The following is a 57,254-nucleotide window of genomic DNA, read 5'->3' as shown; positions in this document are numbered from 1 at the left end:
ATTTTTCAATGTCTGCAAAAAATGGAAATCGGCTGCTTAACTGTTATTGAAAGCTTTAAGACGGAAACGAAAGAAAGAAGCGAGCGCTTTAATGCGCCCAACGGTGAATACAGCGGTCAGCCTGTTGTGGCGACGATTGAGGTAAAGCATCCTGGCTTTTACTCGCGAATCTTGCAAGGTGGCAGCATTGCGGCGGGTGAGGCTTATATGGATGGTTGGTGGGACAGCCCGGATCTAACCTCGTTAATGAAACTTATGGCTCTCAATATGCGAGCGCTAGATAAACTTGAAGAGAAAGGAAGTTGGCTGACTAAAATACTGTACAAGTTCAGTCATTGGACCAACCGCAATTCTCAAGAGAACTCTCGTAAAAACATTCATGCGCATTACGACTTGGGCAACAATTTGTACGAGTCATTTTTAGACGACAACATGCTGTACTCATCGGCCTTATATGTGCAAGACAACGATACTTTGGAACAAGCGCAAATCAACAAAATGGATCGTTTGTGCCAGCAACTTGAGCTTCAACCATCCGATCGAGTGATTGAGATCGGTACAGGGTGGGGGGCTATGGCCATTTACATGGCAGAGCAATATGGTTGTCATGTAACGACAACGACGATTTCTGAAGAGCAGCATGCTTACGCTGAACAAAAAATTAGAGAGCGAAATTTGGGCGACAAGATCACTCTATTAAAACAAGACTATCGAGACCTTTCGGGTCACTACGATAAGTTAGTCTCGATAGAAATGATCGAAGCGGTTGGAAAACAATTTTTGCCTTCCTACATCAAGCAATGCCAATCATTACTCAAGCCGGGTGGTTTAATGGCAATTCAAGCCATCACTATCGCTGACCAGCGTTATGATTACTACAGTAACAACGTTGACTTTATCCAGAAATACATCTTTCCAGGTGGGTTCTTACCTTCGGTTACATCTTTAACTCAAGCTGCGACCAAATACAGTGACTTGGTGGTGAGAGACTTATTTGATATTGGTCTGGACTATGCGAAAACCTTGAGCGAGTGGCACTCTAGATTTAATCAAGCTGAAGATCACGTACGCTCTCTCGGTTATGACGACCGCTTTGTCCGCATGTGGCGTTACTACCTGAGCTATTGTGAAGGTGGGTTTTTAGCTCGAAGTATCAGTGCCGTTCACATGACATTCCAGCGACCTTAAACCGTTATGAAGTTGCTGATTGCCTCTACATGGTTCCAGCTCTGTTGGTTCTCTGCAGTGCTTGGGACCTATCAATGGCAGTGGCTAACACTGATCTTAACATTTATTACTCTTGTCTATTGTTGGAGGACGGACGCTTCTGCCTTGAAGCACATCGCGAGTATCGTTTTGGCGGGTGTAGTGCTCGATACGCTCAATCAACAGTTTTCTGTTTTTGTCTTTCCAACACAATGGTTACCCATTTGGTTGTTGTGCCTTTGGGTTCTGTTCTCTTGGTATGCCTATCAGCTCAAGCCTGTTTTGTACCGTTTCCCAAAAATCTACGTATCAATTGTAGGTGGCGTTGGAGGAACCGTCAGTTACTACGCCGGTTACAAGCTCCAAGTCGTTGAATATGGATTTAATACCAGCGTTACGTTGGTCATTCTATTTGCTGAATGGTTTGCCATGACGCTTTTAATACTCAAGGTATACGGATATGAAAAGCTTGAAGAGAGATTTAACCCAGAGGCTGATTAAGGTAGTTGCTTCTCTAGTAGTTATGGGCTCCTTTGCTCTACAAGCTCAGCCAGTTGGAAACAGTGAAAACGCAGATAAGATGTCGAGTTGGGAGGGGTGGAAAACTGTCGGTGAGGCACAACTCACATGGTTCATCTTCGATATATATCAGTCTCGACTAAGAGCACCCGATGGAAAGTTCATTGTAAATGGCGATGTATCACCACACCCTCTGGCATTGGAAATTAACTATCAAAGAGACATCAGCAAGCAGCAGTTGCTTGATGTAACTGATGAGCAATGGGCAAAACTTGGTTTTACTGAACCATATCGAAAAAGTTGGATCAGTGAACTAAACCATATGTTCCCTGATATAAAAAAAGGCGATGAGCTTACTTACTTAACCGATGGTAAAACTGGTCAGCTTCTTTACCGACAAGCTGGTATTGCACAAATTAAGACAGTCGGCTTCGTTCAAGATGAGCGAATGAACGATGCGTTTTTGTCTATATGGTTGTCACCTAATACAGAGTTCCCAAAACTTCGAAAACAATTAATAGGGCAGGTTAGATAGTGCTTAAACGAATTTTAAAATCAGTCGCCTTGGCTGCTGCGGCCTTACTTTCAGCATGCTCAGCAGGTATCGATAATTATCAATCATCTACACCGACTTTTGATTTATTCGGCTATTTTGAAGGCGAAACAAAGGCGTGGGGGATGGTCCAAGATTACACTGAACAACAAACTCGTCGTTTTGAAGTCGACATCGTGGGTACTGTGGAAGGTAACACGTTGACGCTGGTGGAAGACTTTGTGTTTGATGATGGAGAAGTTGACCAGCGAATTTGGGTTATTACCAAATTAGAAGATGGACGCTATGAAGGTAAAGCAGAGGATATTATTGGTGTAGCAACAGGGGCTGAGCAAGGCAATACGTTGCAGTGGCGGTATGACTTTGAGTTGCAAATGGATGACTCAACAGTAACGGTCGCTTTTGATGATTGGCTTTATCGTCAGGACGAGAAGCATGTTTTCAACCTCACCAAAATTAAAAAGTTTGGTATAGAGGTCGGGACAATAACCTTATTCTTCCAAAAACAGCCATAATAGTTGAGGGATTTATCCTCTTGCATTACTACCAAATAACCGAAATTATTTCTTCCTAACTAAAAAGGTTGACGCTTTCACGTCAACCTTTTCAATTGCAGATAATCAAGGTGTGATTACAGCTTATCTGTCAGCTCAACCGCTTGACCAATGTAGTTTGCTGGCGTCATCTCTTTCAGACGTGCTTTCTCGTGCTCAGGGAGCTCAAGACCGTCAATGAAGTTGCGCATTGCTTCGCCGTCTACACGCTTACCACGAGTTAGCTCTTTTAGCTTCTCGTATGGCTTTTCGATACCGTAGCGACGCATTACTGTTTGTACTGGCTCAGCGAGTACTTCCCAGTTTTTATCTAGTTCAGCAAGAAGCGCTTCACGGTTTACTTCTAGCTTGCTGATACCTTTTAGCGTAGAAGTGTAAGCGATGATTGCGTAGCCAACACCAACACCAAGGTTACGTAGAACCGTTGAATCAGTTAGGTCACGTTGCCAACGAGAGATAGGCAGTTTTTGTGCTAGGTGGCCAAATACTGCGTTCGCAAGACCTAGGTTACCTTCAGAGTTTTCAAAGTCGATTGGGTTAACTTTGTGCGGCATTGTTGAAGAACCGATCTCACCAGCAATGGTTTTTTGCTTGAAGTGGCCTAATGCAATGTAACCCCAAACGTCACGATCGAAGTCAATCAGGATAGTGTTGAAACGAGCGATAGCGTCGAACAGCTCAGCGATGTAATCATGCGGCTCGATTTGTGTTGTGTAAGGGTTCCAAGTTACGCCGAGAGACTCTGTAATGAATTCTTCAGAGAACTTGTGCCAATCTAGCTCTGGGTAAGCAGAAAGGTGTGCGTTGTAGTTACCTACTGCACCGTTGATTTTCGCTAGGATCTCAACGTTTTCGATTTGCTTGAATTGACGCTCCATACGGTACGCCACGTTTGCCATTTCTTTACCCATTGTAGATGGAGAAGCAGGCTGGCCGTGTGTACGAGATAGAAGAGGAATGTCGCGGTATTCAACTGCGAGTGCTTTGATAGCGTCAATTAGGTTACGGATTTCTGGAAGAATCACTTGCTCACGTGCTTCTTTTAGCATTAACGCATGAGAGGTGTTATTGATGTCTTCAGAAGTACATGCAAAGTGGAAGAACTCATTAACAGCGTGCAGTTCAGGAACGTCTGCTACTTTCTCTTTTAAGAAGTACTCAACCGCTTTAACGTCGTGGTTAGTTGTACGCTCGATTTCTTTAATACGGCGTGCATCTTCTTCAGAGAAGTTAGCAGCAAGGTCGTCTAGGAATTGGTTAGCTTCTGCGCTGAATGCTGGCACTTCTGCAATTTCAGCAGTAGCCGCTAGCTTCTGTAGCCAACGAATTTCTACGATAGTACGGTATTTTAGTAGACCGTACTCGCTGAAAATTTCGCGTAACGCAATCGTCTTACTTCCGTAACGGCCGTCTACTGGTGAAACAGCAGTCAATGCTGACAGTTCCATGATGTTCTCCTGAATTGGGTTTCTAAATTTCGTGAGCGTTATACCAATAACTGTGGCAATTGTCACGAATATTGCGCAAACGTTTGCGCGGGATTTGTTTTATTCGAAAAAAAAGTAGCTCGCGATAAACGCGAGCTAGCAGAGTATTCTACATTCTGGCTAACAGGATTTGAGCCTGTTCGACCATTTTCTTTCGGCCAAAAATTAGATGACGACGTTTACCGCCTACTTGGCGCCACAGAACAGCACTACGAATGCCAGATAGCAGTAGAGCACGGACTTTGTGTTGGCTGGCCGTTTGTTGCAGTACAGAAGGCGTGCCTGTTACTTGAATGCGTGGTCCAATAGGGCTAACAACATCCAAGTAGATGCTCGCTAAATTGCTGATCATTTGATCATCGAGCAGTTCAAAATGCTCTGACTGACGTTTGGCCATTTGGATACGGTCACCAAGCTGGGACATGGCATCGTTGCGAGCGCTTAACTTACGTTCTAGTGCCATTAAGCTAATGATGTAACGAGTGATCTCACTGCCTGATGGGGTGCTATCAATCCCTTTAACCAGACACTCCAGACCGAGCTTTAGATCGGCTTCGCGACCGAATACGCCAACGGTGTTAGCAGGGTTTGTGTTCAAAATAGCGTTGATTGATGTTTCAAAAGCATCTTGATCACAATGCCCGTTTCTCGCAACTTGTTGAACCAAAGCGACAGCTTGGCAAATACCAGCGAAAGCGATAGTACGGTCATAAAGTGTATTCGCCACGTAACGACTCCTAAGCTTGAGAATATTTAATGCGTTGCTCGATGATGCCGCCACCTAGACATACGTCATCTTTATAAAACACTGCTGATTGACCAGGCGTCACTGCAATTTGTGGTTCATCAAAGATCACTTTAATGTTTTCATCATCGATCGGGATGATTGTACAAGGAATATCTTCCTGACGGTAACGAGTTTTCACTGTGCACTTCATAACATCGCGAATTGGCTCACGATCTACCCAGTGAAGTTGTGACGCAAGTAGACCTTCTGATTTTAGCATCGGGTGGTCTTTACCTTGGACTGCGATTAGCACGTTACGCTCTAGGTCTTTTTCACCAACAAACCACGGCTCTTCATTACCACCGCCGCCTTTACGGCCACCGATGTGTAGACCTTTACGCTGACCTAGTGTGTGGTACATCAAACCTTGGTGTTGACCGATCACTTCGCCTTCTGGCGTTTCGATATTACCAGGCTGAGCAGGAAGGTAGCGACCTAGAAAGTCGGTAAATTTACGCTCACCGATGAAACAAATACCTGTCGAGTCTTTCTTCTTCGCTGTTACTAAACCTTGCTCTTCCGCAATACGGCGTACTTCAGGTTTCTCTAAATCACCAACAGGGAAGAGGCTACGGCCAATTTGTTCGTGGCTTAGTGTATATAGAAAGTAGCTCTGGTCTTTGTTGCCATCTAGGCCACGCAACATCGCTGGTTTATCACCGTTATCCGGGAAAGAGCGACGTACGTAGTGACCCATTGCAATGTAGTCAGCATCAAGCACTTCATCAGCGAATTCTAGGAATGCTTTGAACTTGATTTCTTTGTTACAAAGAATGTCAGGGTTCGGTGTACGACCCGCTTTGTATTCAGCAAGGAAGTACTCAAATACGTTATCCCAGTATTCGGCAGCAAAGTTGATGGTGTGTAGATGAATGCCTAGCTTGTCACATACTGCCTGAGCATCAGCAAGATCTTCTGCTGCTGTACAATATTCTTCGTTGTCATCTTCTTCCCAGTTCTTCATGAACAGGCCTTCTACTTGGTAGCCTTGTTGCTTGAGAAGATACGCAGAAACAGATGAATCAACGCCGCCGGACATACCGACGATGACTTTCTTTTGGCTGTTATCAGACATTACTAAACACCACTTAAATAAACGGGATGCAGATTCTATCAGAATCCACAGACCGGTGACAGATCCGAGATCGAAATCACAATTCGTTTCGCTGCATTTTTCTTCAACAGAAATTCGAACGGGCAATTTCGCAAGTATAGAAGAGGTATATATGGCATAGTTGGCAAAAATCCAAGAGGAAAGTCCAAATGACCGAAGAAAACCAGTTTATGCAAGAAGCCGAGTTGATTGAAATTGTTGAAAACCAACTTGAGGACGGCAATCCATTAAAAGTTAAAGAGACGCTAATGCGCTTAATGATGACAGGGACACCTAGAGAAGAAGCAGTTGCAATGATGGCATGTGCCATGTCGATTGAAATTTTCGATGTGATGAAAAATGAAGGTGAGTTCAACCTAAAGCGTTACCGCGAGCACCTTGAGCAACTGCCAGATCTAAGTTTTATGGAAGGTGAATAAGGAGTCTAGAAGAAAAAAGTGGCTAGCAAACGTTTGCTATAATTGCTTTTATTGCCGCTTTATTATTAGCGGTATAGAATCCGTTCTCCTTTTCATCCCCTTACTCAGACTGACAATATGAAATTTCCTGGACAACGCAAATCGAAGCACTATTTTCCTGTTCATGCTCGTGACCCGCTGGTGAGCCAAGCACAAGAAAGCAAGAAGATGACGCGCACTCACATCATTGGTATTGACCAAACTTTGGTTGATATTGAAGCTAAAGTTACAACGGATGTGATTGAAAAGTACGGTCTGAGTAAAGGTCACTCTTTGGTTATTGATGACGAAAGAGCAGAAGAGTTGTACCAGCAACTTAAAGAAGAGAACTTAATTACCAATGAGTATGCGGGTGGCACAATTGGTAACACGCTACACAACTACTCTGTGCTGGCAGATGATCGCTCTACGCTGCTTGGAGTGATGAGTCAGGATATCAAAATTGGTAGCTATGGCTACCGTTACCTTTGTAATACATCAAGCCGCATGGACTTGAACTACCTACAAGGTGTTGATGGCGCTATCGGTCGTTGTTTCGCTCTTATTACAGAAGATGGTGAACGTACTTTTGCGATCAGTGAAGGGCAAATGAACCAACTGCATCCTGATAGCATTCCAGAAAAAATCTTTAAAAATGCATCGGCGCTTGTACTAACGTCATATTTAGTACGTTGTAAAGAAGGCGACCCAATGCCTGAAGCAACAATGAAAGCGATTGAGTACGCGAAAAAGAATGATGTGCCCGTTGTTCTGACTCTTGGGACGAAGTTCGTTATTCAAGATGACCCGAAATATTGGCAAGAATTCATTCGAGATAACGTTTCAGTCGTTGCGATGAATGAAGATGAAGCAGAAGCTCTGACGGGTGAGTCAGACCCACTTGCTGCATCTGATAAAACACTGGAGTGGGCAGATCTAGTATTGTGCACCGCGGGGCCTGTAGGCCTATTTATGGCGGGTTATACGGAAGACAGCGCGAAGCGCGAAACTTCCTTACCATTACTTCCGGGGTCAATCGCTGAATTTAATCGCTATGAATTTAGTCGTCCGGCGAAAAAAGATACATGTGAAACACCAATAAAAGTTTACTCACATATCTCGCCATATATGGGTGGTCCAGAAAAAATCAAGAATACCAATGGTGCAGGTGATGCTGCGTTATCTGCTGTTCTTCATGATATGGCGGCAAACAAATACCATAAAGAAAATGTGCCTAATTCAAGCAAGCACAGTAACGAATATTTAACTTACTCTTCTTTTTCTCAAGTATGTAAATACGCAAACCGTGCGAGCTACGAAGTTCTCGTGCAACATTCTCCCCGTTTGTCACGTGGGCTTCCTGAGCGAGAAGATAGCCTAGAAGAAGCATACTGGGAACGTTAATACACAGTAGTTTAATTAACTATTCTATAACTAAAGTAAAAGGCTCATTTTTTAATGCGCCTTTTTTATTTGTAATGAACCAAATAAAAAAGGCTCCCATTGGGAGCCTTTTAAAAAATAGCGCGGATTTAGATCAGGAAATCATCCAGAGATTTACCTGCATCAAGTTGCTCTTGAATTGCAGAAGGTGTACGACCTTGGCCTGTCCAAGTCTTCTCATTACCGTTTGAGTCTGTGTATTTGTATTTAGCTGGACGAGGTGCACGCTTCGCTTTGCCTTTCGTCTTAGTTTCGCCAGATAGCGCAGTAATAAGCGCTTCTACGTCAATACCGTCTTGAGCAATTTTCTCTGCGATCTCTGCTAGCTTAGCTTCTTGCTCAGCTTGTGCTGCACGTTCTGCTTCTTCTGCTTCACGACGCTCTTCTACAACAGTAGTTAGTTTATCTAGAGCTTCTTCCAATTGTTCTAGAGTCAGCTCACGAGAAAATGCACGAAGGCTACGGATATTTAGAAGGGTTTTAGTCAGCTCTGACATAACGATTCCTATTAAAAGGTTAATGTGTTGGGCACTTTTTATCGTTACGATTAAATAATGCCAATCTATAAATAAACAAAGAGTCCTTATATTTAACTTTATCTTTTCCTTATGTGCAAATACTAAATCAAGATTTTGTTTAAATTTAGCTATTTTTTTAAAGCAATAAATATTATTACACTCGAAATAAATCTTATTAGATGAGAATTGAAATCAACACTCGTTATTGTATAGAGATAGAGCTAGCTTGGTTTTTATAAAAAAAGTTGAGTTATTACTTAAAAATATGAAGCGTCCATCTTTGATGGAGTGTCATATATCCTTAATTTATTGATACAAGATAAACCATGATATTTTTAAGGTAGTAATAATGTTTCATAAATAACAAAATTGATGTGATTTCAGTTGCACAAAACTAACTTGAAGTAGACAAGGTTTATAAATTATCTCAGTCATTATTTATTTGTTTAATTTAGTTTGATGTGTTGCATTGACTCTCATCATAAGTACAATGGCTGCTACCTGATGCAATATTGCAGACAATTTGTTGTTAATTTGTACAGTTAGTGGTTAATTGTTTGTTGTTGCCGTAGAGGCGCGGTCTCGAAGAGTAGCTATTATTGGGGTGATGCCAATGAATAATAGTGGAAGGCGAAGATTGCCGAAGTAAGTAACTCATCAAAGTTACTTGCTGGGGTTGTATCTGAAAGGAACAACACTGCCATAGTATATATTCACATTAAACTATGGAGCGCTACTGTAGGGTTGGGTGGAGTGTTCGCTTCCCTGTCGCTAAGTTCAACATGAGCACGTATCGTATGCTACGTGACTTGTCTGCAGTAGATCTCTAGCCAAACTTTGGTTTTTGAAGATCATGAATTTAATAGATTTTTCTAGTTCTCCTGTTTCATTATTGCCACCTATTGTCGCTTTGACTTTGGCGATTCTGACTCGACGTGTATTAGTTTCCTTAGGTGTAGGTATCGTGCTGGGTGCGGTTCTACTTAATAGCTGGTCTATCGGTGATACCGTTAGTTATGTGAGTTCTCAAGTTTCTTCTGTCTTTATTGAAGATGGCGGAATTAACACTTGGAACATGAGCATTGTTGGTTTCCTAATCTTATTAGGTATGACAACTGCATTATTAACGCTATCTGGTGGTACTCGTGCATTTGCCGAATGGGCACAATCTCGAGTAAAGAGTAAACGCGGCTCCAAACTTCTTGCTGCCTTTTTAGGCGTATTCATTTTTGTCGACGATTACTTTAACAGTCTTGCTGTTGGTGCCATTTCTCGTCCAGTAACCGATCGTTTTTATGTGTCTCGCGCGAAGCTTGCATACATTCTAGACTCAACTGCTGCACCAATGTGTGTGATCATGCCTGCTTCTAGCTGGGGTGCTTACATTATTACGATTATCGGCGGTATCTTAGTCTCACATGGGATCACTGAGTATTCGGCTCTTGGCGCGTACGTTCGTCTTATTCCAATGAACTTTTACGCAGTTTTTGCACTGCTTATGGTGTTTGCTGTGGCATGGTTTGGCCTCGATATCGGTAAGATGCGTGAGCATGAAATCTCTGCATCTCAAGGCCGCGGCTTTGATAAAGACAAAGAAAACGACTCGCAAGAAGCGCATGATCTAAACGAAGAGCTAGATATCCGTGAAAGCGAAAAGGGTAAAGTGTCAGACCTGGTACTTCCTATCGTGACGCTGATTATTGCGACTATCGCTTCTATGCTTTACACGGGGGGCCAAGCATTGGCTGCTGACGGCAAAGAGTTTGCGCTTCTAGGTGCGTTTGAAAATACAGATGTAGGTACATCACTAATCTACGGTAGCTTGCTTGGCTTAGCAGTTGCACTGTTTACTGTTGTGAAGCAAGGTCTTCCAATAGGTGAAATTGCACGCACACTTTGGATTGGTGCTAAGTCTATGTTTGGCGCGATTCTAATCCTAGTATTTGCTTGGACTATCGGTTCGGTTATCGGTGACATGAAGACGGGTTCTTACCTTTCTACAATGGCTCAGGGCAATATCAATCCACATTGGCTACCGGTTATCCTATTCTTGTTGTCTGGTCTAATGGCATTTTCAACAGGTACTTCTTGGGGTACGTTCGGCATTATGCTTCCAATCGCGGGTGATATGGCTGGTGCAACCGATCTTGCGCTAATGCTCCCAATGCTAAGTGCAGTTTTAGCCGGTGCCGTTTTTGGTGACCATTGTTCACCTATCTCCGATACCACTATTCTGTCGTCGACTGGTGCACGTTGTAATCATATTGATCACGTATCGACCCAGTTGCCTTATGCATTGTCCGTGGCGCTAGTTTCCTGTGTTGGCTTCATTACTTTGGGGATGACTGCGTCAATTGCATTCTCATTCATCGCTGCATCAATCACATTTATTATTGTATGTGGAGCACTTTCTTGGTTGTCGAAGTCTAAAATGGCATCGTGCCAAAATGTCTAGTACAGCTCAGTATTTTTAATAAAGAGGAAGCTCCGCTAAATTTAGCGGAGCTTTTTTTTAACGCGATTTAGGTGAGGGGGGCAATCGCGTTTTTGGGGATAATCGTTTCGTGTTAAAAGCGAGCTATTTGTGTTCTGAGCACTCCTTTCTGTGCTGTGATAGAAAATCTATCAACCGACTTCTTCTTAGCTCTAAGCAAAGACTATGCCTAGTTTAAGTCGTTGATTTTAAAGGCGGTAATATCAAGAGGTTTATGATGAGGGGCTAAGTAAATGATATATGATGAGTTGTCTGTTACACAGTGTCACGTTACACCTGTACAGCAACTAAACATTTAAGTTGTATTTCTTTATTAGACGATAAAGCGTTGTTCTTGAAATACCAAGATGACGTGCAGCCGCACTCATATTGTGCTTATTTTCTTCGATAGCTTGCAGTAGGTAGTCGAGATCAATTTGGTCCACTGAAGGGAGTAATTGCCTTTCATTATTATCAAGGCCCAAGTCAGCGACGAGAAGCGTGTGATCTTCACACATGACAATCGCTCGTTGGATTACATTTCGTAGTTCTCTTACGTTACCTGGCCAACGATGCTTGAGGAGCTTGGCTTTCACTTTATCCGACATTTTTTGTACCTGACCATGAGACAAATCTGTTAAGAAGTGTTCTGATAACATAAGGATATCTTTCCCACGCTTTCTCAGTGGAGGAATAGTTAATGGCAAGATATTAAGTCGATAGAATAAATCTTCACGGAATCCACCTTGTACAACCTCATTTTTCAAATCCACGTGGCTCGCAGCAATGACTCTGCAGTCCACGTCAATGAATTTATCAGCGCCGACTTTATGGATTTGCTTACTCTCTAAAAAGTGCAGAAGGTGGATTTGTAGATCCGGCGGCATATCACCAATCTCATCTAGGAATAGGGTACCTTTATGCGCTTTTTGAATAAAACCGATACGATCTGAAATCGCTCCTGTAAATGCTCCTTTTTCGTGACCGAAAAGTTCTGACGCAATAAGACCACTTGGAATTGCGCCGCAGTTAACTTCAACAAAAGGTGCCGAGTGTCTGTTCGACAACTGATGAATAAGACGAGCACAGAGACCTTTGCCCACCCCTGTTTCACCCTGAATGAGTACTTCAGCATCACATTGAGCGTACTTTTGGATTGCCGTGCGAAGTTCTTGGATACATGCACTATTGCCGATTAATGGGTATAGTGTTGTATCGCTGAAATCCACAGCTTGTTTGTTACTACCGTTACGCAGTTTCATGGTTAATCACTATTTTTTGCCCCACTAAAATAATAGTTTTGAATGAGTCGTCTCAAACGTGAGCGGATGTCTCTTTATTGAGAATGATGTCAATTACTAAGGGCGGTGAGATCTAAATAGTTGTTTTGATGAAAATTCATACTATTCTTCTTTTTCTTTAAGAATAGGGTTGAATAGAAACTTAATTTCTACCCAGATACTCAACTGAAATTAAATTTAAATCCTTTAAAATCAAGTAATTATAAAAAATAGTTAGAAAATGCTAAATTCAGTATTGAAAAATATAGAATCCTTGGTTAGTGTGGTTACTAACGAAGCAACTCAATAGAGCCTTAAATAAGTATGCGTAATTTTGTAATGAACATTCATCACCATCATCACCCAATCTAGTCTTTCGGGCGATGCACGCATACCCGGGAGGCAGGAAACTCCCGGAGGTGAAATCAAAGTAAAAGCAGATTTTAAACCCTCGCGAGACTCCAATCTCTCGAGGGTTTTTTAGTTTTATTAATTCAAAAATTACTTAGATATCAAAATCTTGCACAGGGAAAAAGCAATGCAAACACAACGCTTAAGAATCGCAATTCAGAAAAAAGGTCGCCTTAGCAAAGAGAGCCAAGCTCTGCTAAAACAGTGCGGCGTAAAATTTAATGTAATGGGTGAGCGTTTAGTGGTTCACTCGGAGAACATGCCAATTGATTTGCTTTTGGTTCGTGACGATGACATCCCTGGTCTGATTATGGATGGTGTTGTTGACTTAGGTTTCATTGGTGAAAATGAATTGGAAGAAGTTCGTCTAGATCGTAAAGCCCTGGGTGAACCATGTGAGTTTGTACCACTTCGTCGACTTGACTTTGGCGGTTGTCGCTTGTCTATCGCTATCGACAAGGATGAAGAGTACAACGGTCCACAAGACTTAGCTGGTAAGCGTATTGCCACAACTTACCCTCAACTCCTAAAAGCTTACATGGATGAAGCAGGTGTTCCATTCTCCACATGTATGCTAACTGGCTCTGTAGAAGTTGCACCTCGCGCAGGTCTAGCTGACGCTATTGCTGATTTGGTATCGACTGGCGCAACGTTAGAAGCGAATGGCTTAAAAGAAGCGGAAGTGATCTTTAAATCTAAAGCGACGCTGATTCAACGTATCGGTGAGTTTGATGCAGACAAAACAGCACTGATTGAAAAACTACTGACTCGCATGCAAGGCGTACAACAAGCGAAAGAGTCTAAGTACATCATGCTTCACGCACCAGCTGAAAAGCTCGATCAAATCAAAGCACTACTTCCTGGTGCTGAGGATCCTACGGTTCTTCCTCTCTCTGCAGATAAGCAGAAAATGGCTGTTCACTTAGTGAGTTCTGAAAACCTGTTCTGGGAAACCATGGAACAGCTAAAAGAGTTAGGCGCTAGCTCAATCCTAGTGCTACCAATTGAAAAAATGATGGAGTAAACATCATGAGAACAGTCGTTTGGCAATCTTTAAGTGAAGAGCAGCAAGATTCGATCTTAGAACGTCCTGCTATTGCAGAAGGTGCAAATATCACTGCAGCAGTGTCTGAGGTTATCGCTAAAGTTCGAAATGAAGGCGACTCTGCTCTCAACGAGCTGACAGAAAAGTTTGATCGCGTTAAACCTGAGTCCATTCGTGTTTCTTCTCAGGAAATTAAAGCCGCTTCAGAGCGCTTGTCTGAATCAATGAAAAACGCATTAGAGCAAGCTTATGCCAATATTTCTAAATTCCACAAAGCGCAAAAGCCACAGCCAATTAAAGTCGAAACTCAACCGGGTGTGCTTTGTGAACAGGTAACACGTCCAATTCAAAAAGTGGGTTTGTACATTCCTGGTGGTAGCGCGCCATTGCCATCGACGGTTTTGATGCTTGGCGTGCCTGCGAAAATTGCTGGCTGTCGTAAAGTTGTGCTTTGCTCTCCGCCTCCAATCGCTGACGAGATCCTTTACGTAGCAAAATTGTGTGGCATTGATGAAGTGTACAACGTCGGTGGTGGTCAAGCTGTTGCTGCAATGGCATATGGTACAGAGACCGTATCAAAAGTTGATAAGATTTTTGGCCCGGGTAACGCTTACGTGACGGAAGCAAAGCGTCAGGTGAGCAATGATTTCCGTGGCGCAGCGATTGATATGCCAGCGGGTCCTTCGGAAGTTCTTGTGATTGCGGATGAAACAGCGGACCCAGATTTTATTGCGGCGGACCTTCTAAGTCAGGCAGAGCATGGACCTGACTCTCAAGTTGTACTTGTGACGCCATCAGCCATTATTGCAGATCAGGTGACAGATGCCGTTCGTCGTCAATTGAAAGAGTTGTCTCGTTCAGAGATTGCAGAAAAAGCGCTCGCATCGAGTTTAATCATTATTGCTGAATCGATCACCCAAGCGATCTCTATTTCTAATTATTATGGTCCTGAGCACTTAATTGTTCAGACTAAGAACCCACGCGAGCTTCTGCCTCTATTAGACAACGCAGGTTCGATCTTCCTTGGGGATTGGTCGCCTGAATCTGCAGGTGATTACGCATCGGGCACTAACCACGTTCTTCCTACTTACGGTTACACACGGACATATTCAAGCTTAGGTTTGGCTGATTTTTCTAAACGAATGACGGTTCAAGAGCTTTCAGCTGACGGTCTTAAAAATCTTGCGCCAACGGTTGTCACCATGGCTGAAGCAGAAGGTCTGGACGCCCACAAACGTGCTGTTACTATCCGTGTAGAAAAATTAGCAAGTAAGTAAGAATAAGAGAGTAAAGAGATGGAAAAGCTAGCGCGTAAACAAGTCCAACAACTAACACCTTATCTTTCGGCTCGCCGAATTGGTGGAACAGGTGACGTATGGCTGAACGCCAACGAATCGCCATTCAACAATGAATACAAAACAGACTTTGCTCGTCTTAATCGTTACAGCGAATGCCAGCCGAAAGAGCTGATTTCTGCTTACGCCGCGTATGCTGGAGTGAAGCCAGAACAAACGCTGACTTCTCGCGGCGCAGACGAAGGTATTGAGTTATTGATTCGTGCTTTTTGTGAACCGGGTGAAGACACGATTTTATACTGCCCACCGACTTACGGTATGTACGCCATCAGTGCAGAAACCATCGGTGTAGAGCGCAAAACGGTGCCGCTAACGTCAGATTGGCAACTAGACCTCGCAGGTATCGAAGCGAATCTAGATAACGTGAAACTGGTTTTCGTATGCTCGCCAAACAACCCAACGGGTAACTTAGTTAAGCGTGACGATATTGTCTCTCTGCTTGAGATGACAAAAGACCGCGCAATCGTGGTCATGGACGAAGCGTACATCGATTTTTGTCCAGAAGCGTCAACAGTAGATTTATTGGCAGAATATCCAAATCTAGCGATTCTGCGTACTCTGTCGAAAGCTTTCGCGCTTGCTGGTCTTCGTTGTGGATTTACGCTAGCAAACGAAGAACTGATTAACGTCCTTCTTAAAGTGATCGCACCATATCCAGTACCGGTTCCAGTTGCTGAAATTGCTACTCAAGCGCTCTCTGAAGCAGGCCTAGCGCGAGCGAAGTTCCAAGTTCTCGATTTGAACGCGAACCGAGCTTACTTACAAGTTGGTTTGTCGATGATTCCGGGTCTGGAGGTTTTTGAAGGGTGGGGTAACTACTTATTGGTGAAATTCCCAGATGGCGATGCTCTTTTCAAAGCCGCTTGGGATACGGGCATTATCCTGCGTAACTCGCCAATTGAGAACTGCGTGCGTATCAGTGTTGGTAACCGCGACGAGTGTGAAAAGACACTGGGTTTCATTAGAAACTACTATTCATAAATAGAATTCTCAACGTTCTCGGTTTATGCCGAGAACGAAACAAGATTAGTAATAAGGAAGTTCGAGTGAGCAAGCAACAAAAAATCCTATTTATCGACCGAGATGGCACCTTAATTGTTGAGCCGCCAGTTGATTTTCAAGTAGACCGTTTAGATAAGCTAAAACTAGAGCCATTTGTTATCCCAAGCCTGTTGTCGTTGCAGGATGCGGGATACCGTCTAGTGATGGTCACTAACCAAGATGGTTTGGGTACTGACAGCTACCCACAAGCTGATTTTGATGCACCGCACAACATGATGATGGAGATCTTCGAGTCTCAAGGTGTGAAGTTCGATGACGTGTTGATTTGTCCTCACTTTGAAGAAGATAACTGCTCTTGCCGTAAGCCTAAGCTAGGCATGGTGAAAGAGTACCTTCAAGGTGGCAAAGTTGATTTCCAAAACTCTGTCGTGATTGGTGACCGCCAAACCGATCTTCAACTTGCAGAAAACATGGCGATTCGCGGTATTCAATACAATCCAGAAACCATGGGTTGGAAACAGATCCTGAAAGACCTCACGGTGAAAGCTCGTATTGCTGAAGTGATTCGTACCACGAAGGAAACGGACATCAAAGTTGCGGTTAATCTTGATGAGCAAGGCGGTAACGATATCTCAACAGGTCTTGGTTTCTTTGACCACATGCTGGATCAAATTGCCACTCACGGTGGATTCCAAATGGTGTGCAAAGTAGAAGGTGATCTACACATTGATGATCACCACACGGTCGAAGATACCGCTCTTGCGTTAGGTCAAGCATTGAAAGAAGCACTGGGTGACAAACGTGGTATTGGTCGCTTTGGTTTTAGCCTGCCTATGGATGAGTGCTTGGCACAATGTGCACTAGATCTATCTGGTCGTCCTTACCTTAAGTTCGACGCGCAGTTTAGTCGCGAGCAAGTGGGGGACCTTTCAACAGAGATGGTGGTTCACTTCTTCCGTTCTTTAACTGACACACTAGCGTGTACACTGCACCTGTCTTCTGCGGGCAACAATGATCACCACATCATTGAGAGCCTATTTAAAGCGTTTGGTCGTACTCTGCGCCAAGCAATCAAAGTAGAAGGCACTGAGCTACCGAGTAGTAAAGGCGTACTTTAAGGCTAACCTTAGCAAGGAGAAAAACAGTGACAGAACAGAAAGTTGTCATTATCGATACTGGCTGTGCCAACGTCTCTTCGGTGAAGTTTGCTATTGAACGCCTAGGCTATGACGTGACTATTTCAAAAGATCCGCAAGTCGTATTGTCGGCAGATAAGTTATTCCTACCGGGAGTGGGAACCGCCAGCGAAGCGATGAAAAACCTAGAAGAGCGTGACCTTATCAGCTTGGTCAAACAGGTAGAAAAGCCGCTATTAGGTATCTGTTTAGGCATGCAGCTGTTGGGCAAAGTGTCTCAAGAAAAAGGCCAGAAAGCCGACGAGTTAGTTGAATGTCTCGGACTTTGTGATGGCGAAGTGAAGCTGCTACAAACTGGAGACTTGCCGCTGCCGCATATGGGTTGGAATACCGTTTCTGCAAAAGCAGGCAATCCGTTGTTCAAAGGCATTGAAGAGGGTGAGTACTTCTATTTTGTGCACAGCTTTGCGATGCCAGTTGGAGACTACACCATTGCTGAATGTGATTACGGAAATCCATTCACTGCTGCGGTTCAAAGCGGTAACTATTATGGTGTGCAATTCCACCCAGAGCGTTCTTCAAAAGCGGGCGCGAAGCTTATTCAAAACTTCTTAGAATTATAAAAGGGATTTAGTGTGATTATTCCAGCTCTTGATTTAATCGAAGGACAGGTGGTTCGCCTTTATCAAGGTGATTACGGCCAAGTAACCGAGTACAAAGTCGACCCAGCAGAGCAGTTCAATTTGTACCACCAAGCGGGTGCTAACTGGCTGCACTTGGTGGATTTAACTGGCGCGAAAGACACGACAGCACGCCAGCTAGGTTTGATTGCAAAGCTACTAGCAAGCACACCAGCGAACATCCAAATCGGTGGTGGAGTGCGTACAGAGCAAGACGTGATTGATCTGTTAGAAGCCGGTGCGCAGCGTGTTGTAGTCGGTTCTACAGCAGTAAAACAGCCAGAGCTTGTGAAAGGTTGGATGGAAAAATACGGCGCAGAGAAAATCGTTCTCGCACTAGACATCAACATCGATCAAGACGGCACGCGCAAAGTTGCCATTTCTGGCTGGCAAGAAGATTCAGGCGTGACTATCGAAGCTCTGATCAACGATTATCTGACGGTAGGTCTACAGCATGTGCTTTGCACGGACATTTCTCGTGACGGTACGCTAGAGGGCTCAAACGTTGAGCTTTACATCGACCTATGTAAACAGTACCCACAAGTGCAGTTTCAATCTTCAGGCGGCATTGGCTCATTAGCAGATATCGAAGCACTAAAAGGCAGTGGTGTGGCTGGCGTGATTGTTGGTCGTGCGCTGTTAGATGGTAAGTTCACAGCAGAGGAGGCATTTGCATGCTGGCAAAGCGAATAATTCCATGTCTTGATGTTCGTGATGGACAAGTGGTGAAGGGCGTTCAGTTCCGCAACCACGAAATCATTGGTGACATCGTTCCTCTGGCGCAGCGTTATGCTGAAGAAGGCGCTGACGAGCTTGTGTTCTACGATATTACTGCTTCAAGTGATGGTCGTGTCGTCGATAAAAGTTGGGTCGCTCGCGTTGCAGAGGTGATTGATATTCCGTTCTGTGTGGCTGGTGGCATTAAATCAGCGGAAGACGCGGCGCGCATCCTTGAGTTTGGTGCAGATAAAGTGTCTATCAATTCCCCTGCCTTGGCGAACCCACAGCTGATTACTGACCTTGCTGATAAGTTTGGTGTGCAATGTATCGTCGTTGGTATCGATTCATACTACGACAAAGAGACAGGCAAGTATCAGGTGTACCAGTTTACTGGTGATGAAGAACGCACCAAAGCGACTCAATGGGAAACCCGTGATTGGGTGCAAGAAGTACAAAAACGTGGTGCTGGTGAAATCGTACTGAACATGATGAACCAAGATGGTGTACGTAACGGTTACGACATTGACCAACTGAATATGGTGCGTGAAGTGTGTAACGTACCGTTGATTGCATCGGGTGGTGCCGGTGCCATGGCGCACTTTGCAGAAGCCTACCAAAAAGCCAATGTGGATGGCGCACTTGCTGCGTCGGTATTCCACAAACAAGTCATCAACATTGGTGAGCTAAAACAGTATTTGAAACAACAAGGCATTGAGGTACGACTATGAGTGTGAAAGCCGCCGAAGTAAGTTCGCTAGCTGAGCGAATCAACTGGGAAAAGGTGGATGGTCTGGTACCTGCCATCGTACAAGATTTTCAATCAAGCCAAGTGCTGATGATGGGTTACATGAACCAAGATGCGTTGGCAAAAACGGGCGAAACGGGTCAAGTGACGTTTTTCTCTCGTACCAAAGAGCGTCTTTGGACCAAAGGGGAAACCTCAGGCAATGTATTACAATTGGTGAACATGCAGCTCGATTGCGACAATGACACACTGCTAGTTAAAGTGAATCCTATTGGTCCGACTTGCCATACTGGAACAACAACTTGTTGGGATGGAGATCCGCAAGAGGAGTCACAAATGGTGTGGCTTCATCAACTTGAGCAGCTATTGGCTGCCCGCAAGAGTGCCGACCCAGATTCCTCTTATACTGCCAGTCTTTATGCCCGTGGCACCAAGCGTATTTCGCAAAAAGTGGGCGAAGAAGGCGTTGAAGTCGCGCTTGCGGCGACGTCGGGCGATAAGGCGGAGTTAGTGTGTGAATCAGCAGACTTGATTTACCACTTAATGGTATTGCTTCAAGACCAAGGCTTATCGATGAATGACGTAGTGAACAAGTTGAAAGAACGTCATAAGTAAACTTGCTTATAGATAAGTGAAAGCCCCTATGCTCTCGAGTCTAGGGGCTTTTTTAATTTAGTGTTCTTGATTCGGGGGTAAAAACCGGCAACAGTGCTGGTGGCGATTAGATTCTGAATCACGCTCGTCCCTCGCTGTTCAGAATGACGGTATATTTTCTAATGGTATTTGAAGTCGCGTTATCTATTTCAAACGAAAGTACATATTCACGTTATTCCGACGAGCTTAGGTGAGATCAGGAATCTCATTAAAGCGAGCTCAATAAGCTAAGCGTGGATGCCTTTACCCACAACACTTCTTAAACTTCTTACCGCTTCCGCAGATACACGGATCGTTACGACCTAGCTTTAGGCTATTCACTGGCTGGCTCAAGCGTGGATCCTGTTCTGGTTCTTCTTCTGGCTCTTCTTCAGGAAATGTGCCGTCAATGTAGTACCAAAGCCCATTTTCTTTTACGAAGCGAGAACGCTCTGTCATACAGTAGCGTTTGCCGTCTTCATCAAAATAAGCGCTAAACTCGACAAAGCCTTCATTGTCATTACTGCCAGCTTCTGTTTTTAATACTTCAAGTTTGCACCAATCGCTGTCGATAGATTGGGCAATGCCTTCTCGTTGTTCTTCTGCATTACAGCTTGGGTGGTACGTGTTCACCACGTAATCTACTAGACCTAACACATGCGCACTGTAACGAGAGCGCATTAACTGCTCCGGAGTGGTAACGTCAGCATGGTTATTGTGGGCAATTTCACAACACTGTTGGTAGGAGCGGTTAGAGCCGCAAGGACAAGAAGAAGCCATAAAATGAAATCTCGATTAATTAAGCGGGAAAAACAAACAACCTCACAATTGCGAGGCTGGAGGTGAGGCATTATAGCGATTTAGGGCGTTTGAGACAGCAGTTCTTGAGCCCACTCGGTAGATTGATTAAAAGCGTCTGCTAATTGAGGCTCGGTTAATTTAAGAACGGTGCAATACCGCTCAGCTAATTCCCAGTCTGCTTGTTCGTAGGCGATCGTCATTGAAAGTAAGTGACCAAGTACGCCTTTTCGACTGGTTAATGCGAGTTTTATATCTTCGTCAACGGGGATATCTTCAATGACATCCGAGAGCGGTTGATCGAGCAAAGATCCGAGTAAAGAAAACATGCCTGTCAAAAAAGCCTGCCCAGGGTCATACCTAGTGTTCATTTGACTAAGTAACAGTTCACACATTCTTGCACGCTGAATCGCCAAGGAGTAAAGAGAATCTGGTTTATCTTCTTGAACGGACGCAATGGCAACTAAGGAAATAAAGCGTCGTAGTCGCTCTTCACCCAGATAAATAAGCGCTTGTCTGAACGACTTAATCTTAGTCGTTAATGTATATCCTGAATTTACGTAAGTAAGCAGCTTGTATGACAGCGTCACATCAATCGAAAACAGACGTTCAACCTCATTGAAGTCGATGGGCTTATCTGCAATCTCTTTACAAAGCTGGATGACTGTAAGAAACGCGGGGTTCAACCGTTTTTTCTGGATCATCTCAGGTTTGCTAAAAAAATACCCTTGAAAATAGTTAAAGCCGGCTTCTAAAGCTTGCTCAAACTCTTCGTAGGTCTCTACTTTTTCCGCAAGAAAGTCGATTTTAAATGGGCTTAATGCCTGAATAAAAATAGCGGCTTTCTTAATCGGTACGAGTCGAATGTCAAACTTGATCATGGAAACGTATGGAAGAAAACGTTTCCAAGCCTTCGTCGGCACAAAATCATCTAAAGCAATTTTGTATCCGCATTCATGAAGGTGCTTGATGGCTTCTAGCAACTCTTCTGTCGGTTCACAATCTTCAAGGACTTCAATGACGAGAGACTCTTTGGGAAACAGAGTTGGGACCAGATTCACCAAGCTTTGATGCGGAAAGTTAACAAAGCCAAGTTTGTTCCCTAATGTGTTGTAATGCGTCGACAAAAAATGATCGGATAGCAGTCGACTAGTAGCCAGCTCTGGTTCTACTTCAGGGAAGGTATTTTTAGGACCGTCTCGAAAGAGAAGTTCGTAACCTATGGTTCGTTTTTCTCTATCCAGAATCGGTTGGCGAGCTACGTAAGAATACTTCAATTAGGTACTTCGTTCTGTTTAACTTAGTATTATGATAATAGCGATTTTTTACAAAATATCTACGACTTGAGCGTGAATCTTCTACACGCTCTACATGCTTAACGCAAATTCTGTATGAATGGTCTCGTTTGTAGGTCAAAGCCATCAGAATTTACTTGTAAAACTGAGCCTTGCGTATACCAATCCCCTAAAACTATCCGGGTCTTTTTAACGCCATCGACGTCAAAAAAATGTGTATTCGGGCGATGAGTGTGACCATGAATCATTAAGTTGACGCAATTCTGAGACATCACTTTCTCGACTTCATTTTGATTGACGTCCATGATGTCTAAAGGCTTGCTCATTTTATCATCACGAATATCGGATTGAACTTTTGAGACAATTTTCTTCTTAATAAACCAAGGAATGTGATTAAACAGCCATTGCAACCAAGGTTGATGAACAGTCTTACGGAATTTTTGATAATCAATGTCGTCAGTACACAGGGTGTCACCGTGGAGAATAACCGCTTTAGTACCATAAAGGTCTATGAGGCTAACTTCATCCAATAATGTAATGCCTGTCTCTTTACAGAAGCGCTTTCCCAATAGGAAGTCGCGATTGCCCTGAATGAAATAAACAGGAACGCCAGTCTTTGTTAGTTTCTGGAACTCTGTACGGATTTGATTGGCAAAAGGAGTTTTGTCATCGTCTCCAACCCAAAACTCGAACAGATCGCCTAATACATAAAGTGCATCGGCTTTCGTTGCTTCTGTTCGCATGAACGTCACAAAACATTCCGTAATATCCGGACGCGATGGGGTGAGGTGAAGATCGGAAATAAATAATGTTGTCATAGAAATAAGGGGAAGCGATGCCTCCCCATTAACTTATCTCTTAGAAATAATTCTTACGAATTATTCTTCAATTGTTGTACCAGTGATTACTACGTCCTCTAGAGGCACGTCTTGGTGCATGCCGTAAGAACCAGTGCTAACGCCTTTGATCTTATTTACGATGTCCATGCCTTCTACAACTTCACCGAATACACAGTAACCCCAACCATCTAGACTTTCGCTACGGAAATCTAGGAATGTGTTGTTGTTTACGTTGATAAAGAATTGAGAGCTTGCTGAATGCGGTTCCATAGTACGCGCCATAGCAAGTGTACCCACTTTGTTGCTTAGGCCGTTGTTTGCTTCGTTCTTGATAGGTGCACGTGATGCTTTTTCACGTAGACCAGGTTCCATGCCACCACCTTGGATCATGAAACCGTCAATAACACGGTGGAAAAGAGTGTTGTCGTAAAAGCCATCGCGGCAGTACTGAAGGAAGTTTGCGCTAGTCTCTGGCGCTTTCTCTTCGTTTAGTTGAATCTTGATGTCACCAAAATTAGTGTGAAGGGTGATCATGCTACTTTCCTTTACTGTGTTGTGTTGAGCCCGAGATTCTAGCCTAAGTTCTAGTGCTTTAAAAACTCAGGAAGAGGAAATTCTTCGTTTTGTGCTTGAAGTTTAGCCGATTATCGTTTTATCGGTTAATTGCTATTACCTAACCAAGTCGGAGTTGATATACTCGACCTTCTTTTATTCATTCACAATCATAGATAGAGATCATGTTAAAGATATATAACACACTCACAAGACAGAAAGAGGAATTCAAACCAATTACAGCTGGCAAAGTCGGCATGTATGTCTGTGGAGTTACCATCTACGATCTCTGTCACATCGGTCACGGTCGCACTTTTGTCTCCTTTGACGTGGTATCACGTTACCTTCGTTACCTAGGTTACGATCTAACGTTTGTACGCAACATCACAGACATCGATGATAAGATCATTAAACGTGCGGCTGAAAATGGCGAGTCTTGTGACTCACTGACCGAGCGCTTGATCGGTGAAATGCACGCAGACTTCGACGCATTAAACATGAAGCGTCCTGATATTGAGCCTCGTGCAACCCAGTTTATTCCAGAAATCATCGAACTTGTTCAAAAACTGATTGAACGCGGTTTTGCTTATGTTGCGGACAATGGCGATGTAATGTTTGAGGTTCGCAAGTTTGACGAATACGGCAAACTGTCTAAACAAGATTTGGATCAGCTGCAAGCGGGCGCGCGCGTTGATGTCGAAACAGCCAAACGCAGCCCACTAGACTTCGTTCTTTGGAAGATGTCTAAACCAGGTGAACCTACGTGGGAATCACCATGGGGCCCTGGTCGTCCAGGCTGGCACATTGAATGTTCTGCTATGAACTCTTCAATCCTAGGTGATCACTTTGATATTCACGGTGGCGGCTCTGATCTTCAGTTCCCACACCACGAAAACGAAATCGCGCAATCATGCTGTGCACACGACACTAAGTACGTAAATACTTGGATGCACAGTGGCATGGTGATGGTAGATCGCGAGAAGATGTCTAAGTCTCTAGGCAACTTCTTTACTATCCGTGACGTACTTGGTCACTACGATGCAGAAACGGTTCGTTACTTCCTTATGTCTGGTCACTACCGTAGCCAGTTAAACTACAGCGAAGAGAACCTAAACCAAGCACGCGCTTCGCTTGAGCGTCTATACACTTCTCTACGTGGTTTGGATCTAAATGCTGCTCCTGCTGGTGGTGAAGAGTATGTATCTCGCTTTACAGCAGCGATGAACGATGACTTCAATACGCCAGAAGCGTACTCAGTTCTGTTCGACATGGCGCGCGAAGTTAACCGTTTGAAAACAGAAAACCTAGAGAAAGCAAGCGAGCTAGGTGCGCTAATGCGTGAACTAGCAGATGTGATCGGTATTCTTCACCAAGATCCAGAAGCCTTCCTAAAAGGTGATGCAGGTAACGATGATGAAGTGGCTGAAATCGAAGCTCTTATCAAGCTGCGTAACGACTCTCGCGCTGCGAAAGATTGGGCGAATGCAGATATGGCTCGTGACAAGCTAACCGAAATGGGCATTGTTCTGGAAGATGGTCCAGAAGGCACAACGTGGCGTCGTAAGTAATTGAATTTTCAATTTTAAAGGGCTGATAATTCAGCCCTTTTATTTTCCATTTCCATAAATTAAAACTTTAACTTTAGGTAATGCTCTGTGGCTCAGATGTATTTCTATTACTCAGCAATGAATGCGGGTAAATCAACAACGCTTCTTCAATCCTCTTTCAACTATCAAGAACGCGGCATGACGCCAGTTATTTTTACGGCTGCACTAGATGATCGCTTTGGTGTTGGTAAAGTGAGCTCTCGTATTGGTCTTCAATCTGACGCACACTTGTTTCGTCAGGATACCAATTTATATCAAGAGATCGCAGCTCTGAATGAGGTTGAGAAACGTCACTGTATTCTTGTTGATGAGTGTCAGTTCTTGTCGAAAGAGCAGGTTTACCAACTTACTGAAGTTGTTGATAAACTGCATATTCCAGTATTGTGTTATGGCCTTCGCACCGATTTTCTAGGCGAACTTTTTGAAGGCAGTAAGTACCTGTTATCTTGGGCAGACAAGTTGGTTGAGCTCAAAACGATCTGCCACTGCGGTCGCAAAGCGAATATGGTTATTCGTACCGATGAACATGGCGTGGCGATTAAAGAGGGCGATCAAGTTGCGATCGGCGGTAACGACAAATATGTCTCCGTGTGCCGTCAGCATTACAAAGAAGCACTCGGTAAATAATCCGTATTAATACAGAAAAGCCACCGTAATCGGTGGCTTTTTGTTGTCTGCTAGAAAGGGCTTAGACTAAGTCAAAACCAAATCTCTCTAGCAAAACCTGGTAAGACGATTCGACTTGCTGAGGGATGTTCTGCTCGGTTTGAAATCCTTTCTCTGGATAGCTTTTTACACGAGAGAAATCTTCCATTAGTGCTTCTAGCACCATCATTAATGGCATGTCTTCATTAATATACTCAAAAAACGGATGAGCCGTAGAGCTTACTTGGAGCTGGGAGTAGGGTGACTGCCACTGTTTTTCAAATGTCGCTATAGCTCTGCGTTCCATAAATGGTTTTTGCACCAGAATAAACGATGAGCAATGTTTTCCTTCCTCTTTCAATCGCTGCTCAGTAAAGCGAACGTTTTCTCCACTGTTGGTGGATTCAGTTTCGAGCAAAATTGCTTCACTGGGCACTCCTGACATCTTGGCAATCTCGGCAAAAGTTTCCGCTTCGCTTTTTTCAAACAGTCCATCGGTAAAACGACCTTCTCCCCCTGAAAATACAATCAAAGGCGCTAACTTTTGGTGGTACAGATTTGCTGCATGTTCTGCTACACGCACATCGTTACTGCACATCACAAACAAACAGTCTGCGGGTTTCAGCTCATGTTTGAGTTGCATGTAATCCCAAAGTGTTTCTATGTGTCGATAGAGTTTCATAGCGCGTCCAAAGTTGAGTTGAAATGAAATTGATAGCCAAGTGAGAGTAGTTTGTCTGCGAGAATGCGTTTATCTGTTTGTTCTGTGACTGGTGGAAGAGGTATCTCACTTTCGCTCTTATTTATAGCGGCTTGGTAGAACTCCGCCTTGCTGACGGTATGCGGTGTGGTCACGTTAATAACTTGGTTGCTTAAATTATCTAAAGCAAATTTGGCCGCCGATACCGCATCGTCTTGATGAAGCATATTAGCAGGCGCTTTACGACTGACTTGTTTTAGTCTCATTGCAAAGCGAGAAGGGTGCCTATCTGGCCCAATTAGCCCGCTACAACGCATAATGACGAAGCTAATATTAGAATCGATAACATGCTGCTCGGCTTGCAGCATAATACGTGCATTGTCAGAGAAATAAGGGCTGTCGGCTGCTAAAGAGAGTGACGCATCTGCTTCTTCCATATCTGAAGCTAGGTTGGGATACACCGTTGTAGAGCTAATCATAACGAGCTTTTCAACGTTGTTTTGCTTTGCTGCGTTTGCGAGCATTTGCCATTGTTGGGCGTATTCTTGTCCGCGTCCTTTACGAAAACCAGGGGGAAAAGCACCGACAACGTGAGTAATTTGATGTTGCTTAAGCAACTCATCTAGCCGTTTCGCCGCGTTAAGTTGATTAAAATCGAATAATGCGGAGTGAGTTAATGAAGCGGGTAACTCGTTTAACCGAACTTGGTTACGACGAGTAACGACAACGTGGTGTCCGTCTTTCATCAAAGTTTCTGCTAGCGGAGTTCCGAGCCAGCCTGCACCTACGATCAATGTATTTGCCATTTGGGTCTTCCTACTTACTTATTTATGTCTGCTCGAATAGATTGAGCAGCTCTGCTTTGGCTTGTTGATGGAGGGGATCTGAATGCCATTTCTGATGTTGAATAAGGTCAACATTGACTTGCCAAGCCAGCTTTGTGAAATCATCCCCAACTCTTTTCAGTGTGTTCGGTGAATACGCGACTAAATGCTCCGGAAGAAAGCACCAACCAAACCCTTTATTCGCTAATTCCAACAAAATATAGTAGTTATCAGCGTACCAGATATCCGGGCTGAATGCTTGATTGAGACCACATGGCTCTGCGTTTTTGGAGCGTATGACCAGTTGACGATGTTGTTTGAGTTGATCAATGTGAGTGACGCGTTGCTGTGCCAGAGCGTGTGTTGAAGAGACATAGACATCGAACGCAATGTTACCAAGATTAGTGAAATCGATATGTCTTGGCATTTGTAAGTCACTCAAAATAATCCCAGTAGTGGCGCGCTCCGATTTGACCAATTCAATGATATCCGGACTTGAAGCTGTTAAGCATTCAACTTGCAAGTGTGGAAAGCGTTGCTCTAAATTTTTTAGCACGTCGGGCAAGCGAGTCAGAGGAATCCCTTCATCAATGGCTAAAACCAATTTATTAGTTGGTGTTGAAAAAAGCTGTGATGCTCTGTTGTTCAATCGGTCGAGTTGGCTGATTGCCGCTTGTGCATAAGGTATGAGCGCGAGGCCACTCTCGGTTAATTTCGGATATCGACCAGAGCGATCAAATAGATCAACACCACAGTCGACCTCCATATTTATGATGTGTTGGCTGACTACGGATTGAGCTCGCCCCAGTTTTCTTGCCGCGCCTGAAAATGATCCGGTTTCTGATGTAGCAATGAAAGCTTGCAGTTGTTCGATGGTAAACATATCGCTTTTGCCGATGGTATCTAACTTTTTGTTATCTGAATAATAGATAAAATTCTAAGCATTGAGTAGAACTATTTGGACAGAGAAATATGACTCGTAACGAACGAATTTTTCATGCAGTACTTTTTGAGTTAATCGCACTCGCGATCATTGTGCCAGCGGCTTCATTGATCACCGGAAAGGGATCGAGTGATCTCGCGTTAGTTGGGATTGGGTTGAGCATGTATACCGTCGTGTGGAATTACATCTACAACTTGTACTTTGATAAGTGGTTTGGCAGCAATCGAACTGAGCGAAGTTTAGCGATGCGTTTTGGGCATACAATTGGATTCGAGGGAGGGTTGATCTTTATCTCTATACCCGTCATTGCTTGGTTCTTAGAAATTACGCTTCTCCAAGCTCTGGTGTTGGAAGCTGGCTTCCTAGTATTCTTCCTATTTTATGCCACAGGCTTTAATTGGTTGTACGACAAGGTTCAGCCATTTAGTAAAATGAAAAAACGATTAGCGCCTCAGGTTTCGGCAGGAACAAAATGTAGGGACCAATAAAAAACGCCACCGAATTCGGTGGCGTTTTTGTTCAAATTACACAGAAAGGACTCTTAAAATCTTATCTGCATGCTCTGCAACTTCAATACCTTCATCTGTTAGATAACCACCATCAGGCTGTGTACAAAGTTGCTTCTCGTATAGACGAGCAACGGCTGCCTGCATTTCTTCTGACGCGTCTGTATGAACTTTAATACCAGTTGCAGCACTACTTAGGTCGAACTGAAGAAGTAGGTTCAATTCGGCGATATGTTCAGCTGAATATTTCATAAATGATTCCTTTACGCTTTTTTTACCAAGCTAGTCTGAAAAGAAGAGTTGAGCAACATTAAACGATAAGAAGTGTTAAGTATGGCGCTATCAGGCTGATATAACGCAGGATCTTTGTTCGAAAGGCAGAATACTTGTTAAGTATCAATGATAGTTACGATTGCGAATGATAGTTGACCTTTATTGGTTGATCTCTCGATAACAACATTTTTAGTAAACATGTCAAATAGCGCTTGAAAAAGTAGGGAAATGGAGCGATTATCCGCGCCTCTTTAATTGTTTCTAAATGTTACACCACAATGAACTTCAATCAGTTTGACTCACTATTACCGCCTCAGGCTGCGGAACGCGCGGCTGAAGTGGGGGTAGGTAAAGCAACTAAAGCACCGATCAAATCTTTTTTATTGGCAATTTCTGCCGGACTTCATATTGGTATTGCGTTCATCTTTTACACCACGGTGACAACAGGCGCAGGCGACCTTCCATGGGGTATTACTAGGCTAATCGGTGGCCTAGCCTTCAGTCTTGGTTTGATTCTTGTTGTCGTTACAGGTGGTGAGCTTTTCACTAGCTCAGTATTAACATTGGTAGCGCGAGCGAGTGGAAAGATCTCGTGGCAAGCGCTAATCAAAAACTGGTTTGTAGTTTATTTCGGCAACATGGTTGGCGCTCTTTTGTTGGTAGCATGCATGTTGGTCACCAAGCAGTATATGTTTGATCACGGCCAAGTTGGCCTCAACGCGATGGCGATCTCTCAACATAAATTGCACCATGGTTTCTTTGCTGCAGTTGCGCTTGGTATCATGTGTAACGTGCTGGTGTGTATTGCTGTTTGGATGACGTTTAGTGGACGTACATTAACTGACAAAATAGCGGTCATGATTCTGCCAGTGGCTATGTTCGTGTCGGCAGGTTTCGAGCACTGTATTGCGAACATGTTCCAAGTACCCATGGCGATTGGAATCAAATATTTTGCACCGGAAGCATTTTGGCAAATGACAGGGGCGGATATTGCAAACTATGCGGACTTAAACATGATGGGTTTCATCGTAAATAACCTTATCCCTGTAACGATAGGGAACATCATTGGTGGCGGTGTATTCGTTGGTATGTGGTATTGGATGATTTATCTACGTGATGAAGACAAGCATTTACGATAAATCTAAAAGAATAAAAGAAAGGCGAGCCAAATGGTTCGCCTTTCTTTTATTCATGTCGATAAGTTTAACACAAATCGAGAGAGTTAAATCAGCTCTTCATTGATGCCAAAATCGGTTGGGAGCCAATGAGAAGTCACTTCCTTTGGTTCTTGAACGAGCCAGTCCAGAGGTGCATCGGATAGGAGTTCATCGTAATTTTCTTTGATCATTAAGACATCCATGTACGTCTCTCCAAGTTTGTGGTCACTATCTTTACTCTAAAATTAGAATATGTCAGGCAAGTGATCAAAGCATGACGATTAGATTGATCACTTATGCTGCTATGTTTCTTGTTGCGTATGGGTTTAGGGTGTTTATCCACATTTTCTGTGGATAACCTGTCTCAAAGGCCGTGCGTATCTAAACTTGCAAAGAAAATTTCATAAAATTAGAGGCTTATACTCGAGAGAATTCTGTCTGACTTTTCTCCAGAAAGCATCTTGATGAATGTTTAAAGAATGGATGAGTGATTCAGTTAAAAGTGCGTTTGACTTGATAATACATGCCCTTCAACTGGCTTTGTTCACACACTTAAACTATCTATGAGTTTTGGTAGGTTCTGGTTGTTGGATTTTTATTTTGATCCGGCCTTCTTTCGTTTGTACCCAGCTCAGTGTCATCTCCAGCGTAATAGCGACGGAGGTACTCAACATGACGAAAATAGCCAGCATAATCACTAACTGATATTTAATCGCAACCATCGGGCTTGCGCCTCCTAGAATTTGACCAGTCATCATGCCTGGCAAGGTAACCAGCCCTGTAGTGGCCATAGAGGCTAAAGTTGGAGCAAGTGACTTTCTAAGGGCCTCTTGAATGAAGGGGAATGATGCATAACGAGGAGAGGCACCAAGTGAGATAGCAGCCTCGTATTCTGATTGTCTCTGTTCAAAAGCCGTAAATAAATTCTGCAGTGCGATGATGTTACTACTTAAGCTGTTACCCAATAGCATGCCCGCAAGTGGGATCATATACTGGGCGTTGTAAATAGGGGATGGCTGCACTAGGCCTGCGGTAATCGCTATAAGAAGTGGAATTAGACCACAGGTTAAGCCTGTAAGAAGAGGAAGCATAAGTGGCTTTTTAGGTAGACGAGCTTTTCCTGCAATTGAGCTTGCACCAATCAGTAGCATGATGGCAAGCCAAAGTATATTGATAAGTAAGCTGTTTAATTGAAAAAGATATTCTAAATACACGCCAATCAATATGAGCTGAAGTGTCATACGAATAACACTGATTATCGTGTCTTTCGCAATCCCTAATTTGTAGCGGGCATTAATAAAGAAGGGAACCAACAAAATCAGACCAAACAATGCCAGTTTGGTCCAACTTATATCCACCACGCTATCCATAATCGCTCCTCGAAAATCCGCGAATAATTGTAACTAAGCTCCTCCTTTATATGAACATCAATGTGCATTTTTTGATGTTCTCAACGTAAACCTTTAGCGCTATTTTCGTCATTGTTTTGCATCATTTTATTTACAATTGATTATCTTTTGACGGGTTTTTAAGCCAATTTATGACCCGTTAATTACTATCCAAATGTAACTTATGTTTGGTAAATGTTGTCATTTTAACAATTAGTTAAAAGACTTATTTTGTCACATCTGTTCATGTTTTTTAATAAATAACATCAATCAATCACATCTCTGGATGAGCTCAAAAAAGTGTTGAATTACAAGGTCTGAGAGCTCTTATTTGATTGAACCTTACTATTAGTATGGTCTAACATTTTCCATTAGAGATTGTAAAAAACTTAAGCTTGGTTACGCGGGCTTTTCAATAACACTAGATACAAAATAGGCAAATGTATGAGTGATGTTAATAAAATTGAGAGTGGTGAAAAACGCTCCCTGGAGTGGAAGTCGTTCCTCTTCATTGCAGTTGTTCTCTTCCCAATTCTGAGTGTGGCTTTTGTCGGCGGTTACGGGTTCATCGTTTGGATGTTGCAAGTGTTCTTCTTTGGACCTCCAGGCGCGCACGGCATGTAAGCCTGTGAGCTCATAACCACACTTTTGAAAAGATTTTAAGAGAGCAAATAATGAAATCATTAATCATTAAACTGTGGCGTACCATGACGCGCCCAGCTGTACATATCAGCCTAGGTGTGCTGACTATGGGCGGCTTCATTGCTGGTGTTATCTTTTGGGGTGGCTTTAACACCGCTCTAGAAGCAACCAACACAGAAGAATTCTGTATTAGTTGTCACACAATGCGTGACAACGTGTACGTTGAGCTGCAAGAAACGGTTCACTGGAAAAACCATTCAGGCGTTCGTGCTACTTGCCCTGACTGTCACGTTCCTCATAACTGGACAGACAAAATTGCTCGTAAAATGCAGGCATCTAAAGAGGTATTTGCACAGGTATTTGGCAACTACGATGAACCTGGTGTGTTCGAAGAGCGTCGTATCGAACTTGCGAAACACGAATGGGATCGTTTCTCGGCAAACAAATCTTTAGAGTGTAAGAACTGTCACAACTACGAATCGATGGATTTCGAGCAAATGTCTCCAACGGCTCGTATCCAAATGAAGCAAGCAGCAGAGAAAGATCAAAGCTGTGTTGACTGTCATAAAGGTATCGCGCATAACCTGCCAGCAGGTATGGACAGCATCGGCGGTATCGTGGGTGACCTAGAAGGTATGACTTCAAATACAGATTACTCTGTAGGTCAGCAACTAGTGAGTGTTCGTCACCTACCAATTTACTTTGATGCACAAGGCACTAAAGAAGCCGGTCTTCTTAATCCAGCATCGACCGTTAAAGTTCTTGAAGACAAAGGCGAGTTTGTTGAAATCGAAATCGATGGCTGGCGTAAAGCGAAAGGTTTTGGTCGCGTAATTCAAGAAGACTTCGGTAAGAACATTGCGACTGCGTCTCTGATGAAAGAAGCAGCGACAGATAGCAACATTGTGACGACTGGTGAGAAAAAAGTGGATGAGCTAACGGGTCTTCCATGGGAAAAAGTGGCGGCGAAAGTATGGCTTAAGAAAGAGTCTATGCTGAACGACATCAATCCTGTTTGGGAAAAATCTCGTGAAGCGTACAAGACCAACTGTTCTGTATGTCACACGCAACCTGCGGAAGCGCACTTCGACGCGAACACCTGGCCAGGTATGTTCGACGGTATGTTGGCGTTCGTTAACCTAGATACAGACAGTGAAGCCCTGATCTTGAAGTATCTACAGAAACACTCTTCAGATTATGCTGAAGGTCACCACTAATAAGCGTCGGATTGGAGTAATTTAAATGGCTATTACACGAAGAAGTTTTCTTAAAGGTGTAGCAACCACAAGTGCAGCGTCAGTTATTGGTCCTAGCTTATTGGCATCAGCCTCTGCCAATGCCGTTGAGACGACAGGTACTTGGAAAGTAACAGGTTCTCACTGGGGCGCGTTCCGCGCCCACATCTACGCGGGTAAAGTTCAAGAGATCAAGCCGCTAGAGCTAGACAAAAACCCAACAGAAATGTTGAACGGCATCAAGGGTATTATCTACAGCCCTTCACGTGTTCGTTACCCAATGGTTCGTCTAGATTGGTTGAAGAAACATAAATACAGCGCGGATACCCGCGGTAACAACCGTTTCATCCGCGTGACTTGGGATGAAGCGCTAGATTTGTTCTACCGCGAACTAGAACGTATTCAAAAAGACTACGGTCCATGGGCGCTACACGCAGGTCAAACGGGTTGGAACCAAACAGGTTCATTCAACAACTGTACCGCGCACATGCAACGTGCAGTAGGTATGCACGGCAACTTCATCACGAAAGTAGGTGACTACTCGACGGGTGCAGGTCAAACCATCATGCCTTACGTACTTGGTTCAACGGAAGTTTACGCACAAGGTACGTCTTGGTCTGAAATCCTAGAGAACTCTGACAACATCGTTCTTTGGGCTAACGATCCAGTGAAAAACCTTCAAGTAGGTTGGAACTGTGAAACGCATGAGTCGTTCAAGTACCTAGCACAACTAAAAGAAAAAGTAGCGAAAGGTGAGATCAACGTTCTATCTGTAGATCCAGTGAAGAACAAGACTCAGCGCTACTTAGAGAACGATCACTTGTACATCAACCCGCTGACAGACGTAGCGTTCATGCTTGCTGTGGCGCACGTGCTGTACAACGAAGACTTGTACGATAAGAAGTTCATTGATACTTACTGTCTAGGCTTTGAAGAGTTTATTCAATACGTTCAAGGTAAGACAAAAGATAAAGTAGAGAAAACACCAGAGTGGGCTGCGGCTATCTGTGGCGTGAAAGCGGACAAGATTCGCGAATTCGCGCGTATGCTAGTCAGTGGCCGTACACAGATCCTGATGGGTTGGTGTATCCAGCGTCAAGAGCACGGTGAGCAGCCATACTGGGCAGCGGCTGTGGTTGCTGCAATGGTTGGTCAAATCGGTTTACCTGGCGGTGGTATCTCTTACGGTCACCATTACTCAAGTATCGGTGTACCTTCAACTGGTTTCGCGGGCCCTGGTGGTTTCCCTCGCAACCTTGACCAAGGCATGAAGCCGAAGTGGGACAACAACGACTTTAACGGTTACAGCCGTACTATCCCAGTTGCACGTTGGATCGACTGTCTGCTTGAGCCAGGCAAAGAGATCAACTACAACGGCGGTAAAGTGAAACTGCCAGACTTCAAGATGATGGTGATCTCGGGTTGTAACCCATGGCACCACCATCAAGATCGTAACCGCATGAAGAAAGCGTTCCGCAAGCTTCAAACGGTTGTAACGATCGAGTTTGCTTGGACTGCAACATGTCGTTTCTCGGATATCGTTCTACCTGCGTGTACGCAATGGGAACGTAACGACATCGACGTATACGGTTCATACTCGAACAAAGGTCTGATTGCAATGCATCGTCTCGTCGATCCATTGTTCCAATCTAAGCCTGACTTCCAAATCATGAGTGAACTAACTCAGCGTTTTGGTCGCCGCGAAGAATACACTCGTGGTATGAGCGAGATGGAATGGATCGAAAGCCTTTACAACGATTGTAAAAAAGCGAACGAAGGTAAGTTTGAAATGCCAGAATTCAACGAGTTCTGGGAGAAGAGCGTACTAGACTTCGGTGAAGGTAAACCTTGGGTTCGTCATGCGGACTTCCGTAAAGACCCTGAGCTTAACCCACTAGGTACGCCGTCTGGTTTCATCGAGATCACGTCTCGTAAGATCGGCCGTTACGGCTACGAACACTGTCAAGAACACCCAATGTGGTTCGAAAAATCAGAGCGTTCACACGGTGGCCCTGGTTCAGATAAATACCCATTCTGGTTGCAGTCTTGTCACCCAGACAAGCGTCTGCACTCTCAAATGTGTGAATCTGAAGAGTTCCGTGCAACTTACGCGGTGCAAGGTCGTGAGCCTGTTTACATCAACCCAGCGGATGCGAAAGCGAAAGGCATCAAAGACGGTGACTTAGTGCGCGTATTCAACGGTCGTGGTCAGCTATTAGCTGGTGCTGTTCTTACTGACAGCTACCCACGTGGCGTTATTCGTATCGAAGAAGGTGCATGGTACGGTCCTCTAAACGAGAAAGAGGGCGCAATCTGTACTTACGGTGACCCTAACACGCTAACGCAAGACATTGGCTCTTCTGAACTTGCGCAGGCGACTTCTGCGAACACATGTATCGTAGACTTCGAGAAGTTCACCGGCAAAGTACCGCCAGTGACTTCATTCGGTGGCCCAATCGAAGTTGCTTAACTAATGCAATTCACATCAATCGAAATACCAGCCTTCGGGCTGGTATTTTTTAACCAAAATTTCAGTGAGCGTTATCTCAATAATAAATTTGTGACGCTAAACGACAGTAGGATTCGTGACGTCGATAACGAATTGGGTGGGACAAGCAGGGGATAATGAACCAAGCTAAACAATAATAATTAAGTGAGTAGACTCTTTATGGCTCAGAGCATTCAATTGGCAAATCACATTGAGATCACTGTGAATAACAACGACCTCCAAGTTGAAGTTGAGGGTAATCAATTACATTTTTCTTTTGCTGGGCTTCACAATAAAACGTTTACCGACCGTGAAGTGTTGTTCGAGATGCCGTTTTTATACGAGCACGAGGCCAACGTGATTGGTGATGGCTTCCAAATGCTAGCGCAAACAGCGGGAACGGTTAGCCATCCCGTTGATATTGGTCGCTGTCCAGACAACAACCTTTCTTATCGAATCTATCCCAAAGATGCCCCTAAGCGTTACTACAACTATTTAGTGGTGGAAGGCTCGGCTGGCTACACATTATTTGGCTTCACATCATGTCATCGCTTTGCTGGCTATTTTGATGTTGTACTGCGTGATGGACACTGGGTTTTATCTGCCGCGATTGATGGTGAGTTTACTCAAGTGGCGGATTGGGAAAGTAATCAACTTGAATCCGTGGCGGTACTCTGCGGCCAATCTCTGTCTGAGCTTTATCAAATCTATGGAGAGATGATTGCAGAGCATCATCCTGTTCGCCAAGGCGTAACACAAGATGCGCCTGTCGGTTGGTGTTCGTGGTATGCCTACTACGCAGACGTGACAGAGCAAAACATCATGCAGAACGTTGATTGCATGCAAGATAAGCTTGAAGACCTAGAGTGGGTACTTCTGGATGATGGCTATCAAGCCTTTATGGGCGATTGGTTAATCCCATCGGATAAGTTTTCTGGTGGTGTGAAAGAGCTCATTCATAGTATCCGTGCAAAAGGCAAAAAGCCGGCGATTTGGATGGCACCCTTTATTGCTCAACCTGAGTCGGAGATCTTCAAACAACACCCAGAGTGGTTTGTTCGTCACAAAGATGGAAGCTTACTTAAAGCAGAAGATGTCACATACGGTGGTTGGCGCTGCACGCCTTGGTACATACTCGATACCTCAAACCCAGAAGTGCAAGACCATCTGACGAATGTAGTCTCTGTCATGAGACAAGAGTGGGGCGTTGAATTGTTCAAGCTAGACGCGAACTATTGGGGCACCTTGAAAGGTGTGCGTAAACAATCTGGTATTACAGGCGTTGAGGCGTATCGCTTAGGAATGGAAGCGATTGCTAAAGGCGCTGGTGATGCGTGGCTTTTAGGTTGCAACGCGCCAATGTGGCCATCTCTAGGGCTTGTGGATGCAATGCGTGTTTCTGATGACGTAGAACGCCATAGTCGTCGTTTCGAGCAGATAGCCAAAGAAACCTTTTATCGTAGTTGGCAGCATCGAAAACTGTGGCAAATTGATCCGGATTGCGCGACATTCACGTCATTAGCTAATCAAGCCGCATCCAGAGAAGAGTATGAATTTCATCGCACGGTGTTATTGGCGTGTGGTGGTTTGCTGCTGTCTGGCGATCCGCTCCCTGAGATTACGCCATTTGCAAAGAAGACATTGGCTAAGCTCATGCTACGTCAACAACGTAACCAAGAGTCAGCAAAGTTCACGGCTTTGAGTTTAAATCATGCGTTTTTAAAACTAACGACGAAGAATGACCTTCACTGCTTGTTTAACTATGCCAGCTACGGGGCGATGGAATTTACGCTGACGTCTGATCAACCGATGGATTGGTATGATTACTGGACAGGAGAAAAGCTAAACCAAGAACCTTGTCAGTTATTAATGGTTAGCGTTGATAAAGGGTTAAATGCGAAAGCGATCGTCACGGCATAACGTGAACCAAATCGTTCGATTATAAAAACAAGAAAGGAGCCTACTGTGGCTCCTTTCTTGTTTTGACGTCCTGAGCGTCAGAACTCGAATAAAAAGTAATACCCGTATCCAACGATAAAAGCAGGAATGGACGAATAAATAGTCGCGACCAAAGCGGCTTTCGGTGCCATAGCAATGGCGGGGAATAGGGCGTCACCATCATTGGAAATCGCATTTGCCAGCTGCGCCGAAAGTGGCGCTGCACCAGAGATGTACAAGCTGGTGACTAAAATTTGCGGACCACAACCAGGTAGCATACCAATGGCTAAGCCAGCTAATGGCATCCATATCCCCCAATGAGAAAAGGTTTCTACGAGGTCGAGCCCAGAAAAATAGGTCGTCAGTTCAAACGCTAGAAACGCCACGATCACCCAAGCACTGACGAAGTTTGTGTCTTGAGCCGCTTTTTGAATCGGGTGTGAGTCCACGATTTTTTCATCTTCAGAGACCGTTGACTGATAATCGCCAAGTTCTTTTGTCATCGCCCATAATGACATTGTGATCACCGCGAAGATAGCGCCCAGCCATTCAATGGTATTGGCCTGCAAAGACAACAGCTGATTAATATCGATTTGGAAAGACATTAACACAGCAACGACGCTGGCAGGCACAATAAGCCATTTCCAAAACGCGCCTTGTAGATTGATTGCACGTTGTTCAAGTGGCGTGTGACGGTCTGTCTGGTGTTGGCAACAAGCATGTGTTTGAGGTGATTCTTTTGGTTCTGGGCGCAGAAAGTTATCAGCATGAAAAGCATTAACGACCAACCCTGAAAGAGTACCTGCGATAATGCCCAATCCAACCACGCCTAATCCAACACTTGGCTTGGCGGCAAGAAGTAAAAAGGCAGCGTCACCCATTGTTGAAGTAAGTACCGCGACAATCGCACCAAATCCTACTCGACCACTAATAAATTGCGTTGTCACAACAATAGCGCCACCACAGCCAGGCAAAGCGCCCAATAAAGAAGCAAAGAAAACCTGATGATTACGCGAGCGGTGGTATAGCTCGGTGATTCGATTGGTTTTCGACATAAAGTTTGAAAGATAATGATAAATTGCCAAGGTGGCGGCAACATAGCATGACACCGCCCAGAATGAGTCGGATAGCGTCTGTACGGCAACGTCACGTGTATTTTCATTGCCTAGCAAAATGAGCATGACGATAGGGATCAGCAATCGCTTATAAGCTAAACGAAACTGAGTAGGCTGAAACAACTGTTGTGCAGAGTGTAAAAATTGGGTCGCGTTCATCGTTTACTCAAATGCAAATAGGAATAATTATCATTATATGTAAATGAGATTTATTCGCAATAGCATTGTGAACTTTTCTTCGTGTCAAACTCTCTGAAATCAGGTAAAGTATCGGCCTTTGTGAGCAAACACGCCCTAATTAACTGTATTAGGCGGCGTATAAAATTGACTTGAATAGGAAGAAACATGATTCTAGTTGTAGGTCATAAGAACCCAGACAGTGACAGTATTTGTAGTGCACTCGTTGCAACTGAACTTCTAAAAGCGCGTGGCGTTGAAGCTATGCCAATTCGCCAAGGCGAAATCAACCGTGAAACTCAGCACATCCTAGAAGTTGCTGGCGCTGAAGTTCCTGAGCTTCGCACATCAGTTGCGGGTGAGACCGTTTGGCTAGTAGATTACTCAGATCTAGCACAAGCACCAGACGATATCGCAGAAGCTGAAATTGCGGGTATTGTTGACCACCACCGCCTAGGTGACGTGATGACAGTAAACCCAATGGAAGCATGGATCTGGCCTGTTGGTTGTACCAACACTGTTCTATTCAACATGTTCAAGATTGAAGGTCACGCGATTACTCCACAAATCGCTAAGCTAATGATGTCAGCAATTCTATCTGACACAGTAGGCTTCGCTTCTCCAACTTGTACACAAAAAGACAAAGATGCCGTTGCTGAGCTAGCGGTAATCGCAGACGTACAAGATGTTGACGCATTCACTAAAGATCTTCTAATTGCTAAGACAAACATCGAAGGTCTATCTGCGGCTGAGCTTGTTGAGAAAGACCTTAAAGGTTACCCATTCAACGGTCGTGACGTAGTAGTAGGTCAGGTTGAGCTTGCAACACTAGAGCAAGTTGACGGTATGATCGAAGCACTAGAAGCGGATCTAGAAGCGCGTTGCGAAAAAGATAATCTTGCATTTGCTGCTGTAATGCTAACAGACATCACGACTGCTCAAACTCGTCTTCTATACAAAGGTGAGTGGGCTGAGAAGCTTGTTAAGCACGAGAAAGACGGCATGCTAATGATGGAAAACACGCTAAGCCGTAAGAAGCAAGGTTGGCCTTGGCTTCAAACTGAGCTAGCTTAATTTTCTAGCATATACTTTAAATGCCCGCCTAGCTGCGGGCATTTTTCTATGGGAAATAGGAGACGAATATGTCTGAGCAACTGACCCAAGAGCAGATGGATACCATCAATCGTTACAACGAAGAGCAACGTTTAAAGTACTGCGTAAAAGAGGTTGTGGCGAATCGTAAAGTTTGGATTCTGAAAGATGAACATGGCTGTGTCATGTTAAATACAGAAGATGATGATTGTGTACCAGTATGGCCAAACGAAGAGTTTGCTTTGCAATGGGCGAATGGTGATTGGGAAGATTGCGAGCCAGAAGCGATCTCTCTAAACAAGTGGCACAGTCGTTGGACCTCTGGTCTAGAGGATGACGAGCTATCGATTGTTGTATTCCCAAATCAAAATGAAGAAGGGGTCGTATTGTTTCCTGACGAGTTTGATTTTGAACTGCGCAAACAAGCGAGCCGCCGTTAGTTTTTTGATTAGTACCCATACAATAAAGAAGCCTGCTTTAACGCAGGCTTCTTTACATTTGAACGATGACATCTTTAATAGGCTATTTTGTTTGGTGGCTTGGCGCCTTATAGAAGTGGCTTTCGACTAGGCGTTGAGTAATAGGATGTTCGGGATGAGTCAATACCTGGTTGGTTTCGCCAAACTCGACCACTTCACCTTCATGCATCACCATCACTTTGTCAGTAATGTGCTTAACAATGCCAATGTGTTGAGATACATACACAAATGACAATCCCATCTCTTCTTGCAACTCGAGGAATAAGTTAATGATCTGTGAGCGCATTGCCATATCCAAACCGTTTAACGCCTCGTCAGCGACAATGATGGAAGGTTGAAGAATAAGCGCACGAGCTAAACACACACGCTGTTTTTGACCTGCCGCTAGCATTTGTGGGTAAAAATAGGCGTGTTCAGGCAACAATCCGACGCGGAGTAGGGTGTTCTTCACACGCTGCATGCGTGCATCTGGCGGCATGTTGGTGTTTCGCTTTAATGGGCCTTCCAAAATACGGCCAATCTGGATACGCGGGTTGAGCGATGTGTTTGGATCTTGGAAAATCATGCGAATGAGCTTACAGCGTGTTGCGTAATCTTTGTGCTCCAAACGTTCGCCATTCACACGGATCTCTCCGGAGCTTGGCTCTACAACGCCTGCAAGCATACGGGCAAGAGTGGATTTTCCTGAACCGTTTTGGCCAATAAAACCGATAGTTTGCCCCGGCTCTAACGTAAAGCTCACCGGTTTGACAGCCTCATTAACCTGACGTTTAAATAGTCGGGAGCGCGTAACAAACTGCTTCGATAAATTATCGACTTCAAGTAACGCACTCATGACTTTTTCTCCGTGTTCAATGGAAAGTGGCAGTTAAATTTATGATTCTTAATTCGTCTGGTGTGTGGAATTTCAACACATTGTTTCTGCGCATACGGACAACGTGGACCGAGTCGACAACCGATTGGCAGATGCTGCAATGGCGGAATCGAGCCGGGTAGGGATTGGAGTTTTTGCTTGTGTGGTACCCAATCATTAAAGTCTGGCATCGCTTTAAGCAAGGCATCTGTATACGGGTGCTTGGGTGCTGCAATGATTTTACTGGTATCGGCAGACTCTACCGACTGACCACAATACATTACCGTAATGCGGCCCGCCCATTGTGTAATGGTTGCTAAGTCGTGACCGATAAGCAGAATGGTCGTGTTATTGAGCTGGTTCATACGGCTCAATAAACGCAATATTTGCGACTGGGTAATCGGGTCCAAGTCGTTCGTTGGTTCATCTGCGATTAGCAACTTTGGTTTGGTCGCTATCGCCATGGCAATCATGACTTTTTGGCACTCACCATCAGTCAGTTCATAAGGGTAGCTACCCATTAAACGCTTGTGATCTTTAATGCCTACTTTATGCAGAAGCGCGATGGCTTGTTTTTTACGCCATTTAAATCGCTCCCACCATTTCCCTTCAAACGCGCGAGATGGGATGGACTCGATCAATTGACGTCCCACTTCTTCTGAAGGATCAAGACAGGTTGATGGCTCTTGGAAGATCATCGCAATATCACGGGCAATGACACGTCGACGCTCTTTTGGCGTAAGCTGAAGCAAGTCAATATTGCCAAGGCGCATACGGTCTGCGGTAATGCGCCAGTTATCTTTACTTACCCCAACAATCGCTTTTGCAACCAAGCTTTTCCCTGAACCAGACTCACCTACAAGACCACGAATTTCGCCTTCATTCAAAGTTAGGCTCATTCGGTCCACGGCTTTGACCAACCCTTGAGGGGTTTCAATCTCAATAGTCAAATGTCGAATATCTAACAACGGCATTATTCGATCCCCGCATTAAGCGCTTGACGTACACCTTCACCTACTAAGTTTAGGGTAATAACGGTAAACATGATGGTTAGGCCGGGTAGGGTTACGGTCCAAGGTGCAATATAAATCAACTCGACAGAGTCACCTAATATCGCTCCCCACTCAGTACTTGGTGCTTGTGCGCCTAAGCCAAGAAAACCCAGCGCAGTAATATCTAAAATCGCAGCAGAGAGCGCGAGCGTGATTTCAGCAGCAATAACCGTCAATATGTTGGGAAGAATTGAACTCCACAACAAGTAGAAATCGTTCGCGCCATCAAGACGTGCTGCCATGATGTAGTCTTTTTCAACTTCGGTGTGGACTGCGATATAAACAGAACGAATAAAACGCGGAATCAAAGCCAAGCAGATCGCGAGTAAAATGTTGAACCCACCAAAACCTAGAAATGCCACAAAAATGATCGCTAATAACAACGAGGGAATCGACATGACGGTATCGAGCAAGTGATTGAGGGTACTCGACAGTAAGCCTTTCGTCATACCTGCTAATACGCCAATCAAACAACCTACGACCGCGGCAATCGCAGTGATGGCAACGGCTGCACCAAATGTAAGTTGAGAGCCCATGATCAAGCGTGACAGAATGTCTCGGCCTAAGTCATCGGTTCCCAAAAAGTAATCAACCGTTCCAGCTGGGGCCCATGATGGCGGCACAAGCAATTCGCCTGACTGTGCTTGGGCATCAAACGGCGCAAGCAGTGGCGCAAAAATGGTAATTAGGACGATAAATACCAAGCACCATAGGCCAAACATGGCCAGCCCGTTGGCGCGGTAACTTCGCCAAAATCGCTCAAACTGAGTTGGAATGCGTTCTTCCTGATAAACGTTATTTGTTAGCATACCATTCCTTTCGAACTAGAGGGTTAATCATCGCGCCAATCAAATCAGAGAGAATATTAGCGGTGAGAACCAAAGTCGCGAGTACCATCACGCCAGCTTGGATTGATGCATAATCTTGGTTTGCCAATGCATCTAACAACCAACGACCAATACCTGGCCAGTTAAAAATAGATTCAGTGATGATAGCCAAGGTAATCATACTGGAAAGCTGAACACCGACTTTGGGGATGATAGGCGGTATCGCATTACGCAAGACATGTTGAGTTACGATCTCGCGGTTAGAGAGACCTTTGATTCTCGCTGCACGAATGTAGTTTTGGCTCATCACTTCCGCCACCGAAGAACGCATTAGTCCGACAACCTGCGTGGTTGGAGCCAAAGCGAGCACCAAACATGGCAGCACCATATGCTCAATGACGCTTTGCAGTGCGTGAGCGCGGTATTCACCTTTCGCCATGAAAGCGTCGATAATGGCAAATCCGGTTACATGATCAATTTCGTAAAGTAGGTCATACCGTCCTGCCACGGGAAAGAGTTGGTATTCCAATGAAAAAACCATGATAAGTAACAAAGCAACCCAAAAAATTGGAGCGGAATAACCAGACATCGACATGAATGAAATGCTGGTGTCGAGCCATTTACCTTGCTTCATCCCAGCCACGGTTCCAAGTGGAATGCCGATCAAAAGGGACACCAAAAAGGCAAAAAAGCACAGTTCCAAAGTGGCAGGGAATACGACGGCGAGCTCGTCATAAATCGCGTTGCCGTTTTTACTTATGCCAAAATCAAGCTGAGAAAGGTTGATTAGGTAAGTTTGCCAACCAGACCAAAAATCAACGTTTGCCCAGTGCGAGAGAGGGTCAAGGCGCAGCAGAGAAAAGCCCACTAATGTGAGGATCATCAAAGTGATGAAAAATAGGTTAAAGCGTCGAACGGTATACCAAAACATCAGTGAATTCTCTCAACTCTATCAAACGGTTGGGCATTGAAAGGGCTTGATTTGAAGCCTGTTAGTGATTTGTCGTGAACACGGAATTGCACACCATGTGCCAGAGGAATTACCGGGAACTCTTGATTTAAAATGTTCTGCGCTTGGCGATATAGGTTCAGACGGTAACGCGGTTCTTGGGTTTCCAATGCCAAATCGAGCAAGAAATCGAAATCATCGTTACACCACATCGATACGTTGAGGCCAACGCGATCAGACTCACAAGATAATAACGGGCGGAAAAAGTTGTCAGGGTCCCCGGTATCACCAATCCAACCAGTTAAAAGTAAATCGATGTCGTTGATGTTCTCTAAATCCACACGTTCGAATCTATCATCGGTTAGCAACGTTAACTCAACCCCAATATCGGCAAAATTCGCTTGGATTAGCTCCGCGGTCTTGCGAGGACTTGGGTTAAAGGCGCGTGGTTCAAGTGGTACCCACATGGTCAGCTCTAGACCGTCTTCATAGCCAGCATCACGGAGTAGTGCTAATGCATAGTTACGGTCATAACGAATTTTTACGCTGTCCTTTTGATAAGCCCATGAATTAGGCGGTAGCAATGTATAAGCTTGCGAGCCAGTTCCGTAGTAAACCGAATCTAAAATATTCTGACGGTTAATCGCTAAGTTAAGTGCTTGGCGGACGCGAGCATCACTAAGTGCGGTCGTTTCAGTGTTGATCGCAATAAAGGATACGTTGTTGGCTGGCGTAGCAGTTAGCTCAAGATTGTCATTTTCTTGAATAACGGGTATTTGGCTCGAAATAGGCGAAGAGAGCACATCGCACTCGTTTCTTAAAAGTTTAGCTAATGTCCCCGTGCCTCTGTGAGAGATATCGAACACCACTTGTTCCATTTTTGCTGGTGACTTCCAGTAATTAGAATGACGCTCTAATCGAATCAAGTCGTTCACTTGGTACTCTTTTAGTTGATATGGGCCGGTACCGATAGGAAGTTGGTCGATTTCTTCTTTATGATCTTTTGCTGCCAGTTGCTGTCCGTACTCCGCAGACAATATGACAGCATGGCTGGTGGCAATATTTGCCAAGAAGGAAAAATTTGGCTGAGATAAGGTAAACCTTACCGTATGCTCGTCAATCGCAGTCACGTCTTGCAGCAGGTTTTGAAAATCTAACCCTGCAAACCATGGATAAAAACCACCACCTACTTGGTGAAAAGGATGGTCTACATCAATGATTCGCTTGAAGCTAAATACCACATCCTTTGCATTCAATGGGCGAGTGGGAGTGAACCAGGACGTGGTTTGGAATTGAACATTACGTTTAAGCTTAAACGTGTATTCCGTTCCTGACTCATTCACAGACCAACTCTCAGCGATATTTGCTACTGGCTGATGTGATTTAGGATCGAGCGTGAGCAGCGTATCGTACAACTGCGGGCTCAGTGCCTCTGCGGTAATACCGCTATCAATAAGCTGAGGGTTAAACGTAGTTGGCTTACCTTGTCCGCAAAACACAAAGCCAGCTTTGCGAATGTCATTGTGGTCAATTTCATCACCACAAGCGGTCAGTAGGCTAATCCCAATAAGGCTCAGCGATAATCTTATAAAAGCATTCATAATATGAAATGTTCATTGGATCTTGCTTGTTTCATTTGATCTTACTCTTTCAGAGCTAACAAGCGAAAATGATCTCGCTAATTTATCACCTTTGTGAACTCGCTCCAAACATAAAATCCATACACTGTAAGGTGTTATGCTTGAAAGACATACAAATTAGAGCGCTGTCACTCGCTCGCTAACCGATCAAGCACCTTCGACCTAGCTAGCTTTGCCCGACTAAACCATATTTTCTAACCATCCCTCGTAATTGGTGGTAGCTCAAACCAAGTAGCTCGGCTGCTTGTCGTTGATTAAACTTGGCTTCTTCCAATGCGCGATTGAGTAAGTGGATGTCTTGCTCTTCTTGCCACTGTTTATAGTCTAGAGGGAATTGAACTGCGCTGCTTGGTGCTTCCTCTTCTTGCTGCTGTTCGGCTTGCTCGGCGTTATGACCAAGCGTGTTATTCCAAACTGTTTCAAAAGGATTGAAAATCAGTTCATCAATTGGATCGGCACTGAGACCATGTTGGTAAATAGCACGTTCAATCACGTTTTTTAGTTCACGAACATTACCTGGCCATTCATATTCAAGAAGCGAATGCTGTGCTTTTGAGGTAAAACCGACAAAATATTCGAGCTGAAGTTCACGGCACATCTTCATCGCGTAGTGCTCTGCTAAAGACAGGATGTCTTCCTTTCGTTCACGAAGAGGAGGCAGCATGATGACGTCAAACGCTAAACGATCGAGTAAGTCGGCACGGAAATCGCCTTGTTCCGCCAATTTTGGTAAGTCCGCATTGGTTGCACAAACAAGTCGAACATCCGCATTGAGAGCGGTATGACCGCCAACTCGTTCATATTCACCATATTCGATGACACGCAACAGCTTTTCTTGAACTAAAAGTGGTGCGGTGGCCAGTTCGTCAAGAAACAAAGTGCCGCCTTCGGCGCGTTCGAAACGTCCTTTATGCTTGCCCTTAGAACCTGTAAAAGAACCGGATTCATGACCAAATAGCTCTGAATCTATTAGTCCTTCGCTTAAGGTCGCACAGTTGAGTGATAGTAGTGGCTTATCCCAACGTCTTGATAAATAATGCAAACGCTGAGCGATGAGTTCTTTACCCGTTCCTCGTTCACCGATAATGAGGACTGGACGCTCAATAGGCGCAAGTTGTGATACTTTATCTAGTACGGCGAGAAAAGCAGGTGATTCACCAATCAGGTTTTGCTTCATAAAGTCCTTCTTATTTAACAGCCGAGCCATGATTTACATATGGAGTTGGTGAATTTCACCAACAGTTGGTGAAAAACATCATAGCATAATAGTGCATAACGACAAAAAATGCATAAGTTTCTGATTTTAAATGTAATTTTAAGTTGGCATGCTACTTGTAATGTATTCAGGGAGACACAAGGTCAATCACCACCTTGTCGAGTTTTAATAGGAAAAAAGAGGAGTTCCGTTATGGGTATTTTTTCTCGATTTGCAGATATCGTTAACTCAAACATCAGTGCATTGCTGGACAAGGCGGAAGATCCTGAAAAAATGATCCGTCTTATCATTCAAGAAATGGAAGACACACTTGTTGAAGTGCGTACTAACTCGGCTAAAGCGATTGCAGACAAAAAAGAGTTGGCTCGTAAAGTTGAAACGTTAGAAGAGCAAATTGGCGAATGGAGCCAAAAAGCGAGCCTAGCGTTGGTAAAACAGCGTGAAGATTTGGCTCGTGCAGCATTAATTGAAAAGCAAAAGCTTGAGCAAGTGATTAAAGGCCTTCACACTGAGCAGACGTTAGTAGAAGAAACGATCGACAAGCTTACAGGCGAGATCGGTAAGTTAGAAAGCAAAATTGCAGAAACGCGTGCAAAACAGCAAGCACTAGCAATTCGTAACCAAACCGCCTCTAACCGTCGTGATGTGCAAAAACACCTGCACACTAGCCGTACTAATGAAGCGATGGCAAAGTTTGAGCAGTACTCGCGTAAAGTGGATGAAATGGAAGCAGAAGCAGATTTGTACGCACAAACTGGTAATGCAAAATCGCTAGAGCAAGAGTTTGCAGAGCTTCAAGCTCAAGACGAAATCGAAAAAGAGTTGGCAAAACTGAAAGAACAGATGTCATCGAAAGATAAATAATAAAGGAGCCATTTATGTCGGCATTTTTTATAGCAGGACCAGTGATTGTCTTTTTAATCTTTGTCGCTCCACTATGGCTCTTCTTACACTATCGCAGCAAACGCAAAACAGATAGTGCACTGTCGAGCCAAGATTTAGAGCGCCTTCAGGTACTATCTGAAAAAGCGGAAGCGATGCAGTCCCGAGTCGATACATTGGAGCGCATCTTGGATGCTGAGTCACCAACATGGAGACGCAAGTATGACTAATCGAGAGCTGTATCGTGACCCAGTAAATGGCAAAATCTCCGGTGTTTGCGCCGGAATTGCCAACTACTTTGGTGCAGAGGTTTGGTTGATTCGTATTGTAGTGATTTCTGCAGCGCTGTTGGGCGGTACGTTTTTGGTGTTGTTAGCATACGTCGCGATGGCGTTTATGTTAGAAAAGCAACCAGTGACGTATTCTGAAAATATCCGAGCGCAACAAGAGCACACACTTAAAAGTAAGCCTTGGCAGAAAGGACAAAGTCCGGACCAATTGCTCAGTGTGTTGGAACGCGATTTTGACCGTCTTGATGGCAAAATCCGTAACATGGAAGCGTATGTTACGTCTGATACATATAGGGTGAACCGGGAGTTCAGTAAGCTCTAAACACTCCGCATCCAAAGAAGATTTAAACGAAGCAGGTGCAAAGCCTGCTTTTTTGTCACAAATTACTAATTTTAAAGCACTATTAATCTTTTCAACTCTGGAAGTTCGCCCAGAATTCATCTACTTTAAAAATAATCCCTTAATTTTTTATGGATGAATGTAATGAGAAGATTGCTCATTCCTGTCGCCATCTCGGCTGTGTTGTCGGGGTGTGGTAAAGAACTTCCCCCTGTTCCAGAACCTGAATCCCGCCCCGCGAAGCTATTTACAGTATCTGTTGGCAATGCCCAATTTGAACGACACTTTCCAGCCACGACGGAAGCTGGTGATAAAGCGGTACTGACGTTTCGAGTTCCTGGACTTCTTCAAACGATTGAGGTGAATGAAGGTCAAGTCGTCAGCAAAGGCGATGTATTGGCTTCATTAAACCCTGATGAATATTCTCTGCTTGAACAGCAAGCTCGGGCAAATTTCGCGCTCGCAGACGTGCAGTACAAGCGATACCAAAAGTTACGTAAAGACCAAGTGGTGTCCGAACAAGATTTTGATGAGGCAAAAGCGAATCACAATTCAGCCAAAGCTCAGTGGAATCAAGCAAAGGCAAATTTAAGGTATACCAAACTTGTCGCGCCATATGATGGTACGATTTCGTATATTCCAGCAGAAAACCATGAGTATGTTGCCGCAAAAGAAGGCGTGATGAATATCCAATCCAACCAACTGCTTAAGGTGATATTCCAAGTCCCTGACTATCTGCTAAACCGTTACACGCAGGGGAGCGATGTCTCTGCCAGAATGGTCTTTGACGCTTTCCCCGAGCAGTCATTTGACTTGACCTTTCAAGAAATCGATACAGAAGCCGATCCTAAAACCGGTAGTTACAAAGTCACTATGGTTATGGAGCGACCATCAGAAATAGGCCTTTTACCGGGCATGTCAGGTAATGCTTACCTCCTATCAAAAAATGCTGGTGCAACAAAAATTCCTAATTCCGCGCTGCTAGAAGAGAACGGCAAAACGTACGTTTGGCGTGTTGATGAGCAAGGCATTGTGTCCAAAGCCGCTATTGAGATGAATGACAAAAACCAAGTGTTAGCTGGGCTTAACGATGGCGATCAAATCATTATCTCTGGTGTTAGTGTAATTGAACCCGGAATTAAGGTAAGAGCGTGGATTAAGGAAAGAGGGTTGTAATATGAAAGGAATCATCTCTCTAGCGGCATTATTTTCAACGTTTCTTCTTGTTGGTTGTGGCGATAAGGCACCAGAAAAAGCTCTTGAGACACCGCGTGTAAGAGTTACCTCATTAGCGGGAAATCGGGTGGATGACAACTTATATTTCCCTGCGGTTGCGAATGCAGCGGATCGCTCTCATTTGAGTTTCAGAGTGGCAGGAGAAGTCAGCCGCATCATGGTAAAAGAGGGCGATAAAGTCACGAAGGGTGATGTTATCGCAACGTTGGACCCTACGGACTATGAGTTGGATGTAGATAATGCGAGTGCGCGTTTTTCTGTTGTTGACAGTCAGTATCGCCGTTCACGTCCTTTGGTTGATAAAGGCCTATTAGCTAAGTCTCAGTTTGATGAAATTGCAGCACAACGACAAATCGCTCTGGCTGAGCTTAAGTTAGCGAAACTCCGTTTATCATTTACTACCTTAAAAGCGCCTGTGGATGGGATCATTTCGCGAGTTAATATCGAGCAATTCGAAAATGTCCAAGTCGGACAGCATATCGTCAATATTCATAGTTTGGAGCGAGTAGAGGTGCTGATTCAACTTCCAGACCGGCTCTATGTGAACCAACCGCCAACGGAAGAAAGACTTACCGCGATAAAAGCATTGGTGCGCGTGCCTAGTGGTAACGAGTACAACGCGACCGTGAAAGAATTTACGACTGAGCCAGACCCAACAACAGGCACGTTTACCGTCACATTATCGCTTCCTATGCCGGAAGAAGAATACATCCTAGATGGGATGGCAGTTGAAGTGACCTCCAAAGATAAGAACGTTGGCTTGGATCTCAATTTAGGAATTAATGTTCCTATTGAAGCCATTTTTAACGCGGACGGTGACGAGCTGGGGCGCGAAAACAAATTTGTTTGGGTACTGAATGATGACAACACGGTATCGCGCAGACAGGTGCGAGCAGGTAAGGCATCTAAAACGTCCATTCAAATCCTTGATGGTCTCATGCTCAAAGACAAAGTTGTGATTGCCGGTGTTTCTCGGTTAAGGGATGGCATGAAAGTGGAAGTGATACAGGAAATGGCTACGCAGGAGGCCGGTCTATGAGCGATCTTAATAAATCAGCGCCTCAAAGTGATGATGATGTGACCGGTATTGCTGCGTACTTCATCCGAAATCGTGTCATCAGTTGGATGGTCGCACTGATCTTTTTGATTGGTGGTATCGCTGCATTCTTTGGGTTAGGGCGTCTTGAAGACCCTGCTTTTACCATCAAAGATGCCATGGTGGTGACCTCTTATCCTGGTGCGACGCCGCAACAAGTCGAAGAAGAAGTGACTTATCCGATCGAAAAAGCGATTGAGCAGCTTACTTATGTTGATGAAGTGAATTCGATTTCTAGCCGAGGATTATCGCAAATCACGGTCACGATGAAGAACAATTATGGCCCTGATGATCTACCACAAATTTGGGATGAGTTACGCCGTAAAGTGAATGACCTTAAAGGGACGTTGCCTCCGGGTGTGAATGAACCTCAAGTGATCGATGATTTTGGTGATGTTTACGGGATTTTGTTAGCGGTGACTGGCGACGGTTATAGCTACAAAGAGCTACTGGATTACGTCGATTACTTACGCCGAGAGCTCGAACTGGTTGATGGAGTGAGCAAAGTTTCGGTATCCGGGCAGCAGCAAGAGCAAGTTTTCATCGAAGTATCGATGAAAAAGCTGAGCAGTATAGGACTTTCTCCCGATACGGTCTTTAATCTTCTCTCGACGCAAAACGTGGTTTCTGACGCAGGGGCGATCAGAATTGGTGACGAGTACATCAGAATTCAGCCGACTGGCGAATTCCAGAGTGTGGATGAGCTAGGCGATTTGTTGATTACTGAGTCGGGAGCTCAGGGGCTCATCTTCTTGAAAGATGTGGCGGAAATAAAACGTGGGTATGTAGAAGTACCGAGTAATATTATTAATTTTAACGGCAGCCTCGCACTGAACGTGGGTGTTTCTTTTGCTGAAGGCGTCAATGTCGTTGAAGTCGGAAAAGCGTTTGATCATCGCCTTGCAGAGCTAAAGTACCAACAACCTGTTGGTATCGAAATCTCGGAAATTTACAGTCAGCCTAAAGAAGTGGATAAATCGGTTAGCGGTTTTGTTGTCAGCTTAGCTCAAGCTGTCGGTATCGTCATTATCGTACTTCTGTTCTTTATGGGGCTACGTTCAGGTCTGCTTATCGGTTTAATTTTACTGCTGACGGTGTTGGGTACGTTCATTTTCATGAAGTATCTCGCGATAGATTTGCAGCGGATTTCATTAGGTGCTTTGGTTATCGCGTTAGGTATGCTGGTGGACAATGCAATCGTCGTGGTTGAGGGGATTTTGATTGGTACCCAAAAAGGGCGAACTCGACTCCAAGCGGCGACTGACATCGTTACCCAAACCAAGTGGCCATTACTTGGGGCAACTGTGATTGCGGTAACTGCATTTGCGCCCATAGGACTGTCTGAAGACTCGACGGGCGAATATTGTGGCACTTTGTTTACGGTTCTGCTGATCTCATTGATGTTGAGTTGGTTTACCGCTATCTCGTTGACACCATTCTTTGCTGACATCTTCTTTAAAGGCCAGAAGATTAAACAAGGTGAAGGGGAAGAAAATGATCCATATAACGGGGTTATTTTCGTTATTTATAAAAAGTTTCTTCAGTTTTGTATGCGTCGTGCTTGGTTTACCGTTGTGGTGCTGATTGCGGGATTAGCGGCAAGTGTTTACGGGTTCACCTTTGTGAAGCAAGCGTTTTTCCCATCTTCGACAACGCCGATTTTTCAGTTAGATGTATGGATGCCGGAAGGAACTGATATTCGCGCCACCAACACAACGCTTAAAGAGCTAGAAAGTTGGTTAGCTAAGCAAGAGCATGTCGACCATATCACGACGACTGCAGGTAAAGGCTTACAGCGCTTCATGTTAACGTACGCGCCCGAGAAAAGTTATGCGGCTTATGGTGAGATAACCACTCGTATGGAAAATTACGAAGCGTTGAAACCATTAATGGCGAAGTTTCGAGAGTATTTAAAAGCCAACTACCCAGAAATCAATTACAAGCTCAAACAGATTGAGTTAGGCCCTGGTGGTGGTGCAAAAATTGAAGCGCGCATTATTGGCTCTGATCCAACCGTCCTTCGTACGATAGCCGCTCAGGTCAAGGACATCATGTACGCCGATCCTCAGGCAACAAATATCAGGCATGATTGGCGTGAACGAACCCAAGTTCTTGAACCTCAGTTTAACGAGAGTCAGGCACGTCGCTATGGCATTACCAAATCGGACGTCGATGGCTTCTTGTCCATGTCATTCTCTGGAATGACGATAGGCCTCTATCGAGACGGCACGACGCTCATGCCTATCGTGGCTCGCTTACCTGAAGATGAACGCATTGATATTCGTAACATTGAAGGGATGAAAATATGGAGCCCAGCACAGAGTGAGTTTATCCCACTTCAACAAGTTACAATGGGTTACGACATGCGCTGGGAGGATCCTATCATCGTGCGTAAGAACCGTAAGCGCATGCTCACTGTGATGGCAGACCCTGATATTCTAGGTGAAGAAACCGCATCGACGTTGCAAAAACGTTTACAGCCCCAAATCGAAGCGATTCAAATGCCTCCTGGCTATTCACTAGAATGGGGTGGTGAGTACGAATCTTCAGGTGATGCTCAAGAGTCGCTGTTTACTACCATGCCAATGGGGTACTTGTTCATGTTCTTGATCACCGTATTCCTATTTAACTCTATCAAAGAGCCACTCATTGTTTGGCTTACCGTGCCGCTGGCGTTAATTGGTGTCACCACCGGTTTATTAGCACTCAACACGCCGTTTGGTTTTATGGCTTTGCTCGGCTTCTTAAGCTTATCGGGAATGGTGCTCAAAAATGGCATCGTATTACTGGACCAAATTGAAATAGAAATGAAATCGGGTAAAGAGGCTTATGATGCGGTCGTTGATGCTGCGGTAAGTCGCGTCCGTCCTGTGTGTATGGCTGCAATCACGACGATCCTTGGTATGATCCCACTATTACCAGATATTTTCTTCAAACCAATGGCGGTTACGATTATGTTTGGTTTGGGCTTTGCGACAGTCCTGACACTGATTGTCGTGCCAGTGTTGTATCGTTTGTTTCATAAAGTGGCAGTACCGAAACAGGCTTAGTGCTACTGATATAACGATGAAAAGTATCGCGCCTCTAGCTCATCAGTTAGAGGCGCTTTTTAAGGAAGAATAATGACAGAACAAAAAACGTGTGCGTGGGCGATGAATCACCCATTAGAGCGCGAATATCATGATTCCGAATGGGGCGTGCCAGTATATGACGACCAAGTCCTGTTTGAATTTATTACGTTGGAAGGTGCACAAGCTGGGCTTAGTTGGATCACCATTCTTAAAAAGCGCGAAGGATATAGAGAAGCGTTCGAGAATTACGATCTAGATGCGTTGGAACAAAGAAATGAAGAACGCGCTGAATACATCGTGGAAAACTTCGATGTTGTGAGACATCGCGGAAAGATTAACTCGGTATTCAGTAATGCCAAAGCGGCCAAAGCGTTAATTGCTGAATACGGGAGTTTATCAGACGCGTTGTGGCAGTTCGTGGACGGTGAACCAATCGTCAATCAATGGCAACATATGAGTGACGTACCAGCTTCGACAGAGCAATCCAAAGCCATGAGTAAATTCCTAAAAAAGAAAGGCTTCAAGTTTGTCGGTGAAACCATCTGTTATGCTTTCATGCAAGCCGTCGGCATGGTGGATGACCATATCGTTGGATGTCCTAAAAAGCAGAATAAGTAACGTTTGGCGATTAAGCTAATGTTGTTAGTTCTGGCTATCATGAATACGTTCCAAAGCTTCGATTCGACGCCATTGAGTGGCATCGAAGCTTTGTTTTCTTAAAGCAATGATTTCTGCCTGTTTTTCGTCTTGCCCTAGAAAATCCCTATTCAGAATATTTTGACGCTGCTTTAAGTAAGTGGCGAGTTGAGTGTTAAATGATGCTCTTTGCTCATCAAGCTTTTGCAGCCTCTGCGCTCCGGCATCTCCTACCAGAGCAACACGGGCGATGTACTTGTCTTGTGAATCAAGCTGAGAAGCTTGCTCGAGCTGCTCTGCTAATGCGTTATTGCGTTCACTTTCTCGTATGTAATCCGGTTGTTCTGATAACGCTTGATTGAGAAGGTGGGTCTGACTCTCGATATCCGATGCCTGTGTTTTAATCGTCAGTTTTTCCAATGCAAGTTGGCGAAGTCGGTTTTCTTCGTCAAACAATTGGGTTATCTGCACCTCGTTAAAGTATTGAAGCTGTAAGTTCAGTATTGCTTCATTCAGCATGGTTAACTGTTCAAGCTTTAGGTGGTTGTGCTCAAAAGGCTCTAATGCAGAGAGTGCTTGCTTGTAGGAAAGGTAGGTTTGAAAAAGTTTGGCATCAATATTCAGTGTTTGTTTTGCTAAAGTGTCATCATTGACTTCCGCTTTGATCGTATCGAGATCTTCTTCGCCCAGCCGGCTAAGAGAATATTCGAAGAAATCTTTTGGGGAAGAGACATCGGCGGCTATATCTTGCTGAGATGGCGAATGGTTAGAGGTTATCTCTTGTTGTTTGTCGCTTTGCAACAGAGAAAGCGCTCCCACGCCAAATATCGAGAGCAGGATAAAAGTGGTGAGAGCGACTTTCTTCATTGTGATGACCTCTTATAAACCTTGAAGTTTGAGACGATTTGCATGTTGGCGATAAAGCGTGACTGGATCGGTTTCAAAAAGATGATGAATACCGAGTAGGCCGTTAATTTCATCCAAATGGTTCATTTGATAATCATCACGTATGACTTTGCCCAAATGTGTGCTGCACGCACCAACTAAGCCATCATTTGGCCCATCAAAGGCTAAGCCAAGTACCATCATGGCAGCGTCGGTCGGATCGAAAACGTTTGTAAAAGTGGATGATCCGGTCCATGAGTAGTAATAAACGCCATTTGAAGCTAGCAAGTCGCCATTACCACATTCGCTAGTAGGCACTCCCTCTGGGTAGTGCTGGTTAAACGCCAATGAGCCTTCCGTGGTCAAGGCTGCTAATGAGGCTAAAGGGTCTTGGTCGAGATCAGAACCGCCTGATAGAAGATTAATAAGAGTGGTTAAGCCTTGCGCCAGTTTTACCGCGAGCTGCTCACTACCAGAACCCTCAGATACGGTGCCACGAACTAAATCTGCCACTTTAGACCCTTTATTAACGCCACCGATACTCGTAACTGATGCGACTAGGTCAGGACGGACAGAGGCGACGTAGCGCGTTGTTGGACCACCATGACTGTGACCGATGAGATTGACTTTCTCTGCGCCTGTTGCAGCAAGTAAGGTTTCTACTTGAGCAAGCAGCTGCTCCCCTCGAACTTCGCTGCTGTTGGTCGCGGATACCTGCGCTACATAAACTTTAGCGCCGTCTTTCGTTAAGGAATGTGGTATTCCGAAAAAGTAATCTACGCCTGCGAGGGTATCAAAACCAAATAATCCATGAACCAGAACAATCGGATACTTGGTTTGGGTATAACCCGTTGCGGCGTGTACGGTGGTTATTGGGACGGTAATTAAGGTAAAAAGCATTAGCGCTATGAATTTGAGTTTCAAAACTATCTCCTTGTGGTATGACCTCTTATGAATGATAAAAAGTAGGAGAGAAACTCTAAATTTGGAAAGCCTATTTGTGGCACATTATTTCATTCTGTGACTGCTCAATTGAAAAACAACACAAATGATTAACATTAACGAATAGGTGGTGGGAATGTTAGGTAATTCTAATTAAGTCAGCGAGTTATAAAAACGCCCCGCGAAGCAGGGCGATTCAATTACTATTTTAGAGAGACTTCTTTTTCTAAAATTAACGCGTTATAGCGTGCAAAACCAGCCTCTAGATCGGCGATCAAGTCATCCACGTCTTCTAAGCCAATATGAATTCGAACTAAAGTGCCCTCAAAGTGTGGGTGCGCTACGGTTCTCAAGCTGTTAAAGCTCTTTGGTTCGTTAGCAAGAATGAGGCTTTCATACCCGCCCCAAGAATAACCCATACTGAAGTGTTTCATACCGTCAAGCAGAGCCGTCGTCGCTTTTGGATAAGACGTTTTGAGAACAAATGAAAACAAGCCGTTTCCGCCAGTGAAATCGCGTTTGAAAAACTCATGCCCAGGGCATGATTC

At 44.3% G+C, this 57,254-nt stretch carries 57 protein-coding genes, 1 riboswitch and 1 other annotated feature (2 of these 59 only partly in view); of the genes, 32 read left to right on the top strand and 25 right to left on the bottom strand.

Annotation, left to right across the window (positions count from 1 at the left end):
* The 4 genes in view from D8S93_RS05975 to D8S93_RS05960 are tightly spaced (at most 6 nt apart) and all read left to right on the top strand, a layout consistent with a single transcriptional unit that may run on beyond the window.
* Positions 1-1,188, top strand: partial view of an SAM-dependent methyltransferase gene (locus D8S93_RS05975; RefSeq protein ID WP_054867767.1) — the 3' portion only. Its footprint begins 69 nt before the window's first position; 1,188 of the gene's 1,257 nt are visible here — the last part of the coding sequence; its start codon lies beyond the left edge, outside the window; it ends in the stop codon at positions 1,186-1,188.
* 6 nt (positions 1,189-1,194) lie between these two features.
* Positions 1,195-1,707: a DUF2878 domain-containing protein gene (locus tag D8S93_RS05970; protein ID WP_046874769.1), complete on the top strand. Its 513-nt coding sequence runs from the start codon at positions 1,195-1,197 to the stop codon at positions 1,705-1,707.
* Positions 1,667-2,260: a hypothetical protein gene (locus D8S93_RS05965; RefSeq protein ID WP_193621581.1), complete on the top strand. Its 594-nt coding sequence runs from the start codon at positions 1,667-1,669 to the stop codon at positions 2,258-2,260. Before D8S93_RS05970 ends, D8S93_RS05965 begins: the two co-directional genes overlap by 41 nt.
* Positions 2,260-2,793, top strand: coding sequence for a DUF3833 domain-containing protein (locus D8S93_RS05960; protein ID WP_413743272.1), 534 nt, complete (start codon positions 2,260-2,262; stop codon positions 2,791-2,793). The genes D8S93_RS05965 and D8S93_RS05960 overlap by 1 nt, the downstream gene beginning before the upstream one ends.
* A gap of 116 nt (positions 2,794-2,909) precedes the next feature.
* On the opposite strand, the gene purB is transcribed toward D8S93_RS05960, so the two are convergent.
* The 3 genes from purB to mnmA form a co-directional block, all read right to left on the bottom strand.
* The gene (purB, locus tag D8S93_RS05955; protein ID WP_005390853.1) at positions 2,910-4,280 is read right to left on the bottom strand and encodes an adenylosuccinate lyase; all 1,371 of its coding nucleotides are present in this window, start codon (positions 4,278-4,280) and stop codon (positions 2,910-2,912) included.
* Positions 4,281-4,428: 148 nt separating this feature from the next.
* Entirely contained in the window at positions 4,429-5,046 is a 618-nt protein-coding gene (hflD, locus tag D8S93_RS05950; RefSeq protein ID WP_046874772.1) for a high frequency lysogenization protein HflD, read from the bottom strand.
* 10 nt (positions 5,047-5,056) lie between these two features.
* A complete protein-coding gene (mnmA, locus tag D8S93_RS05945) occupies positions 5,057-6,181 on the bottom strand; it encodes a tRNA 2-thiouridine(34) synthase MnmA (protein ID WP_152812420.1) in 1,125 nt (374 codons plus the stop codon).
* A 188-nt stretch (positions 6,182-6,369) separates the two neighbouring features.
* Here mnmA and D8S93_RS05940 point away from each other — a divergent pair, with 188 nt between their 5' ends.
* Both D8S93_RS05940 and D8S93_RS05935 read left to right on the top strand, forming a co-directional pair.
* Positions 6,370-6,639: a hypothetical protein gene (locus D8S93_RS05940; RefSeq protein ID WP_152812418.1), complete on the top strand. Its 270-nt coding sequence runs from the start codon at positions 6,370-6,372 to the stop codon at positions 6,637-6,639.
* A gap of 117 nt (positions 6,640-6,756) precedes the next feature.
* The gene (locus tag D8S93_RS05935) at positions 6,757-8,061 is read left to right on the top strand and encodes an inosine/guanosine kinase (protein WP_005390861.1); all 1,305 of its coding nucleotides are present in this window, start codon (positions 6,757-6,759) and stop codon (positions 8,059-8,061) included.
* A gap of 128 nt (positions 8,062-8,189) precedes the next feature.
* Here D8S93_RS05935 and D8S93_RS05930 read toward each other — a convergent pair whose 3' ends face one another.
* Positions 8,190-8,597 (bottom strand): H-NS family nucleoid-associated regulatory protein, encoded by a 408-nt coding sequence (locus D8S93_RS05930; protein ID WP_005390863.1) that lies wholly within the window; start codon positions 8,595-8,597, stop codon positions 8,190-8,192.
* 582 nt (positions 8,598-9,179) lie between these two features.
* Positions 9,180-9,362, top strand: a riboswitch (Lysine riboswitch).
* Between the two features lie 109 nt (positions 9,363-9,471).
* On the opposite strand from D8S93_RS05930, the gene tet(35) reads away from it, so the two are divergent.
* On the top strand, positions 9,472-11,073 hold the full coding sequence (gene tet(35) / locus D8S93_RS05925; RefSeq protein WP_152812416.1) for a tetracycline efflux Na+/H+ antiporter family transporter Tet(35): 1,602 nt from the start codon (positions 9,472-9,474) through the stop codon (positions 11,071-11,073).
* 326 nt (positions 11,074-11,399) lie between these two features.
* Here tet(35) and D8S93_RS05920 read toward each other — a convergent pair whose 3' ends face one another.
* The gene (locus D8S93_RS05920) at positions 11,400-12,353 is read right to left on the bottom strand and encodes a sigma-54 interaction domain-containing protein (protein ID WP_005390867.1); all 954 of its coding nucleotides are present in this window, start codon (positions 12,351-12,353) and stop codon (positions 11,400-11,402) included.
* Between the two features lie 365 nt (positions 12,354-12,718).
* Positions 12,719-12,856, top strand: a sequence feature (His leader region).
* A 53-nt stretch (positions 12,857-12,909) separates the two neighbouring features.
* Here D8S93_RS05920 and hisG point away from each other — a divergent pair.
* The 8 genes from hisG to hisIE all read left to right on the top strand — a co-directional run bounded on the left by hisG (position 12,910) and on the right by hisIE (position 20,080).
* Entirely contained in the window at positions 12,910-13,806 is an 897-nt protein-coding gene (hisG, locus tag D8S93_RS05915; protein WP_134646885.1) for an ATP phosphoribosyltransferase, read from the top strand.
* Between the two features lie 5 nt (positions 13,807-13,811).
* Positions 13,812-15,104, top strand: a complete 1,293-nt coding sequence (gene hisD, locus D8S93_RS05910; RefSeq protein ID WP_005390871.1) for a histidinol dehydrogenase — start codon at positions 13,812-13,814, stop codon at positions 15,102-15,104.
* Between the two features lie 18 nt (positions 15,105-15,122).
* On the top strand, positions 15,123-16,163 hold the full coding sequence (gene hisC, locus D8S93_RS05905) for a histidinol-phosphate transaminase (RefSeq protein WP_005390873.1): 1,041 nt from the start codon (positions 15,123-15,125) through the stop codon (positions 16,161-16,163).
* A 65-nt stretch (positions 16,164-16,228) separates the two neighbouring features.
* Positions 16,229-17,302, top strand: a complete 1,074-nt coding sequence (gene hisB / locus D8S93_RS05900) for a bifunctional histidinol-phosphatase/imidazoleglycerol-phosphate dehydratase HisB (RefSeq protein WP_006743043.1) — start codon at positions 16,229-16,231, stop codon at positions 17,300-17,302.
* A gap of 26 nt (positions 17,303-17,328) precedes the next feature.
* Complete coding sequence (gene hisH, locus D8S93_RS05895; protein ID WP_006743042.1) at positions 17,329-17,943, top strand: imidazole glycerol phosphate synthase subunit HisH; 615 nt, start codon at positions 17,329-17,331, stop codon at positions 17,941-17,943.
* Positions 17,944-17,955: 12 nt separating this feature from the next.
* Positions 17,956-18,693: a 1-(5-phosphoribosyl)-5-[(5-phosphoribosylamino)methylideneamino]imidazole-4-carboxamide isomerase gene (gene hisA / locus D8S93_RS05890; protein ID WP_258640766.1), complete on the top strand. Its 738-nt coding sequence runs from the start codon at positions 17,956-17,958 to the stop codon at positions 18,691-18,693.
* A complete protein-coding gene (gene hisF / locus D8S93_RS05885; RefSeq protein ID WP_152812413.1) occupies positions 18,675-19,448 on the top strand; it encodes an imidazole glycerol phosphate synthase subunit HisF in 774 nt (257 codons plus the stop codon). Before hisA ends, hisF begins: the two co-directional genes overlap by 19 nt.
* Positions 19,445-20,080 (top strand): bifunctional phosphoribosyl-AMP cyclohydrolase/phosphoribosyl-ATP diphosphatase HisIE, encoded by a 636-nt coding sequence (hisIE, locus tag D8S93_RS05880; RefSeq protein ID WP_104969276.1) that lies wholly within the window; start codon positions 19,445-19,447, stop codon positions 20,078-20,080. Before hisF ends, hisIE begins: the two co-directional genes overlap by 4 nt.
* Positions 20,081-20,362: 282 nt before the next feature.
* Here hisIE and D8S93_RS05875 read toward each other — a convergent pair whose 3' ends face one another.
* The 4 genes from D8S93_RS05875 to D8S93_RS05860 form a co-directional block, all read right to left on the bottom strand.
* Positions 20,363-20,878 carry a YchJ family protein gene (locus D8S93_RS05875; RefSeq protein ID WP_152812411.1) on the bottom strand — a complete coding sequence of 172 codons (516 nt, stop codon included), beginning with the start codon at positions 20,876-20,878 and terminating at the stop codon, positions 20,363-20,365.
* Between the two features lie 80 nt (positions 20,879-20,958).
* Complete coding sequence (locus D8S93_RS05870; RefSeq protein WP_005378158.1) at positions 20,959-22,173, bottom strand: EAL and HDOD domain-containing protein; 1,215 nt, start codon at positions 22,171-22,173, stop codon at positions 20,959-20,961.
* A 98-nt stretch (positions 22,174-22,271) separates the two neighbouring features.
* The gene (gene lpxH / locus D8S93_RS05865; protein WP_031780172.1) at positions 22,272-23,009 is read right to left on the bottom strand and encodes a UDP-2,3-diacylglucosamine diphosphatase; all 738 of its coding nucleotides are present in this window, start codon (positions 23,007-23,009) and stop codon (positions 22,272-22,274) included.
* Between the two features lie 60 nt (positions 23,010-23,069).
* Positions 23,070-23,564, bottom strand: a complete 495-nt coding sequence (locus D8S93_RS05860) for a peptidylprolyl isomerase (protein WP_005390900.1) — start codon at positions 23,562-23,564, stop codon at positions 23,070-23,072.
* A gap of 203 nt (positions 23,565-23,767) precedes the next feature.
* Here D8S93_RS05860 and cysS point away from each other — a divergent pair, with 203 nt between their 5' ends.
* Positions 23,768-25,150: a cysteine--tRNA ligase gene (gene cysS / locus D8S93_RS05855; RefSeq protein WP_005390902.1), complete on the top strand. Its 1,383-nt coding sequence runs from the start codon at positions 23,768-23,770 to the stop codon at positions 25,148-25,150.
* A gap of 87 nt (positions 25,151-25,237) precedes the next feature.
* Positions 25,238-25,816: a thymidine kinase gene (locus tag D8S93_RS05850; protein ID WP_005378154.1), complete on the top strand. Its 579-nt coding sequence runs from the start codon at positions 25,238-25,240 to the stop codon at positions 25,814-25,816.
* 61 nt (positions 25,817-25,877) lie between these two features.
* Here D8S93_RS05850 and D8S93_RS05845 read toward each other — a convergent pair whose 3' ends face one another.
* Genes D8S93_RS05845 through D8S93_RS05835 form a run of 3 tightly spaced genes read right to left on the bottom strand, consistent with a single transcriptional unit; the run spans position 25,878 to position 28,241 of the window.
* A complete protein-coding gene (locus tag D8S93_RS05845) occupies positions 25,878-26,516 on the bottom strand; it encodes a YdcF family protein (protein WP_104969280.1) in 639 nt (212 codons plus the stop codon).
* Entirely contained in the window at positions 26,513-27,340 is an 828-nt protein-coding gene (locus D8S93_RS05840; RefSeq protein WP_152812409.1) for an NAD-dependent epimerase/dehydratase family protein, read from the bottom strand. The genes D8S93_RS05845 and D8S93_RS05840 overlap by 4 nt, the downstream gene beginning before the upstream one ends.
* A 22-nt stretch (positions 27,341-27,362) precedes the next feature.
* The gene (locus tag D8S93_RS05835; protein WP_005390908.1) at positions 27,363-28,241 is read right to left on the bottom strand and encodes a LysR family transcriptional regulator; all 879 of its coding nucleotides are present in this window, start codon (positions 28,239-28,241) and stop codon (positions 27,363-27,365) included.
* 89 nt (positions 28,242-28,330) lie between these two features.
* Here D8S93_RS05835 and D8S93_RS05830 point away from each other — a divergent pair, with 89 nt between their 5' ends.
* Positions 28,331-28,789: a PACE efflux transporter gene (locus D8S93_RS05830; RefSeq protein WP_005390910.1), complete on the top strand. Its 459-nt coding sequence runs from the start codon at positions 28,331-28,333 to the stop codon at positions 28,787-28,789.
* Between the two features lie 36 nt (positions 28,790-28,825).
* Here the strand turns inward: D8S93_RS05830 and D8S93_RS05825 are convergent, their stop codons facing one another.
* Positions 28,826-29,059: a TIGR02647 family protein gene (locus D8S93_RS05825; protein WP_005378148.1), complete on the bottom strand. Its 234-nt coding sequence runs from the start codon at positions 29,057-29,059 to the stop codon at positions 28,826-28,828.
* 299 nt (positions 29,060-29,358) lie between these two features.
* Between D8S93_RS05825 and focA the strand changes: the two genes are divergently transcribed.
* Complete coding sequence (gene focA, locus D8S93_RS05820; protein WP_005393324.1) at positions 29,359-30,219, top strand: formate transporter FocA; 861 nt, start codon at positions 29,359-29,361, stop codon at positions 30,217-30,219.
* Between the two features lie 83 nt (positions 30,220-30,302).
* Here the strand turns inward: focA and D8S93_RS25270 are convergent, their stop codons facing one another.
* Together D8S93_RS25270 and D8S93_RS05810 are read right to left on the bottom strand one after the other, a co-directional pair.
* Positions 30,303-30,428: a hypothetical protein gene (locus D8S93_RS25270; protein ID WP_254903806.1), complete on the bottom strand. Its 126-nt coding sequence runs from the start codon at positions 30,426-30,428 to the stop codon at positions 30,303-30,305.
* Positions 30,429-30,794: 366 nt separating this feature from the next.
* On the bottom strand, positions 30,795-31,607 hold the full coding sequence (locus D8S93_RS05810) for an ABC transporter permease (protein WP_152812407.1): 813 nt from the start codon (positions 31,605-31,607) through the stop codon (positions 30,795-30,797).
* Positions 31,608-32,069: 462 nt separating this feature from the next.
* On the opposite strand from D8S93_RS05810, the gene torE reads away from it, so the two are divergent.
* The 4 genes from torE to D8S93_RS05790 all read left to right on the top strand — a co-directional run bounded on the left by torE (position 32,070) and on the right by D8S93_RS05790 (position 37,910).
* Complete coding sequence (gene torE / locus D8S93_RS05805) at positions 32,070-32,249, top strand: trimethylamine N-oxide reductase system protein TorE (protein WP_005378141.1); 180 nt, start codon at positions 32,070-32,072, stop codon at positions 32,247-32,249.
* Between the two features lie 50 nt (positions 32,250-32,299).
* Positions 32,300-33,484 carry a pentaheme c-type cytochrome TorC gene (gene torC / locus D8S93_RS05800; RefSeq protein ID WP_031780338.1) on the top strand — a complete coding sequence of 395 codons (1,185 nt, stop codon included), beginning with the start codon at positions 32,300-32,302 and terminating at the stop codon, positions 33,482-33,484.
* Between the two features lie 25 nt (positions 33,485-33,509).
* Complete coding sequence (torA, locus tag D8S93_RS05795; protein ID WP_041156583.1) at positions 33,510-35,972, top strand: trimethylamine-N-oxide reductase TorA; 2,463 nt, start codon at positions 33,510-33,512, stop codon at positions 35,970-35,972.
* Positions 35,973-36,170: 198 nt separating this feature from the next.
* Positions 36,171-37,910 carry a glycoside hydrolase family 36 protein gene (locus D8S93_RS05790; RefSeq protein WP_152812405.1) on the top strand — a complete coding sequence of 580 codons (1,740 nt, stop codon included), beginning with the start codon at positions 36,171-36,173 and terminating at the stop codon, positions 37,908-37,910.
* 77 nt (positions 37,911-37,987) lie between these two features.
* On the opposite strand, the gene D8S93_RS05785 is transcribed toward D8S93_RS05790, so the two are convergent.
* Positions 37,988-39,202, bottom strand: coding sequence for a putative manganese transporter (locus D8S93_RS05785; protein WP_152812403.1), 1,215 nt, complete (start codon positions 39,200-39,202; stop codon positions 37,988-37,990).
* A 186-nt stretch (positions 39,203-39,388) separates the two neighbouring features.
* Between D8S93_RS05785 and D8S93_RS05780 the strand changes: the two genes are divergently transcribed.
* Both D8S93_RS05780 and D8S93_RS05775 read left to right on the top strand, forming a co-directional pair.
* Complete coding sequence (locus tag D8S93_RS05780) at positions 39,389-40,294, top strand: manganese-dependent inorganic pyrophosphatase (RefSeq protein WP_005393312.1); 906 nt, start codon at positions 39,389-39,391, stop codon at positions 40,292-40,294.
* Between the two features lie 68 nt (positions 40,295-40,362).
* A complete protein-coding gene (locus D8S93_RS05775) occupies positions 40,363-40,752 on the top strand; it encodes a DUF2750 domain-containing protein (RefSeq protein WP_085343079.1) in 390 nt (129 codons plus the stop codon).
* An 82-nt stretch (positions 40,753-40,834) separates the two neighbouring features.
* Here D8S93_RS05775 and D8S93_RS05770 read toward each other — a convergent pair whose 3' ends face one another.
* The 6 genes from D8S93_RS05770 to pspF all read right to left on the bottom strand — a co-directional run bounded on the left by D8S93_RS05770 (position 40,835) and on the right by pspF (position 47,289).
* Positions 40,835-41,626 (bottom strand): ATP-binding cassette domain-containing protein, encoded by a 792-nt coding sequence (locus tag D8S93_RS05770; RefSeq protein ID WP_005393308.1) that lies wholly within the window; start codon positions 41,624-41,626, stop codon positions 40,835-40,837.
* Positions 41,623-42,618: an oligopeptide/dipeptide ABC transporter ATP-binding protein gene (locus D8S93_RS05765; protein ID WP_005378126.1), complete on the bottom strand. Its 996-nt coding sequence runs from the start codon at positions 42,616-42,618 to the stop codon at positions 41,623-41,625. Before D8S93_RS05765 ends, D8S93_RS05770 begins: the two co-directional genes overlap by 4 nt.
* Complete coding sequence (locus D8S93_RS05760) at positions 42,618-43,505, bottom strand: ABC transporter permease subunit (protein ID WP_005378123.1); 888 nt, start codon at positions 43,503-43,505, stop codon at positions 42,618-42,620. The genes D8S93_RS05765 and D8S93_RS05760 overlap by 1 nt, the downstream gene beginning before the upstream one ends.
* The gene (locus D8S93_RS05755) at positions 43,492-44,454 is read right to left on the bottom strand and encodes an ABC transporter permease (protein ID WP_046874787.1); all 963 of its coding nucleotides are present in this window, start codon (positions 44,452-44,454) and stop codon (positions 43,492-43,494) included. The genes D8S93_RS05760 and D8S93_RS05755 overlap by 14 nt, the downstream gene beginning before the upstream one ends.
* A complete protein-coding gene (sapA, locus tag D8S93_RS05750; protein WP_005393298.1) occupies positions 44,454-46,073 on the bottom strand; it encodes an ABC transporter substrate-binding protein SapA in 1,620 nt (539 codons plus the stop codon). Before sapA ends, D8S93_RS05755 begins: the two co-directional genes overlap by 1 nt.
* Positions 46,074-46,278: 205 nt before the next feature.
* Positions 46,279-47,289: a phage shock protein operon transcriptional activator gene (pspF, locus tag D8S93_RS05745; protein WP_005393296.1), complete on the bottom strand. Its 1,011-nt coding sequence runs from the start codon at positions 47,287-47,289 to the stop codon at positions 46,279-46,281.
* A 231-nt stretch (positions 47,290-47,520) separates the two neighbouring features.
* On the opposite strand from pspF, the gene pspA reads away from it, so the two are divergent.
* The 7 genes from pspA to D8S93_RS05710 all read left to right on the top strand — a co-directional run bounded on the left by pspA (position 47,521) and on the right by D8S93_RS05710 (position 54,861).
* Positions 47,521-48,192 (top strand): phage shock protein PspA, encoded by a 672-nt coding sequence (gene pspA, locus D8S93_RS05740; RefSeq protein WP_005393294.1) that lies wholly within the window; start codon positions 47,521-47,523, stop codon positions 48,190-48,192.
* A gap of 14 nt (positions 48,193-48,206) precedes the next feature.
* Positions 48,207-48,440: an envelope stress response membrane protein PspB gene (gene pspB / locus D8S93_RS05735; RefSeq protein ID WP_005393293.1), complete on the top strand. Its 234-nt coding sequence runs from the start codon at positions 48,207-48,209 to the stop codon at positions 48,438-48,440.
* Positions 48,433-48,822: an envelope stress response membrane protein PspC gene (gene pspC, locus D8S93_RS05730; RefSeq protein WP_012841944.1), complete on the top strand. Its 390-nt coding sequence runs from the start codon at positions 48,433-48,435 to the stop codon at positions 48,820-48,822. The genes pspB and pspC overlap by 8 nt, the downstream gene beginning before the upstream one ends.
* Before the next feature lie 162 nt (positions 48,823-48,984).
* Positions 48,985-50,016: an efflux RND transporter periplasmic adaptor subunit gene (locus D8S93_RS05725; RefSeq protein WP_005393290.1), complete on the top strand. Its 1,032-nt coding sequence runs from the start codon at positions 48,985-48,987 to the stop codon at positions 50,014-50,016.
* A gap of 1 nt (position 50,017) precedes the next feature.
* A complete protein-coding gene (locus D8S93_RS05720) occupies positions 50,018-51,115 on the top strand; it encodes an efflux RND transporter periplasmic adaptor subunit (RefSeq protein ID WP_074191125.1) in 1,098 nt (365 codons plus the stop codon).
* Positions 51,112-54,222, top strand: coding sequence for an efflux RND transporter permease subunit VmeI (gene vmeI / locus D8S93_RS05715; protein WP_152812401.1), 3,111 nt, complete (start codon positions 51,112-51,114; stop codon positions 54,220-54,222). Before D8S93_RS05720 ends, vmeI begins: the two co-directional genes overlap by 4 nt.
* A 72-nt stretch (positions 54,223-54,294) precedes the next feature.
* A complete protein-coding gene (locus D8S93_RS05710) occupies positions 54,295-54,861 on the top strand; it encodes a DNA-3-methyladenine glycosylase I (protein ID WP_005378109.1) in 567 nt (188 codons plus the stop codon).
* A 24-nt stretch (positions 54,862-54,885) separates the two neighbouring features.
* On the opposite strand, the gene D8S93_RS05705 is transcribed toward D8S93_RS05710, so the two are convergent.
* The 3 genes from D8S93_RS05705 to D8S93_RS05695 all read right to left on the bottom strand — a co-directional run.
* The gene (locus tag D8S93_RS05705) at positions 54,886-55,746 is read right to left on the bottom strand and encodes a lipase secretion chaperone (RefSeq protein ID WP_152812399.1); all 861 of its coding nucleotides are present in this window, start codon (positions 55,744-55,746) and stop codon (positions 54,886-54,888) included.
* Between the two features lie 12 nt (positions 55,747-55,758).
* Positions 55,759-56,664, bottom strand: a complete 906-nt coding sequence (locus D8S93_RS05700; protein WP_031780337.1) for an esterase/lipase family protein — start codon at positions 56,662-56,664, stop codon at positions 55,759-55,761.
* A gap of 245 nt (positions 56,665-56,909) precedes the next feature.
* On the bottom strand, positions 56,910-57,254 hold the end of the coding sequence (locus tag D8S93_RS05695) for a cystathionine beta-lyase (protein ID WP_152812397.1). 864 nt of this gene lie beyond the right edge of the window; 345 of the gene's 1,209 nt are visible here — the last part of the coding sequence; the start codon falls outside the window, past its right edge; it ends in the stop codon at positions 56,910-56,912.

The sequence above is a fragment of the Vibrio sp. VGrn 2 genome (assembly GCF_009361695.1).
Taxonomy (GTDB): Bacteria; Pseudomonadota; Gammaproteobacteria; order Enterobacterales; family Vibrionaceae; genus Vibrio; species Vibrio diabolicus.
This window is presented reverse-complemented; position numbering and strand designations above follow the sequence as displayed.

Bases quoted from the DNA above. Each gene is read 5' to 3' on its own strand.
- D8S93_RS05970 (WP_046874769.1), top strand. From the start codon at position 1,195: ATGAAGTTGCTGATTGCCTCTACATGGTTCCAGCTCTGTTGGTTCTCT.
- D8S93_RS05965 (WP_193621581.1), top strand. From the start codon at position 1,667: ATGAAAAGCTTGAAGAGAGATTTAACCCAGAGGCTGATTAAGGTAGTT.
- purB (WP_005390853.1), bottom strand. From the start codon at position 4,280: ATGGAACTGTCAGCATTGACTGCTGTTTCACCAGTAGACGGCCGTTAC.
- mnmA (WP_152812420.1), bottom strand. From the start codon at position 6,181: ATGTCTGATAACAGCCAAAAGAAAGTCATCGTCGGTATGTCCGGCGGC.
- D8S93_RS05940 (WP_152812418.1), top strand. From the start codon at position 6,370: ATGACCGAAGAAAACCAGTTTATGCAAGAAGCCGAGTTGATTGAAATT.
- D8S93_RS05935 (WP_005390861.1), top strand. From the start codon at position 6,757: ATGAAATTTCCTGGACAACGCAAATCGAAGCACTATTTTCCTGTTCAT.
- D8S93_RS05930 (WP_005390863.1), bottom strand. From the start codon at position 8,597: ATGTCAGAGCTGACTAAAACCCTTCTAAATATCCGTAGCCTTCGTGCA.
- D8S93_RS05920 (WP_005390867.1), bottom strand. From the start codon at position 12,353: ATGAAACTGCGTAACGGTAGTAACAAACAAGCTGTGGATTTCAGCGAT.
- hisG (WP_134646885.1), top strand. From the start codon at position 12,910: ATGCAAACACAACGCTTAAGAATCGCAATTCAGAAAAAAGGTCGCCTT.
- hisD (WP_005390871.1), top strand. From the start codon at position 13,812: ATGAGAACAGTCGTTTGGCAATCTTTAAGTGAAGAGCAGCAAGATTCG.
- hisC (WP_005390873.1), top strand. From the start codon at position 15,123: ATGGAAAAGCTAGCGCGTAAACAAGTCCAACAACTAACACCTTATCTT.
- hisF (WP_152812413.1), top strand. From the start codon at position 18,675: ATGCTGGCAAAGCGAATAATTCCATGTCTTGATGTTCGTGATGGACAA.
- hisIE (WP_104969276.1), top strand. From the start codon at position 19,445: ATGAGTGTGAAAGCCGCCGAAGTAAGTTCGCTAGCTGAGCGAATCAAC.
- D8S93_RS05875 (WP_152812411.1), bottom strand. From the start codon at position 20,878: ATGGCTTCTTCTTGTCCTTGCGGCTCTAACCGCTCCTACCAACAGTGT.
- lpxH (WP_031780172.1), bottom strand. From the start codon at position 23,009: ATGACAACATTATTTATTTCCGATCTTCACCTCACCCCATCGCGTCCG.
- D8S93_RS05860 (WP_005390900.1), bottom strand. From the start codon at position 23,564: ATGATCACCCTTCACACTAATTTTGGTGACATCAAGATTCAACTAAAC.
- cysS (WP_005390902.1), top strand. From the start codon at position 23,768: ATGTTAAAGATATATAACACACTCACAAGACAGAAAGAGGAATTCAAA.
- D8S93_RS05845 (WP_104969280.1), bottom strand. From the start codon at position 26,516: ATGAAACTCTATCGACACATAGAAACACTTTGGGATTACATGCAACTC.
- D8S93_RS05840 (WP_152812409.1), bottom strand. From the start codon at position 27,340: ATGGCAAATACATTGATCGTAGGTGCAGGCTGGCTCGGAACTCCGCTA.
- D8S93_RS05835 (WP_005390908.1), bottom strand. From the start codon at position 28,241: ATGTTTACCATCGAACAACTGCAAGCTTTCATTGCTACATCAGAAACC.
- D8S93_RS05830 (WP_005390910.1), top strand. From the start codon at position 28,331: ATGACTCGTAACGAACGAATTTTTCATGCAGTACTTTTTGAGTTAATC.
- D8S93_RS05825 (WP_005378148.1), bottom strand. From the start codon at position 29,059: ATGAAATATTCAGCTGAACATATCGCCGAATTGAACCTACTTCTTCAG.
- focA (WP_005393324.1), top strand. From the start codon at position 29,359: ATGAACTTCAATCAGTTTGACTCACTATTACCGCCTCAGGCTGCGGAA.
- D8S93_RS25270 (WP_254903806.1), bottom strand. From the start codon at position 30,428: ATGATCAAAGAAAATTACGATGAACTCCTATCCGATGCACCTCTGGAC.
- D8S93_RS05810 (WP_152812407.1), bottom strand. From the start codon at position 31,607: ATGGATAGCGTGGTGGATATAAGTTGGACCAAACTGGCATTGTTTGGT.
- torE (WP_005378141.1), top strand. From the start codon at position 32,070: ATGAGTGATGTTAATAAAATTGAGAGTGGTGAAAAACGCTCCCTGGAG.
- torC (WP_031780338.1), top strand. From the start codon at position 32,300: ATGAAATCATTAATCATTAAACTGTGGCGTACCATGACGCGCCCAGCT.
- torA (WP_041156583.1), top strand. From the start codon at position 33,510: ATGGCTATTACACGAAGAAGTTTTCTTAAAGGTGTAGCAACCACAAGT.
- D8S93_RS05790 (WP_152812405.1), top strand. From the start codon at position 36,171: ATGGCTCAGAGCATTCAATTGGCAAATCACATTGAGATCACTGTGAAT.
- D8S93_RS05785 (WP_152812403.1), bottom strand. From the start codon at position 39,202: ATGAACGCGACCCAATTTTTACACTCTGCACAACAGTTGTTTCAGCCT.
- D8S93_RS05780 (WP_005393312.1), top strand. From the start codon at position 39,389: ATGATTCTAGTTGTAGGTCATAAGAACCCAGACAGTGACAGTATTTGT.
- D8S93_RS05775 (WP_085343079.1), top strand. From the start codon at position 40,363: ATGTCTGAGCAACTGACCCAAGAGCAGATGGATACCATCAATCGTTAC.
- D8S93_RS05770 (WP_005393308.1), bottom strand. From the start codon at position 41,626: ATGAGTGCGTTACTTGAAGTCGATAATTTATCGAAGCAGTTTGTTACG.
- D8S93_RS05765 (WP_005378126.1), bottom strand. From the start codon at position 42,618: ATGCCGTTGTTAGATATTCGACATTTGACTATTGAGATTGAAACCCCT.
- D8S93_RS05760 (WP_005378123.1), bottom strand. From the start codon at position 43,505: ATGCTAACAAATAACGTTTATCAGGAAGAACGCATTCCAACTCAGTTT.
- D8S93_RS05755 (WP_046874787.1), bottom strand. From the start codon at position 44,454: ATGTTTTGGTATACCGTTCGACGCTTTAACCTATTTTTCATCACTTTG.
- sapA (WP_005393298.1), bottom strand. From the start codon at position 46,073: ATGAATGCTTTTATAAGATTATCGCTGAGCCTTATTGGGATTAGCCTA.
- pspF (WP_005393296.1), bottom strand. From the start codon at position 47,289: ATGAAGCAAAACCTGATTGGTGAATCACCTGCTTTTCTCGCCGTACTA.
- pspA (WP_005393294.1), top strand. From the start codon at position 47,521: ATGGGTATTTTTTCTCGATTTGCAGATATCGTTAACTCAAACATCAGT.
- pspB (WP_005393293.1), top strand. From the start codon at position 48,207: ATGTCGGCATTTTTTATAGCAGGACCAGTGATTGTCTTTTTAATCTTT.
- pspC (WP_012841944.1), top strand. From the start codon at position 48,433: ATGACTAATCGAGAGCTGTATCGTGACCCAGTAAATGGCAAAATCTCC.
- D8S93_RS05725 (WP_005393290.1), top strand. From the start codon at position 48,985: ATGAGAAGATTGCTCATTCCTGTCGCCATCTCGGCTGTGTTGTCGGGG.
- D8S93_RS05720 (WP_074191125.1), top strand. From the start codon at position 50,018: ATGAAAGGAATCATCTCTCTAGCGGCATTATTTTCAACGTTTCTTCTT.
- vmeI (WP_152812401.1), top strand. From the start codon at position 51,112: ATGAGCGATCTTAATAAATCAGCGCCTCAAAGTGATGATGATGTGACC.
- D8S93_RS05710 (WP_005378109.1), top strand. From the start codon at position 54,295: ATGACAGAACAAAAAACGTGTGCGTGGGCGATGAATCACCCATTAGAG.
- D8S93_RS05705 (WP_152812399.1), bottom strand. From the start codon at position 55,746: ATGAAGAAAGTCGCTCTCACCACTTTTATCCTGCTCTCGATATTTGGC.
- D8S93_RS05700 (WP_031780337.1), bottom strand. From the start codon at position 56,664: ATGCTTTTTACCTTAATTACCGTCCCAATAACCACCGTACACGCCGCA.